At 59.7% G+C, this 57510-nt stretch carries 50 protein-coding genes, 3 tRNA genes and 1 pseudogene (1 of these 54 only partly in view); 20 read left to right on the forward strand and 34 right to left on the reverse strand.

The annotated features are described in order from the left end of the window. A partial coding sequence (locus MA884_RS24670; RefSeq protein ID WP_256232962.1) for a hypothetical protein occupies window positions 1-265 on the forward strand: 265 nt, incomplete at its 5' end. Here MA884_RS24670 and pbpG read toward each other — a convergent pair. Beyond that, window positions 202-1140, reverse strand: a complete 939-nt coding sequence (gene pbpG / locus MA884_RS24675) for a D-alanyl-D-alanine endopeptidase (protein WP_256232963.1) — start codon at window positions 1138-1140, stop codon at window positions 202-204. The two genes, MA884_RS24670 and pbpG, sit on opposite strands and share 64 nt — an antisense overlap. Window positions 1141-1407: 267 nt before the next feature. Then, a complete protein-coding gene (folD, locus tag MA884_RS24680; protein WP_256232964.1) occupies window positions 1408-2262 on the reverse strand; it encodes a bifunctional methylenetetrahydrofolate dehydrogenase/methenyltetrahydrofolate cyclohydrolase FolD in 855 nt (284 codons plus the stop codon). A 281-nt stretch (window positions 2263-2543) separates the two neighbouring features. Here folD and MA884_RS24685 point away from each other — a divergent pair. The 10 genes from MA884_RS24685 (at window position 2544) to MA884_RS24730 (ending at window position 12953) form a co-directional block, all read left to right on the forward strand. Then, window positions 2544-2620: transfer RNA gene (locus MA884_RS24685), tRNA-Arg, on the forward strand. Between the two features lie 41 nt (window positions 2621-2661). Continuing rightward, window positions 2662-2737, forward strand: a tRNA-His gene (locus MA884_RS24690). Window positions 2738-2795: 58 nt separating this feature from the next. Beyond that, a tRNA-Leu gene (locus tag MA884_RS24695) sits at window positions 2796-2880 on the forward strand. Window positions 2881-3303: 423 nt separating this feature from the next. Then, on the forward strand, window positions 3304-4614 hold the full coding sequence (gene tig / locus MA884_RS24700) for a trigger factor (protein ID WP_256232965.1): 1311 nt from the start codon (window positions 3304-3306) through the stop codon (window positions 4612-4614). Between the two features lie 93 nt (window positions 4615-4707). Next, window positions 4708-5349 (forward strand): ATP-dependent Clp endopeptidase proteolytic subunit ClpP, encoded by a 642-nt coding sequence (clpP, locus tag MA884_RS24705; RefSeq protein ID WP_256232966.1) that lies wholly within the window; start codon window positions 4708-4710, stop codon window positions 5347-5349. Between the two features lie 107 nt (window positions 5350-5456). After that, complete coding sequence (clpX, locus tag MA884_RS24710; protein WP_047228498.1) at window positions 5457-6740, forward strand: ATP-dependent Clp protease ATP-binding subunit ClpX; 1284 nt, start codon at window positions 5457-5459, stop codon at window positions 6738-6740. 161 nt (window positions 6741-6901) lie between these two features. Continuing rightward, window positions 6902-9298: an endopeptidase La gene (lon, locus tag MA884_RS24715; protein WP_256232967.1), complete on the forward strand. Its 2397-nt coding sequence runs from the start codon at window positions 6902-6904 to the stop codon at window positions 9296-9298. 149 nt (window positions 9299-9447) lie between these two features. Next, entirely contained in the window at window positions 9448-9723 is a 276-nt protein-coding gene (locus MA884_RS24720) for an HU family DNA-binding protein (protein WP_047228496.1), read from the forward strand. A gap of 225 nt (window positions 9724-9948) precedes the next feature. Then, a complete protein-coding gene (locus MA884_RS24725; protein WP_256232968.1) occupies window positions 9949-11820 on the forward strand; it encodes a SurA N-terminal domain-containing protein in 1872 nt (623 codons plus the stop codon). A gap of 221 nt (window positions 11821-12041) precedes the next feature. After that, the gene (locus MA884_RS24730; RefSeq protein WP_256232969.1) at window positions 12042-12953 is read left to right on the forward strand and encodes a DUF2242 domain-containing protein; all 912 of its coding nucleotides are present in this window, start codon (window positions 12042-12044) and stop codon (window positions 12951-12953) included. A gap of 269 nt (window positions 12954-13222) precedes the next feature. Here the strand turns inward: MA884_RS24730 and MA884_RS24735 are convergent. Both MA884_RS24735 and MA884_RS24740 read right to left on the reverse strand, forming a co-directional pair. Continuing rightward, window positions 13223-14257: pseudogene (locus MA884_RS24735) on the reverse strand (AraC family transcriptional regulator); the annotation flags it as partial. A 4-nt stretch (window positions 14258-14261) separates the two neighbouring features. Next, entirely contained in the window at window positions 14262-15392 is a 1131-nt protein-coding gene (locus MA884_RS24740; RefSeq protein ID WP_256232971.1) for a carbon-nitrogen hydrolase family protein, read from the reverse strand. Between the two features lie 208 nt (window positions 15393-15600). On the opposite strand from MA884_RS24740, the gene MA884_RS24745 reads away from it, so the two are divergent. Further along, on the forward strand, window positions 15601-17640 hold the full coding sequence (locus MA884_RS24745; protein ID WP_256232972.1) for an FAD-dependent oxidoreductase: 2040 nt from the start codon (window positions 15601-15603) through the stop codon (window positions 17638-17640). A gap of 200 nt (window positions 17641-17840) precedes the next feature. Next, window positions 17841-18749 carry a 1-aminocyclopropane-1-carboxylate deaminase/D-cysteine desulfhydrase gene (locus MA884_RS24750; protein ID WP_256232973.1) on the forward strand — a complete coding sequence of 303 codons (909 nt, stop codon included), beginning with the start codon at window positions 17841-17843 and terminating at the stop codon, window positions 18747-18749. 6 nt (window positions 18750-18755) lie between these two features. On the opposite strand, the gene MA884_RS24755 is transcribed toward MA884_RS24750, so the two are convergent. Together MA884_RS24755 and MA884_RS24760 are read right to left on the reverse strand one after the other, a co-directional pair. Then, on the reverse strand, window positions 18756-19304 hold the full coding sequence (locus tag MA884_RS24755; protein ID WP_256232974.1) for a cytochrome b: 549 nt from the start codon (window positions 19302-19304) through the stop codon (window positions 18756-18758). 175 nt (window positions 19305-19479) lie between these two features. Further along, the gene (locus tag MA884_RS24760; protein ID WP_256232975.1) at window positions 19480-20886 is read right to left on the reverse strand and encodes a type VI secretion system Vgr family protein; all 1407 of its coding nucleotides are present in this window, start codon (window positions 20884-20886) and stop codon (window positions 19480-19482) included. Window positions 20887-21105: 219 nt separating this feature from the next. On the opposite strand from MA884_RS24760, the gene MA884_RS24765 reads away from it, so the two are divergent. After that, the gene (locus tag MA884_RS24765; protein WP_092400591.1) at window positions 21106-21810 is read left to right on the forward strand and encodes a YebC/PmpR family DNA-binding transcriptional regulator; all 705 of its coding nucleotides are present in this window, start codon (window positions 21106-21108) and stop codon (window positions 21808-21810) included. A 93-nt stretch (window positions 21811-21903) separates the two neighbouring features. Here MA884_RS24765 and MA884_RS24770 read toward each other — a convergent pair whose 3' ends face one another. From MA884_RS24770 to MA884_RS24805, 8 genes are all read right to left on the reverse strand, one after another. Beyond that, window positions 21904-23223: a leucine-rich repeat-containing protein kinase family protein gene (locus tag MA884_RS24770; RefSeq protein WP_256232976.1), complete on the reverse strand. Its 1320-nt coding sequence runs from the start codon at window positions 23221-23223 to the stop codon at window positions 21904-21906. 136 nt (window positions 23224-23359) lie between these two features. Beyond that, on the reverse strand, window positions 23360-24421 hold the full coding sequence (locus MA884_RS24775; RefSeq protein ID WP_256232977.1) for an ABC transporter substrate-binding protein: 1062 nt from the start codon (window positions 24419-24421) through the stop codon (window positions 23360-23362). Window positions 24422-24439: 18 nt separating this feature from the next. After that, entirely contained in the window at window positions 24440-25555 is a 1116-nt protein-coding gene (locus MA884_RS24780) for an FAD-binding oxidoreductase (protein WP_256232978.1), read from the reverse strand. Then, window positions 25552-26907, reverse strand: coding sequence for an NAD(P)/FAD-dependent oxidoreductase (locus tag MA884_RS24785; protein ID WP_256232979.1), 1356 nt, complete (start codon window positions 26905-26907; stop codon window positions 25552-25554). Before MA884_RS24785 ends, MA884_RS24780 begins: the two co-directional genes overlap by 4 nt. A 166-nt stretch (window positions 26908-27073) precedes the next feature. Further along, entirely contained in the window at window positions 27074-27364 is a 291-nt protein-coding gene (locus MA884_RS24790; RefSeq protein WP_256232980.1) for a (2Fe-2S)-binding protein, read from the reverse strand. Window positions 27365-27371: 7 nt separating this feature from the next. Next, window positions 27372-28166: an ABC transporter permease gene (locus tag MA884_RS24795; protein ID WP_256232981.1), complete on the reverse strand. Its 795-nt coding sequence runs from the start codon at window positions 28164-28166 to the stop codon at window positions 27372-27374. Between the two features lie 6 nt (window positions 28167-28172). Further along, window positions 28173-29042 carry an ABC transporter permease gene (locus tag MA884_RS24800; protein WP_256232982.1) on the reverse strand — a complete coding sequence of 290 codons (870 nt, stop codon included), beginning with the start codon at window positions 29040-29042 and terminating at the stop codon, window positions 28173-28175. Beyond that, complete coding sequence (locus tag MA884_RS24805; protein WP_256232983.1) at window positions 29039-30064, reverse strand: ABC transporter ATP-binding protein; 1026 nt, start codon at window positions 30062-30064, stop codon at window positions 29039-29041. The genes MA884_RS24800 and MA884_RS24805 overlap by 4 nt, the downstream gene beginning before the upstream one ends. 246 nt (window positions 30065-30310) lie before the next feature. On the opposite strand from MA884_RS24805, the gene MA884_RS24810 reads away from it, so the two are divergent. After that, window positions 30311-31147, forward strand: coding sequence for an IclR family transcriptional regulator (locus tag MA884_RS24810; protein WP_256232984.1), 837 nt, complete (start codon window positions 30311-30313; stop codon window positions 31145-31147). Between the two features lie 41 nt (window positions 31148-31188). Here MA884_RS24810 and MA884_RS24815 read toward each other — a convergent pair whose 3' ends face one another. Both MA884_RS24815 and MA884_RS24820 read right to left on the reverse strand, forming a co-directional pair. After that, window positions 31189-31941 carry an anti-sigma factor gene (locus MA884_RS24815; protein WP_256232985.1) on the reverse strand — a complete coding sequence of 251 codons (753 nt, stop codon included), beginning with the start codon at window positions 31939-31941 and terminating at the stop codon, window positions 31189-31191. Further along, on the reverse strand, window positions 31938-32444 hold the full coding sequence (locus MA884_RS24820) for a sigma-70 family RNA polymerase sigma factor (RefSeq protein WP_256232986.1): 507 nt from the start codon (window positions 32442-32444) through the stop codon (window positions 31938-31940). The genes MA884_RS24815 and MA884_RS24820 overlap by 4 nt, the downstream gene beginning before the upstream one ends. Window positions 32445-32607: 163 nt before the next feature. On the opposite strand from MA884_RS24820, the gene MA884_RS24825 reads away from it, so the two are divergent. Both MA884_RS24825 and MA884_RS24830 read left to right on the forward strand, forming a co-directional pair. Next, complete coding sequence (locus tag MA884_RS24825) at window positions 32608-33690, forward strand: catalase family peroxidase (RefSeq protein ID WP_256232987.1); 1083 nt, start codon at window positions 32608-32610, stop codon at window positions 33688-33690. Further along, on the forward strand, window positions 33687-34223 hold the full coding sequence (locus MA884_RS24830) for a cytochrome b (RefSeq protein ID WP_256232988.1): 537 nt from the start codon (window positions 33687-33689) through the stop codon (window positions 34221-34223). The genes MA884_RS24825 and MA884_RS24830 overlap by 4 nt, the downstream gene beginning before the upstream one ends. An 81-nt stretch (window positions 34224-34304) precedes the next feature. On the opposite strand, the gene MA884_RS24835 is transcribed toward MA884_RS24830, so the two are convergent. Further along, window positions 34305-35456 carry a M14-type cytosolic carboxypeptidase gene (locus tag MA884_RS24835; RefSeq protein ID WP_256232989.1) on the reverse strand — a complete coding sequence of 384 codons (1152 nt, stop codon included), beginning with the start codon at window positions 35454-35456 and terminating at the stop codon, window positions 34305-34307. 492 nt (window positions 35457-35948) lie between these two features. Further along, window positions 35949-36290: a DUF6124 family protein gene (locus MA884_RS24840; protein WP_256232990.1), complete on the reverse strand. Its 342-nt coding sequence runs from the start codon at window positions 36288-36290 to the stop codon at window positions 35949-35951. A 130-nt stretch (window positions 36291-36420) separates the two neighbouring features. Between MA884_RS24840 and MA884_RS24845 the strand changes: the two genes are divergently transcribed. Further along, window positions 36421-37068, forward strand: coding sequence for a LexA family transcriptional regulator (locus MA884_RS24845; RefSeq protein WP_256232991.1), 648 nt, complete (start codon window positions 36421-36423; stop codon window positions 37066-37068). Window positions 37069-37098: 30 nt separating this feature from the next. On the opposite strand, the gene MA884_RS24850 is transcribed toward MA884_RS24845, so the two are convergent. From MA884_RS24850 to MA884_RS24865, 4 genes are all read right to left on the reverse strand, one after another. Further along, complete coding sequence (locus MA884_RS24850) at window positions 37099-39048, reverse strand: acetyl/propionyl/methylcrotonyl-CoA carboxylase subunit alpha (RefSeq protein ID WP_256232992.1); 1950 nt, start codon at window positions 39046-39048, stop codon at window positions 37099-37101. Then, window positions 39048-39863 carry a gamma-carboxygeranoyl-CoA hydratase gene (locus MA884_RS24855; protein WP_256232993.1) on the reverse strand — a complete coding sequence of 272 codons (816 nt, stop codon included), beginning with the start codon at window positions 39861-39863 and terminating at the stop codon, window positions 39048-39050. The genes MA884_RS24850 and MA884_RS24855 overlap by 1 nt, the downstream gene beginning before the upstream one ends. Before the next feature lie 13 nt (window positions 39864-39876). After that, window positions 39877-41481, reverse strand: coding sequence for a carboxyl transferase domain-containing protein (locus tag MA884_RS24860; protein ID WP_256232994.1), 1605 nt, complete (start codon window positions 41479-41481; stop codon window positions 39877-39879). Window positions 41482-41580: 99 nt separating this feature from the next. After that, window positions 41581-42744 (reverse strand): isovaleryl-CoA dehydrogenase, encoded by a 1164-nt coding sequence (locus MA884_RS24865; protein ID WP_256232995.1) that lies wholly within the window; start codon window positions 42742-42744, stop codon window positions 41581-41583. A gap of 189 nt (window positions 42745-42933) precedes the next feature. Here MA884_RS24865 and MA884_RS24870 point away from each other — a divergent pair, with 189 nt between their 5' ends. Further along, window positions 42934-44637, forward strand: coding sequence for an AMP-binding protein (locus tag MA884_RS24870; protein ID WP_256232996.1), 1704 nt, complete (start codon window positions 42934-42936; stop codon window positions 44635-44637). Window positions 44638-45290: 653 nt separating this feature from the next. Here the strand turns inward: MA884_RS24870 and MA884_RS24875 are convergent. From MA884_RS24875 to MA884_RS24885, 3 genes are all read right to left on the reverse strand, one after another. After that, a complete protein-coding gene (locus tag MA884_RS24875) occupies window positions 45291-46190 on the reverse strand; it encodes a hydroxymethylglutaryl-CoA lyase (protein WP_256232997.1) in 900 nt (299 codons plus the stop codon). 88 nt (window positions 46191-46278) lie between these two features. Continuing rightward, the gene (locus MA884_RS24880) at window positions 46279-46680 is read right to left on the reverse strand and encodes a MerR family DNA-binding transcriptional regulator (RefSeq protein WP_256232998.1); all 402 of its coding nucleotides are present in this window, start codon (window positions 46678-46680) and stop codon (window positions 46279-46281) included. 190 nt (window positions 46681-46870) lie between these two features. Further along, window positions 46871-47800, reverse strand: coding sequence for a LysR family transcriptional regulator (locus MA884_RS24885; protein WP_256232999.1), 930 nt, complete (start codon window positions 47798-47800; stop codon window positions 46871-46873). A 177-nt stretch (window positions 47801-47977) separates the two neighbouring features. Between MA884_RS24885 and MA884_RS24890 the strand changes: the two genes are divergently transcribed. Beyond that, on the forward strand, window positions 47978-49207 hold the full coding sequence (locus MA884_RS24890; protein WP_256233000.1) for an acyl-CoA dehydrogenase: 1230 nt from the start codon (window positions 47978-47980) through the stop codon (window positions 49205-49207). A 168-nt stretch (window positions 49208-49375) separates the two neighbouring features. On the opposite strand, the gene MA884_RS24895 is transcribed toward MA884_RS24890, so the two are convergent. The 9 genes from MA884_RS24895 to MA884_RS24935 form a co-directional block, all read right to left on the reverse strand. After that, complete coding sequence (locus MA884_RS24895; RefSeq protein ID WP_256233001.1) at window positions 49376-50245, reverse strand: oxaloacetate decarboxylase; 870 nt, start codon at window positions 50243-50245, stop codon at window positions 49376-49378. A gap of 183 nt (window positions 50246-50428) precedes the next feature. Beyond that, a complete protein-coding gene (locus tag MA884_RS24900) occupies window positions 50429-50611 on the reverse strand; it encodes a hypothetical protein (RefSeq protein WP_256233002.1) in 183 nt (60 codons plus the stop codon). A gap of 18 nt (window positions 50612-50629) precedes the next feature. Next, on the reverse strand, window positions 50630-51289 hold the full coding sequence (locus MA884_RS24905; RefSeq protein ID WP_256233003.1) for a transposase: 660 nt from the start codon (window positions 51287-51289) through the stop codon (window positions 50630-50632). Next, window positions 51286-52059, reverse strand: a complete 774-nt coding sequence (locus MA884_RS24910) for a hypothetical protein (RefSeq protein WP_256233004.1) — start codon at window positions 52057-52059, stop codon at window positions 51286-51288. The genes MA884_RS24905 and MA884_RS24910 overlap by 4 nt, the downstream gene beginning before the upstream one ends. 291 nt (window positions 52060-52350) lie before the next feature. After that, window positions 52351-53385, reverse strand: a complete 1035-nt coding sequence (gene astA / locus MA884_RS24915) for an arginine N-succinyltransferase (protein WP_256233005.1) — start codon at window positions 53383-53385, stop codon at window positions 52351-52353. A 61-nt stretch (window positions 53386-53446) separates the two neighbouring features. Beyond that, on the reverse strand, window positions 53447-54463 hold the full coding sequence (locus MA884_RS24920; protein WP_256233006.1) for an arginine N-succinyltransferase: 1017 nt from the start codon (window positions 54461-54463) through the stop codon (window positions 53447-53449). 111 nt (window positions 54464-54574) lie between these two features. Next, a complete protein-coding gene (locus MA884_RS24925) occupies window positions 54575-55924 on the reverse strand; it encodes an APC family permease (protein ID WP_256233007.1) in 1350 nt (449 codons plus the stop codon). 76 nt (window positions 55925-56000) lie between these two features. Next, window positions 56001-56753, reverse strand: a complete 753-nt coding sequence (locus MA884_RS24930; RefSeq protein WP_256233008.1) for an N-formylglutamate amidohydrolase — start codon at window positions 56751-56753, stop codon at window positions 56001-56003. Beyond that, a protein-coding gene (locus tag MA884_RS24935) for a glutamine synthetase family protein (protein WP_256233009.1) crosses the window boundary here: on the reverse strand, window positions 56737-57510 show its 3' portion. The gene runs 579 nt beyond the window's last position; 774 of the gene's 1353 nt are visible here — the last part of the coding sequence; its start codon lies off the right edge, out of view; it ends in the stop codon at window positions 56737-56739. The genes MA884_RS24930 and MA884_RS24935 overlap by 17 nt, the downstream gene beginning before the upstream one ends.

Here is a 57510-nt window from a genome sequence, read left to right on the forward strand (position 1 = left end):
TGGGCCGGCTTCCGGATTTTCAAAAGTGAGCCGCCGTCAGGGCGGAACCCTAAGCAGCCGCTACCGCAGCAACGGATATGCACACTCCCGCCTGGAAAAAGGCGAGCAGCAAAAAAAACGGCGCTTTTCATTTCTGAAACAAGCACCGTTTTTCCTAAGTGAACAGCATTACGCTGAAGCGGGGCTTTTTGTCAGGCTAATTTACTTGGACGCCTCGACTACACCGGTTTGGCGGCTCTTGAGGTTCTTGGCGGCCTTGTATTGAAGCGCAACGGCAGGAACGCTGGCGCTTTTGCCGGTTTCCACCCAGCTACGGATCCGGCTGGCGTCGGCGAAGTGGGTGTATTTACCGAACGCATCCAGCACCACCAGAGCCATCGGTCGATTGCCCATCTTCGTCACCAGCACCAGGCAGTGGCCGGCCTGATTGGTAAAGCCGGTCTTGGTCAGTTGGATGTCCCAGCCGGCCTTGTGGACCAGGTGGTCGGTGTTGCGAAAACCCAGGCTATAAGCCGGCTTGCGGAAGGTTACGGTCTTTTCCTTGGTGGTACTCAGTTCGCTCAGCAATGGATATTTGCGGGCCGCGATCAGCAGTTTGGTCAGGTCCCTGGCGGTGGAAACGTTATGAATCGACAGGCCTGTGGGCTCGACATAGTGCGTGCTGGTCATGCCCAGCGCCTTTGCCTTGGCGTTCATGGCGGCGATGAACGCGGCGTAACCGCCCGGGTAGTGATGGGCGAGGCTGGCGGCGGCGCGGTTTTCCGACGACATCAGGGCGATCAGCAGTGCGTCACGGCGTGACAGTTCGCTGTTGAGCTTGACCCGGGAAAATACGCCCTTCATCTCCGGTGTATTGGCGATGGTCATGGAGATGTATTCATTCAGATCCTGTCTGGCATCCAGCACGATCAGGCCGGTCATCAGTTTAGTCACCGAAGCAATGGGCACCACCACGTCAGGATTGCTGGCATAAACGACTTTATCCGTCTGCAAGTCCAAGAGTATCGCGCTGCCCGAGGCGACTTGCAGTTTTGAGGTGTCTCGTGGGGTGGCGATGGTTTCCTGCGCGTCGACATTTTGCGTGATAAAGGTACCTGTGAAAGCGATGAACAGGCTGAGGATCGAAAGACGGATTTTCACGCGAGTAGACTCGATAGAGTTGAAGGTGCCGTGCAGCAATGGCTTGTTAAAAAGCGCTGCATTTTATGAGTATGGGCGAGGACAACGCTATATGCCTGTACCGCCGGGGCTTGCGATTAAATAAAGTTTAATGAAGGGCCCAAAAACGCCTGTGGGAGCGAGGCCGCTTGCGATAGCGGTGTGTCAGTCAACATTGATGAGGGCTGATACAGCGCTATCGCGAACAGGCTCGCTCCCACTGGGTTTGGAGCTGGGCTGAAAGGCGTATCAGCTATGCAGCGTCTCCGCCGCATACAAGGTGTTTTCCAGGAGGCAGGCGCGGGTCATCGGGCCTACACCGCCAGGGACCGGGGTGATCCAGCCTGCGCGGGGCAGGGCGGTTTCGTAGATTACGTCGCCAACCAGCTTGCCATCGTCCTGGCGGTTGATACCCACATCGATGACGATGGCGCCCTCCTTGATCCACTCGCCCTTCACCAGGCCAGGCTTGCCGGCGGCAACCACCACCAGGTCGGCGCGACCGACGTGTCCAGCCAGGTCCTTGGTAAAGCGATGGGTCACGGTGACGGTGCAGCCGGCCAGCAGCAGTTCCATGGCCATCGGACGGCCAACGATGTTGGACGCGCCAACAACCACGGCATCGAGGCCGTAAAGGTCCACGCCGGTGCTTTCCAGCAACGTCATGATGCCTTTGGGAGTGCAGGGGCGCAGCAGCGGGATACGCTGGGCCAGGCGGCCGACATTATAAGGATGGAAGCCGTCGACATCTTTGTCCGGGCGGATGCGTTCCAGCAGTTTGGAGGCGTCGAGGTGTTCAGGCAGGGGCAGTTGGAGCAGAACGCCGTCGATGTTCGGGTCGTCGTTCAGGCGATCGATCAGATCGGCCAACGCTTGTTGAGTGGTTTCGGAAGGCAGGTCGTAGGCCTGGGAAAGGAAGCCGACCTCTTCACAGTCTTTACGCTTGTGCGAGACATAAACCTGAGAGGCAGGATCGCTGCCGACCAGGATCACCGCAAGGCCGGGCGTGCGCAGGCCTTGCTGGCGGCGCTCGTTGACTCGTTGGGCGATCTGCTGGCGCAGGCTGGCGGCGATCGATTTGCCGTCGATAAGTTGTGCAGTCATTGCGCGTGGTTAACCATCGAGAGGGGAAAAAAAGAGAACGCATTCTCGCATGCCGAGGCGTGAGGGCAAAGGCGCTTGGTCTGCAAATTCCCCTAACCCCTTTAATTAAATGAATTTTTTTTAAAAAAGAGTTGACGACCTATCAGGCCGTCTATAACATTCGTCGCACTTGTCGGGCACAGCCTAGCACTGGTTAAGAAGGTGGAGCGGAGTGAGTTGTTTTAACTCGGTAACACTGAAAGCACTTAGTTTGTAATCGTCCAAGAATACAGATTAAAAAGGCGCCCGTAGCTCAGCTGGATAGAGCATCCGCCTTCTAAGCGGATGGTCGCAGGTTCGAGTCCTGCCGGGTGCGCCAATTAGGCAGCTTTGGCACAAGTAAGGCAGCAAGGCAATATGGTGGGCGTAGCTCAGTTGGTAGAGCACGGGATTGTGACTCCCGTTGTCGTGGGTTCGATCCCCATCGTCCACCCCATATTCTAGAGAGGCGCCAGATTTAACAATCTGGCGCCTTTGCTTTAAAAGCTTGATACGCGGATGTGGTGGAATTGGTAGACACACTGGATTTAGGTTCCAGCGCCGCAAGGTGTGAGAGTTCGAGTCTCTCCGTCCGCACCATACAAGTCGCTATTTAAATAGCAGAGAACGGCGCAGTACCTGAAGAGGGCTGCGCCGTTTTTGTTTCTACGTTTTTTTTTGTTGTATCGCCAGCCCTGGTTCGGGGGGTGTGTGGGGCGCTTGGGTCATCGCGATTGTGTTTCGTGATGATACGCGGCATGCCCGTCGGTCTCCTCGCGAGACCGGATGCCGGGTGCGCGGGTTTGTCGCTTCTATATATAGAAGCGCTGGCCCAGAGCCTTGCAATGATCAGCTGTATTTGCAAACCGGGCGAGACATGACCGTATGTCCGCCCCTAAATCCGGCGCCAGTTTCCAGCCTTCTTTCAGTAGGGTGACTTCTTGAGTTTGACCTACTAGAATGCATGCCCTTGATTCTGGGGTCGGAAACGCCCGGCCAACGTCTGTGCAACGAGGAATATCCATGCAAGTTTCTGTTGAAAATACTTCTGCTCTTGAGCGCCGCATGAGCATCACCGTGCCGGCTGAGCGCATCGAGACTCAGGTCAACAAGCGTCTGCAGCAGACTGCCCAAAAGGCCAAAATCCCAGGTTTTCGCCCAGGCAAAGTGCCAATGAGCGTGATTCGCCAGCGTTACGAAGCTGATGCGCGTCAGGAAGCCGTGGGCGACGTGATCCAGTCTTCGTTCTACGAAGCGGTCGTCGAGCAGAAGCTGAACCCGGCCGGCGCTCCGTCCGTCGAGCCTAAAGTGCTGGAAAAGGGTAAGGACCTGGAATTCATCGCCACGTTCGAAGTGTTCCCTGAGTTCACGGTTGCCGGTTTCGAGTCCATCTCCGTCGAGCGTCTGAGCGCCGATGTTTCGGATGCCGACCTGGACAAGATGCTGGACATCCTGCGCAAGCAGAATACCCGTTTCGAAGTGGCCGATCGTGCCGCCCAGAACGAAGATCAGCTGAACATCGATTTCGTCGGCAAGGTCGACGGTGAAGTGTTCGCTGGTGGTTCTGCCAAGGCTACTCAGTTGGTGCTGGGCTCCGGCCGCATGATCCCTGGCTTTGAAGATGGCCTGGTTGGCGCCAAGGCCGGTGAAGAGCGCGTTCTGAACCTGACCTTCCCTGAGGATTATCAGAACCTGGACCTGGCTGGTAAAGCCGCCGAGTTCACTGTGACCGTCAACAGCGTTTCCGAGCCAAAACTGCCAGAGTTGAACGAAGAGTTCTTCACTCAGTTCGGCATCAAGGAAACCGGTCTGGAAGGTTTTCGCGCCGAAGTTCGCAAGAACATGGAGCGTGAACTGCGTCAGGCCATCAAGTCCAAGGTCAAGAACCAGGTCATGGACGGTCTGCTGGCCTCCAACCCGATCGAAGTGCCAAAGGCTTTGCTGGACAACGAAGTGAACCGTCTGCGTGTACAGGCTGTTCAACAGTTCGGCGGCAACATCAAGCCGGACCAGCTGCCGGCTGAGCTGTTCGAAGAACAAGCCAAGCGCCGCGTTGTGCTGGGCCTGATCGTTGCTGAAGTGGTCAAGCAGTTCGAACTCAAGCCTGACGAAGCCCGCGTTCGCGAGCTGATCCAGGAAATGGCTTCGGCCTACCAGGAGCCTGAGCAAGTCGTGTCCTGGTACTACAAGAACGACCAACAGCTGAACGAAGTCCGTTCGGTTGTGCTGGAAGAACAAGTTGTGGATACTGTTCTGCAGAAAGCTAGCGTGACCGATAAAGCGGTCTCTTACGAAGAAGCGGTCAAGCCGGTGGAAGCTCCACAAGCCGATTGATTGTTCTGCGGTAAGAAATACACACCCATAAGCCAGCCTTCGCGCTGGCTTATGCGTATTCAAGACATAACTATTTGGGAGTGACTGCGAGACATGTCCCGCAATTCTTTTTATCAGCAGAACTCTGACATCCAGGCCGCAGGCGGCCTGGTCCCGATGGTTATCGAGCAGTCTGCCCGTGGCGAGCGTGCCTATGACATCTATTCGCGTCTGCTCAAGGAACGCGTCATTTTCCTGATCGGTCCCGTTGAAGACTACATGGCCAACCTGGTTGCGGCGCAACTGCTGTTCCTTGAAGCGGAAAACCCGGACAAGGATATCCATCTGTACATCAATTCACCTGGCGGCTCGGTGACGGCAGGTATGTCGATCTACGACACCATGCAGTTCATCAAGCCCGACGTTTCCACCATCTGCATCGGCCAGGCCTGCAGCATGGGCGCATTCCTGCTCGCCGGTGGCGCGGCGGGGAAGCGTCACTGCCTGCCTAATTCGCGCATGATGATTCACCAGCCGTTGGGTGGTTTCCAGGGGCAGGCGTCGGACATCGACATCCATGCCAAGGAAATCCTGCACATTCGTTCGCGCCTGAACTCGTTGCTGGCCCATCACACCGGCCAAAGCCTCGAAACCATCGAGCGTGACACCGAGCGTGACAACTTCATGAGCGCTGAGCGTGCGGCCGAATATGGCCTGATCGACTCTGTGATCAACAAGCGTCAAATGCCTGCCTAAGCCGCTCAAAATGCAGGTGGTTGGGATGACCGGCCGCCTGCGGGCTTGAAAAAGCCCGCAATTGCCTTCATCTTGTGTTGCAAGCCTATCGGATTTGGATCGATCGAATGACTGACACCCGCAACGGCGAGGACAACGGCAAACTGCTTTATTGCTCCTTCTGTGGCAAAAGCCAGCATGAAGTACGCAAATTGATTGCCGGCCCCTCGGTCTTCATTTGCGACGAGTGCGTCGACCTGTGCAATGACATCATCCGCGAGGAGGTGCAGGAAGCCCAGGCCGAAAGCAGCGCGCATAAGTTGCCTTCGCCTAAAGAAATCAGCGGCATCCTTGATCAATATGTCATTGGTCAGGAACGCGCGAAAAAGGTATTGGCCGTAGCGGTGTACAACCACTACAAGCGCCTGAACCAACGTGACAAAAAGAATGACGAGGTCGAACTCGGCAAGAGCAACATCCTGCTGATCGGCCCGACAGGCTCGGGTAAAACCCTGCTTGCTGAAACGCTGGCCCGTTTGCTGAACGTTCCATTCACCATCGCCGACGCAACCACCCTCACTGAGGCGGGTTATGTGGGGGAGGATGTTGAGAACATTATTCAGAAACTGTTGCAGAAGTGTGATTACGATGTGGAAAAGGCCCAGATGGGTATTGTCTACATCGACGAAATCGACAAGATTTCCCGCAAGTCCGACAACCCTTCCATCACCCGGGATGTTTCAGGCGAGGGCGTGCAGCAGGCCTTGCTCAAGTTGATTGAAGGCACGGTCGCTTCCGTTCCGCCTCAGGGTGGTCGCAAGCATCCGCAGCAGGAGTTCCTGCAAGTCGACACGCGTAACATCCTGTTCATCTGCGGCGGCGCATTCTCCGGCCTGGAAAAGGTTATTCAGAACCGTTCCACCCGTGGCGGTATTGGTTTCAATGCCGAAGTGCGCAGCAAGGAAGAGGGTAAGAAGGTCGGTGAATCCCTGCGTGAAGTCGAACCTGATGATCTGGTCAAGTTCGGGCTGATCCCGGAATTCGTGGGTCGCTTGCCGGTCCTGGCTACACTGGACGAGTTGGATGAAGCTGCATTGATGCAGATTCTGACCGAGCCGAAGAATGCCCTGACCAAGCAATATGCCAAGCTGTTCGAGATGGAAGGTGTAGACCTGGAGTTCCGTTCCGACGCGCTGAAATCGGTCGCCAAACGAGCCCTGGAACGTAAAACCGGTGCCCGTGGGTTGCGCTCGATTCTGGAAGGCGTATTGCTCGACACGATGTATGAGATTCCCTCGCAGTCGGAGGTGAGTAAAGTCGTGATCGACGAGAGCGTTATAGAAGGTAAGTCCAAGCCTTTGTATATCTACGAAAACAAAGAGCCGGCTGCCAAGGCCGCGCCGGACGCTTAAGCGTCCCGGTGTCGGAATAAAGAAGGGGCCTTCGGGCCCCTTTGCTTTTTGCGCGTTTTAGACGTGTCTTTGCGCTTGTTTTTTTTCAAGGCTGCCCCCATCTTGGTTTCAAGCTTAATTCCATCTGTTTCCGGCCTTGTGGCCGCCGTAGAGGCGAAATCATGAAGACAACCATCGAATTGCCTCTCCTGCCATTGCGTGATGTCGTGGTGTATCCGCACATGGTTATCCCGCTGTTCGTGGGGCGCGAGAAGTCTATCGAAGCTCTCGAGGCTGCGATGACGGGTGACAAGCAGATTCTTCTGTTGGCGCAGAGAAATCCTGCTGACGATGATCCCGGCGAAGGCGCACTTTATCGCGTGGGCACAATTGCAACGGTTCTGCAGCTGCTCAAGCTGCCCGACGGCACCGTCAAGGTACTGGTCGAAGGCGAGCAGCGGGGCACGGTCGAGCGTTTCAGCGAAGTGGACGGCCATTGCCGGGCCGAAGTGTCGCTGATCGACGAAGTGGACGCGCCTGAGCGCGAGTCTGAAGTGTTTGTCCGCAGTCTTTTGTCGCAGTTCGAACAATACGTGCAGTTGGGCAAGAAGGTGCCTGCTGAGGTCCTGTCGTCGCTTAACAGCATCGACGAACCTGGGCGGCTGGTCGATACGATGGCGGCCCACATGGCCCTCAAGATCGAGCAGAAGCAGGAAATCCTCGAAATCATCGATCTGTCGGCCCGTGTCGAACACGTGCTGGCATTGCTTGATGGCGAAATTGATCTGCTCCAGGTCGAGAAGCGCATTCGTGGCCGCGTCAAGAAACAGATGGAGCGCAGCCAGCGCGAGTACTACCTGAATGAGCAGATGAAGGCCATTCAGAAGGAGCTTGGCGACGGTGACGAAGGGCACAATGAAATCGAAGACCTGAAAAAGCGCATCGATGCTGCCGGTCTGCCCAAGGATGCGCTTGCCAAGGCCCAGGCGGAGTTGAACAAGCTCAAGCAAATGTCGCCGATGTCTGCCGAAGCCACCGTGGTGCGTACCTATATCGACTGGCTGGTCCAGGTGCCTTGGAAAGCCCAGAGCAAGGTGCGTCTGGACCTGGCTCGTGCCGAAGACATTCTCGACGCCGACCATTACGGTCTGGAAGAGGTCAAGGAGCGCATTCTCGAATACCTCGCCGTGCAAAAGCGCGTGAAGAAAATCCGCGGCCCGGTTTTGTGCCTGGTAGGGCCTCCAGGGGTCGGTAAAACATCGCTGGCCGAGTCGATTGCCCACGCGACCAATCGGAAATTCGTGCGCATGGCCCTCGGTGGCGTGCGCGATGAAGCGGAAATTCGTGGTCATCGCCGCACTTACATCGGCTCGATGCCAGGAAGATTGATTCAAAAGATGACGAAGGTCGGCGTGCGCAATCCGCTGTTTCTTTTGGATGAAATCGACAAGATGGGCAGCGATATGCGCGGCGATCCCGCTTCTGCGCTGCTCGAAGTGCTCGATCCGGAGCAGAATCACAATTTCAACGATCACTATCTGGAGGTCGACTACGACCTGTCGGACGTGATGTTCCTCTGCACCTCCAACTCCATGAACATTCCGCCAGCACTGCTGGACCGGATGGAGGTGATCCGTCTGCCGGGTTACACCGAAGACGAGAAGATCAACATCGCCGTCAAATACCTTTCGCCCAAGCAGATCCAGGCCAACGGCCTGAAAAAAGGCGAGCTGGAATTTGACGAGGAAGCGATTCGCGACATTATCCGCTACTACACCCGCGAGGCCGGTGTGCGTGGTCTGGAGCGGCAAATTGCCAAGGTCTGCCGTAAGGCGGTCAAAGAGCATGCGCTGGAAAAACGCTTCGCGGTCAAGGTTACAGCAGACCTGCTGGAGCACTTCCTGGGTGTGCGCAAATTCCGCTACGGCCTCGCCGAGCAGCAGGATCAGATTGGCCAGGTGACCGGCCTTGCGTGGACTCAGGTCGGTGGTGAGTTGCTGACTATTGAAGCAGCCGTGGTGCCGGGCAAGGGTCAACTGATCAAGACCGGTTCGCTGGGCGATGTGATGGTCGAGTCGATCACCGCGGCGCTGACGGTAGTGCGCAGCCGCGCCAGGAGCCTGGGCATTCCCCTGGACTTCCATGAGAAGCGCGACACCCATATCCATATGCCAGAAGGGGCTACGCCCAAGGACGGCCCTAGCGCCGGCGTGGGCATGTGTACGGCCCTGGTCTCTGCGCTGACCGGCATTCCGGTGCGTGCCGATGTCGCCATGACCGGTGAAATCACTCTGCGTGGCCAGGTATTGGCCATTGGCGGCCTGAAGGAAAAACTGCTGGCGGCTCACCGTGGCGGGATCAAGACCGTGATCATTCCTGAAGAGAATGTCCGCGATCTGAAGGAGATTCCTGACAACATTAAGCAGGATCTTCAGATCAAACCGGTTAAATGGATTGACGAGGTCCTGCAAATTGCGCTGCAATACGCGCCGGAGCCCTTGCCGGATGTGGCTCCAGAGATAGTCGCGAAGGACGATAAGCGAGAGTCTGACTCTAAGGAAAGAATTAGCACGCATTAATACGTATTTGCTTGGGGGGCTTCCTTGACAGTTTTTTAGAGCCCTTGTTATAAAGCGGCTCTTAAGTGTCTGTAGGCCATTCAGCACTCGTTTTTGCTTTCACCAAAAAAACTTAGAATCATCTCAAAATAGATATAAGGGGACTTAGAGTGAACAAGTCGGAACTGATTGATGCTATCGCTGCATCCGCTGATATCCCGAAAGCTGCTGCTGGCCGTGCGCTGGACGCTGTGATCGAATCCGTCACTGGCGCTCTCAAGGCCGGCGACTCCGTTGTTCTGGTTGGTTTCGGCACCTTCTCCGTGACCGATCGCCCAGCACGCACAGGCCGCAACCCGCAGACCGGCCAGACGCTGGAAATCCCTGCTGCCAAGAAGCCTGGTTTCAAGGCTGGCAAGGCATTGAAAGAAGCTGTTAACGACTAAGGTTTTACCGAGTTTATCCGGGTCGGGGTCATGCCTGGCTTGGCAGCGGAGCGGTCATACAGCCGGTTTGTAGCCGGTGTGTCACGCCAGGACTCGCGGGTTTGAGTCCGGTCCGCTCCGCCAGTTACGAGAAGGCGCATCCTCGGATGCGCCTTTCTTCTATCCGGATTCTACCCACGCTCCACGGTTGCCTAAATTTGAAGTTCAACCGTTTCTGGGGGACGCATGCTGCAGAATATCAGGGACAATTCACAAGGCTGGATTGCCAAAACCATCATCGGGGTCATCGTCGTATTGATGGCGTTGACCGGTTTCGATGCCATTTTTCAAGCCACCACCAACAGCAATGACGCGGCCAAGGTCAACGGTGAAGAAATCAGCCAGAACGAGCTGAGCCAGGCGGTCGACATGCAACGCCGTCAGCTCATGCAGCAACTGGGTAAGGATTTCGATGCTTCGTTGCTGGACGAAAAGATGCTGCGCGACTCGGCGCTCAAGGGCCTGATCGATCGCAAGCTGTTGCTGCAAGGCGCACAGGATTCGAAATTTGCTTTCTCTGAAGCTGCGTTGGATCAGGTGATCCTGCAAACGCCTGAGTTTCAGGTCGATGGCAAATTCAGCGCCGAGCGTTTCGACCAGGTGATCCGCCAACTGGGTTACAGCCGCATGCAGTTTCGCCAGATGCTGGCTCAGGAAATGCTGATCGGTCAGTTGCGCGCAGGTCTGGCTGGCAGTGGATTCGTCACCGATACCCAGGTGTTGGCCTTTGCCCGTCTGGAAAAACAGACCCGTGATTTCGCCACCTTGAATATCAAGGCCGACCCGTCGGCGGTGAAGCTGACCGACGATGAGGTCAAGGCTTACTACGACAAACACGCCAAGGAGTTCATGACGCCCGATCAGGTGGTCATCGACTACCTTGAGCTGAAGAAGGCCTCCTTCTTCGATCAGGTCAGCGTCAAGGACGAAGATCTGCAAGCGGCCTATCAGAAAGAAATCGCCAACCTGTCCGAACAGCGTCGGGCTGCGCATATCCTGATTGAGGTGAACGACAAGGTCACCGAAGCCCAGGCCAAGGCGAAGATCGAAGAAATCCAGGCTCGCCTGGCCAAGGGCGAATCGTTTGAGGCTTTGGCCAAAGAGTTCTCCCAGGACCCGGGTTCCGCGAATAATGGCGGCGACCTCGGTTATGCCGGTCCGGGCGTCTACGATCCGGAGTTCGAGAAAGCGCTGTATGCCTTGAGCAAGGATCAGGTTTCGGCACCGGTGCGCACCGATTTCGGTTATCACCTGATCAAGCTGCTGGGTGTCGAAGCGCCTGAAGTGCCTACGTTTGCCAGCCTCAAGGACAAGCTTGTCCGCGAGCTGAAAACCCAGCAGGTTGAGCAGCGTTTCGTAGAGGCGACCAAGCAACTGGAGGATGCCTCCTTCGAAGCTTCCGACCTGGCGCAGCCAGCCCAGGACCTGAAATTGACCGTTCACACGTCGGCGCCGTTCGGCCGTGAGGGTGGGGAAGGGATCGCGGCCAACCGCGCGGTGATCACCGCCGCGTTCAGCCCGGAGGTACTGGATGAAGGGGCCAACAGCACCGCCATCGAGCTGGACCCGGAAACCGTCGTGGTGCTGCGTGCCAAAGAACACCGCAAGCCTGAGCAACTGCCGCTGGAAAGCGTGGATGGAGCCATTCGCACTCAACTGGCCAAGGAGCACGCCAGCGCCGCGGCCAAGACCCGGGCCGATGAGCTGATCGCCGGTCTGCGCGACGGTAAGACTGCCTTGGACACACCTGTCGAGGGTCAGAGCTGGAAAGTCATCGAAGCGGCGACCCGCAGCCAGGAAGGTATCGATCCGGCGGTATTGCAGGCGTTGTTCCGGATGCCCAAGCCCGAGTCGAAAGACAAGCCGACGTTCAGCAGTGTGACGTTGCCCGACGGCAGCTTGGTGGTCGTGCGTTTGAATGGTGTAAACGAAGCGGCGGCGCCGACTGACGAGGAGAAGGCTCAGTATCGACGCTATCTCGCCTCTCGTGTCGGCCAGCAGGACTTCGCTGCTTACCGCAAGCAATTGGAAAGTGAGGCGGACATCGAGCGCTTCTAAGTGTCCTGATGGCTTGCCCCAGAACGACCCGGCCGAAAGGCCGGGTTTTTTGTGTCTGTGTGTTGCATCGGGCGCTATCTTCGTCGGGCCATCGAGTTCGCGTCTTTTTCCGGCCTGTAACCCCCAGTAGACTTGTAACCCCTTTGTGACAAGATTAGCCACGCTGCCTCCCAGCGTTCTATTGCACAATACGGCCCGGATCGTTTTCCTCAGGATGTTCAATGTTCAGATCATTTCATATGCGCACCGTCGGGCTCGCACTGGTGCTGGCCGCAGCAGTCGGTTGCTCGTCGAAGAAAACCGCTATTTACGAGCATGAAAACTTCGATGATTCCGGTACGTTCTCGCGCTCCTATTCAGTGAATGATGCAGCGACCTGCGAAGCCGGACGCCGGGCGTTGCTCAGCCAGGGCTACATCATTACCAGCAGCGATCCGAAGCTGGTCAGCGGTCACAAGAGTTTTCAGCAGACCGGCGAAACCCATATGGAGATCAGTTTCAATCTGGTTTGTGCTGAAGACGGTGGTCCCGGGCACCGTGCGACCATGTTTGCCAATGCCTTGCAGGACCGTTATGCACTGAAGAAAACCAACAACTCCGCCAGTCTGGGCGTGGGGGTGCTTGGATCGGTTTCGATGCCGATCGGTTCGTCCGATGATTCGATGGTCAAGGTCGCCAGCGAAACCGTCGCGTCGGCCAAATTCTATGAACGCTTCTTTGCCCTCGTGGAGTTGTTTCTGCCTCCCGAGGCAAAGAAACCCGTGGAAGAAGCCGAAAAACCCCAAGCGGAGCTGGGCGTTCCGGAAACCCGGGTCGAGCCGGCGGCGTTGTCACCGGTTTCTACGCCAGAACCTGCCGCGATGCCCATACCACCTCCTGCTCCGGCTACAGGGCCGGAACCCGCACCCGAAGCTGCTCCAGCGCCTGTCGCGCCGGTAGAGGAGGTCACGCCCGCGCCAGTCGAGAGTTCTCCCGCCGTCTCGGAGCCGGTCGCGCCGCCAGCCGAGCCCGCGCCGATCGCACCCAGTGAGCCTGAATCATCCGAGCCAGCCTCGACGCAAACCATTACACCGCCACCCGCCAGCGCTTTGCCGGCCCCTTCCGAGCCAATCCAGCCGCTTCCCGCTTCCTGATGCTCAGTGGCAAGGGTGGAAATCCCTTGCCACACCTGCGCACAGTAATTTCCCAACGCTGTGCTACGTTTAATTCATGAAGCTTTTACTTCATGTTTTGTTCATAAAGCGGCTTTATGCTGATACCAGCGCCATCAGGCATCGGTTTCAACGTTATGGGAAGGATTCAAGATGGATGATTATCAGGAAGAGCTGCTGGAATATCAGGCGTACGAACTCGATCCCTTGGAACCCGCCGAGGATGCGACGGAGTTGTAGCTTGTAGCTTAAGTGCTTCTACGACTGCGCCGAAACTCTCCAGGGGTCTGGTTGTTCCAGCGCTTGAAGGCGCGTTGAAATGCCTCGGCTGAGGCGAACCCCAGCAAGTAAGCGATTTCGCCGAATGCCAGTTCAGTGTCGCGAATGTAGGTCATGGCCAGGTCGCGGCGGGTGTCGTTGAGGATTGCGCGAAATTGCGTGCCTTCTTCGGCCAGTTTGCGACGCAGTGTCCAGGTTGGCAGCTTCAGACGCGCCGCCACTTCTTCCAGGTCGGGTTCCCGGCCACCGTTGAGCAACGGCCCCAGCAGCTGGATGATGCGCTCGCGCAGGCTGCGGGTGCGGGTCAATTGCTCCAGTTCCCGTTCACACAGCTGAATCAGATGTCGCCAGGTGCCGGGGCAATGCTGGGGGTTGCGTTGGGCGAGACTGTCCAGCCCCAGGCGCAGCTGATTGTGTTCGGCTCCGAACTGGATCGGGCAGTCACCGACCGCGCGATAGGCTTCCAGGTATGCCGGTTCTTCGAACTCGATTTCTATTCGTTCAGCCCTCAACGCGACACCACTGACGCAGGACAACTGCGCAAGCCAGCCGGCGATGATCGAATCCACGACGAAGCGGTTGTAGGCGTTGTAGGGGCTGATGGAATAGAACCGCAGCCACGCGCCTCGGGCGTCCTCATGAAAACTCGACTGACCGCGATAGTTGGAGCCGTACAGCGGCTCAAAGCGGATCATGCACCGCGCGGCTTCGCGCACCGTCGGCGCTTGGGCTGCAGTCACGCCCGCCAGCCCGGCCTGGCTCAAGCGACTAAGTTGGCCCATGCGCAAACCCAAGGCAGGGTCCTGGGTCTGTTGGATGGCCGCGTGCCCCAGGCGCATGTAGCGCGGGATCGACAGACGGGCCCCGGGCTCGGCCAGGCGTGCGGCATCCAGACCGTATTGTTCGAGCAACGGCTGGGGATCTTGCCCATGGCTGGCCACCGCATCGGCCAGACTATGGACGAAGCTTACGGACAGGTCTCCCAGCCGCATCGGTTGCGGTTTCATGGTGTTACAGCCATAGATTCAGCAGGCGGGCGCCACGGGCTTCGCCGTCGGAGAAATGCTCACCGTTATGACTGATGAAGCTGCGCCCGGCGCTGCCGCTGTCCCAGAACTGACCTCGCAGGAACACACTGACGCCGCCCCTGGCCTGGCTGCTGGGCGGTTGACTGGTCAGTGTCAGGCGATGCCAGGCCTGGCCTTCACTCACTTCCCCAGGCTTGAGGCTGACTTCGCTCGGCGTGGGCAGCCCTTTATAGCCACTCCAGGGCTTGTCCCAAGCATCGCGACCGTTGACGAACGCAGGCACCGCGACCAGTTGCGCACCTTGTTCATTAAGCTGCCGATAGTGGAGCGGGTACCAACTGTCGCTGCCGATCAGCACGCCCAGGCGACCGGCAGGGGTGTCGACGACGCTGATGGTGTCCGGATGGTCTGGTCCAAGCACGCCCTGTTGCTCGAACACTGGATGCTGTTGGCGCTGTGGCTGGCCCAGCGGCCGACCGTCGCTGCCGAATACCAGGCTACTGTTGTACAGCGCGCCGCGGCCCGCCTTCAGTTCGCCATCGCTGACACTTGGCTCGGGCAGCACGATGGAGCCGGCCACCAGGGTCACGCCGAACTCCTTGGCGAGCCCGCCGAACAGTGCCTGGTAGTCACGGGCCATGGTGTCGGCTTTCATGCGCAGGTAAGCATCGTCCAGTCGGCTGTCACCTTGTGCGCTGAGCAGCGCACGGATGAACGCCAGCGGGTTGCTGACCGCCAGCCAATTCATGGCTTCCTTCAACGTGGCGGCCTGATACAACTCGTCTTTTTCACCGCTGACCATCAGCCAGGTGCCAATGTGCTCGGGCAACACCACGACGGTTTTATCATTGAGCAAACCCTGGTCACGAGCGGCCTGCAGGTAGGCCGCGAGTTTGCGATGCAGGCGTTCGGGGTTCTGGTAGTCGGTGGGGAACAGTTCAGGCTGGATGCCCAGCAAGTTGCCTCGATCGGCGGGGGTGCCCTGGTCAACCGCCAGATGGATGCGAAGGTCTGACAGGTAATGACCCGCCGGACGATCCACCGTCCACAATGCGTAGGTGATCAGGGCGGCAATCAAGGCCAGTGACAACAGTAGGTACAGAAGTTTGCGCATGGGGAACAGTCAGCGGCCGTGTGCGGATTCATTGACTAGGGTAGGGCCCGCGATGGGGTGTTGCCAAGGGGCGTTGCGCATTTGGATCATTAAGTTGTCAGTTACGGCCATTGAGCACGCACCTCTCGGCTCTTAGGCTGTTTGGCATGACTGATGGAAGCCGCAGAGCCTCCACATTTTTCCGTGATCGCCCGTTGTGGAGTTATCGATGACCGCCCCTCATTACCCGCACCTGCTGGCCCCGCTGGACCTGGGTTTTACCACGTTGCGCAACCGCACCCTGATGGGGTCGATGCACACAGGCCTTGAAGAAAAACCCGGTGGTTTCGAGCGCATGGCGGCGTATTTTGCCGAGCGTGCGCGTGGCGGCGTGGGGCTGATGGTCACCGGCGGAATCGGGCCGAACGACGAGGGCGGCGTGTACTCCGGCGCGGCCAAGCTGACTACCGAGGAAGAAGCCCTCAAACACCAGATTGTTACCCGTGCCGTACATGAGGCCGGCGGCAAGATCTGCATGCAGATTCTCCACGCCGGACGCTACGCCTACAGCCCCAAGCAGGTGGCGCCGAGCGCGATCCAGGCGCCGATCAACCCGTTCAAGCCCAAGGAGCTGGACGAGGAGGGTATCGAGAAACAGATCAGCGATTTTGTTACTTGCTCGGTCCTGGCGCAAAAAGCCGAGTACGACGGTGTCGAGATCATGGGCTCGGAAGGTTATTTCATTAACCAGTTCCTGGCGGCCCATACCAACCACCGCACCGATCGCTGGGGCGGCAGCTACGAGAATCGCATGCGCCTGCCGGTGGAAATCGTGCGTCGGGTGCGTGAGGCGGTCGGCCCCAACTTCATCATTATCTTTCGCCTGTCGATGCTCGACCTGGTGGAAGGCGGCAGCAGCTGGGACGAAATCGTTCAATTGGCCAAAGCCATCGAGCAGGCCGGGGCGACGATCATAAATACCGGTATCGGCTGGCACGAGGCGCGGATTCCTACCATCGCCACCAAGGTTCCGCGGGCGGCGTTCAGCAAGGTCACCGCCAAACTGCGCGGTTCGGTGAGTATTCCTCTGATCACCACCAACCGCATCAACACCCCGGAAGTGGCCGAGCAGATCCTGGCCGAAGGTGATGCCGACATGGTGTCCATGGCGCGGCCGTTCCTGGCCGATCCGGAGTTCGTCAACAAGGCCGCCGCCGGGCGCGCGGATGAAATCAACACCTGCATCGGCTGCAACCAGGCCTGCCTCGACCATACCTTCGGCGGCAAACTCACCAGTTGCCTGGTGAATCCACGGGCGTGCCATGAAACCGAACTCAATTACTTGCCGGTCACCCAGGTGAAAAAGATCGCTGTGGTCGGTGCCGGCCCGGCCGGATTGTCCGCAGCCAGCGTGGCGGCCGAACGGGGGCATCAGGTGACGCTGTTCGATTCGGCCGGCGAGATTGGCGGCCAGTTCAACATCGCCAAGCGGGTGCCAGGCAAGGAAGAATTCTTCGAAACCCTGCGCTATTTCAAGCGCAAACTGCAGACCAGCAACGTCGAGCTGTGCCTCAACACACGGGTGGATGTGGCGCAATTGGTGGCCGGTGGTTTCGACGAGATCATCCTGGCCACCGGTATTGCCCCGCGAGTGCCGGCGATCCCGGGTGTGGAGCATGCCAAGGTGCTGAGCTACCTGGACGTGATCCTGGAGCGCAAGCCGGTGGGCCGCAGTGTCGCGGTGATCGGCGCCGGTGGTATCGGCTTCGACGTGTCGGAGTTCCTGGTCCATCAGGGGGTTGCCACCAGCCAGGACCGTGAAGCGTTCTGGAAAGAATGGGGGATCGATACCCGGCTCCAGGCTCGCGGCGGGGTAGCCGGGATCAAGGCCGAGCCCCATGCCCCGGCGCGCCAGGTGTTCCTGCTGCAGCGCAAGAAGTCCAAGGTGGGCGACGGCCTGGGCAAGACCACCGGCTGGATTCACCGCACGGGACTGAAGAACAAGCAGGTGCAAATGCTCAACAGCGTCGAGTACCTGAAAATCGACGACGATGGCTTGCACATTCGTATCGGTGAGGCCGGCGAGCCGCAACTGCTGGCCGTGGACAACATTGTGATCTGCGCCGGCCAGGATCCGTTGCGCGAGTTGCAGCAAGGCCTGGAAGCGGCGGGGCAAACTGTCCACCTCATCGGCGGTGCCGACGTGGCGGCGGAGCTGGATGCCAAGCGGGCAATCAATCAGGGGTCGCGATTGGCGGCGCAGTTGTAAGAAACCGAATCTGCGCGCCTGGATCCACTGTGGAAGCGAGCCTGCTCGCGATAGCGATGAGTCAGTTGCATGAGTGTTTACTGACCCACCGCTATCGCGAGCAGGCTCGCTCCCACAAGGGGTTGCAATGAACACAGACACTGAGGTCATCCGCGACCGAGCTGTTAAGCTTGCGGCTCGTCTCGATTCGGCCTGCTGCAATGTTGCTTTCCTGCCTCGACTGGCACCCCCAGCCCCGCCTGGAACCCCTTCACCTGGACTGGCTCACCCGTGCCGGAGTTGAAGTGGCGGTGTTGCGTCTGGACCAGATTGACCCCCTGATCAGCGGCAACAAGTGGTTCAAGCTGGTTCACCATGTGCGCGCTGCTCATGAGGCCGGTGCCAAGGGGGTCATGAGCCTGGGCGGTGCCTACTCCAACCATCTGCATGCGCTGGCCGCTGCGGGCAAGCGCTTCGGGTTTCCAACGGTCGGGCTGCTGCGCGGCCATCCCCAGGAAACGCCGACGGTCCTCGACTTGAAAGCGTTCGACATGAATCTGCACTGGTTGGGTTATGGCGGATACCGAGGGCGGCACGCCGCGGATTTCTGGCTGCCCTGGCAGGCGCAATATCCGCATTTGCACCCGGTGCCCGAGGGCGGTTCAGGATTGCCCGGTGCCCAAGGCTGCATGGCTTGGGTGACCAGTGCCGGTGAGCAATTGGCGGCGTTGGGGTGGGCGGATTATCACGGTTGGTGGCTGGCCTGTGGTACCGGAACCTCACTGGCAGGCCTGGTGCTGGCCGAAGCGGGGCAGCGTGCGGTCTACGGTGTATTGGCCGTACCTCAGGACCACGGCGTGGCGCAGCAGGTCGAGAGCATTGTGGGGCAAGCCGGCCTTGGCAATGCGCGTTATGAGTTGTTCGACGGCAGCCGTGGCGGCTTCGCCCGGGTCGACGCGGAGCTCGTTGCCTTCATCCAGGCCACCGCCGCCATCGAACTGGAGCCGTTGTACACCGGCAAGGCGTTGATGTTGCTCAAGGCTCGGGTCGAAGCCGGACAGTTTGCCCGCGGCACCCGCTTGATTTTCGTGCACACCGGCGGCTTGCAAGGCCGCCGAGGATTTGAATAACCGGCGTCAGCCGCGTTTGGGCATCATCCGCAGCAGGGTGTTATCGCGCACGATGTAGTGGTGGTACAGCCCTGCCAGGGCATGCAGGCCAATCAGCCAGTAGCCGATAGTGCCCCCCAATTCATGCCAGCCCTTCAGTTGTTTGGCAAAGTCTTTGTCCTGATCGATCAGCAGTGGCAAGTCGAAACCATAGAACATCACCTGATGCCCTCCGGCACTGGTGGTCAGCCAACCCAGCACTGGCATGGCGATCATGAATAGGTACAACGCCCAGTGCATCAGGTGTGCAAGGAAGGTCTGCCAGGCAGGCGAGGCGGGAAAAATGGCCGGAGCCTTCCCCCTGCTGCGGGCGAACAGGCGTAGCCAGACCAGCACGAACACCGTCAGGCCGAGCATGAAGTGCGCTTCCTTGATCAGGGTTCGGCCGTCACTGTCCTTGGGGAATATCCCTCGCAGTTCGATGCAGGCATAAACCACGGCCAGCAGAATCAGCATCAGCCAGTGCAAGGCGACCGTGACGGTGCTATAGCGGTTTTCCGAGCTTTTCCAGGGCATGCAGGTATCTCCAGTCATCAGGTAAAGCACCGTCTTGAGCGGCGTTGTGCTTTTTACTGTAAGCCCCTTTCGCTGGGTTTGCTTGAGCCAGATCACATTTGCCAGCATGAAATCCCGGTCAAAGCATTCACATGACGGCGGCTGTTGCGCAGCCGTGCGGGACCAAGCAGAGATGTCAGGGCGTCAGGTCTGGCGGGTTCAGGAGCCAATCCAATAGAGGTCTCGCATCATTGTGGTCCTGCACCGGTTTCGGCGGCGTAGGAGATTGTCCTCCGCCGGTATCGACTCCCCCCAGGCACAGCACCGGCCGATCGGGGTCGCCGTCGAGAAAACTCACCAGCACTTCGCTGCCGGCCATCAAGGCTGGGCCGTCGTTCAGCGTCAGTCGCGACACCGGCAGCGTGATGCCTTCGTTATCCGGCGTCCACAGGCTGACGGTGACATGGCCGCGCTCATCGCGGCTGGCCGGCTGACCGGCTGGGCCGAGCACATGAGCCAGGTGGTAGCCGGGGATGCATGGCTTGGGGTGCTTGAGGGCCGGCCTGAAGACGGTGGACCATGGAATGGCCGAGAACCGGTTACGGTAGTCCCGAGTTGCCGGTGTGCGCGGCAGGTTCGTTTCAAGGATGGAAAACTGCCGCCCGCGGTGCTGGATTTCGGTGATCAGCCATTGGTCGTTGAAGTTGGAGACCGGATGTTCACAGATCTGCACGATATGGCCACTGCGCAGGACCGGGTGGGTGCTGTGGCCTTGGATTTCCCGCTGTCGACAGCGCAGCCGCTCAAGTTTCCGGCGGCCGGCCTGATAACGATGAGCCAGCGCCGGATTGCCCCGTATCGCCTCATGGTTTTCACCTTCGAAGGCGTGGTTCGCGGCGCTGTCACCGGCCTGGGTTATCTCGCGATCACTGCACCCGAGCGGCAGGCCGGGCGCCAGTGAGTGGTGACGCTGGAACAACTGCTTGATGGCCGGCTGCTGGCCGGCATCGGGGCGCAGGGGCAGTTCGACCGGACGCGCGCAGAAGCTTTTCGGGTCTTCGGCGAACACCAGGACATGATCATGAGGTGTGTGTTCGAAGTGGTAATGAATGCCTTCTTCTTCGCACAACCGGTGTAGCAACTCCAGGTCGCTCTCATCGTACTGGATACAGAACGGGCGGCTGGGGTACTGCCCATGGGGCAGATCGAAGCGGTAACTATGGGCAGGTAACGCGTGGTCTTCCAACAGGCGATGCAGTATCTGTACGACGCTGAGCCGATAGAAAACCCGCCGCCGCGGGCCCTGTTCCAGGCGCTGGAGGTAAGGAACCAGCGTCAAGCGATAGCCGATGCGATGCGATGCCTGAGAAGTCAGGCCGACGCTTTGCACAATGGCATGCACGCCGGATTCGCCATCCAGTCGCAGGAAGGCTGGCTGGCCCAACAGAGTGTCGGGATTGATCGGCGGCGCCAGGCCAATCAATTCAAGGTCGAAGCGATACGGCTGGTTAAGGGCTTCGCGACCGTTGAACCTCAGTACTTGCAGGCGCAAGTTGCTTTGCGTGAGTGTCAGGCTGAAGGGACTTTCCGTGTCGTTGCGCATCGCCGTTCTTACTTGCTGGGGGAGAAGGTCATGAGAGTACGGAACCACGGGATGAAAGGGGGCGGCGAATCGTTTTTTCAGAAACTCCCTACAACACGCTGGGGAAATGTTGATTCATCAGGGACGATTTTTTGGTCGATCAGCCGGTTTAGGCCGTATAAACTTGCGCCACAGCGCCGGCCAGCAGATGTCTCGGCGCGACAGACAAGAGAGTGAGTAATGGGCGCACAGTGGAAGGTTAAACACAAAGAAGCGGCTGCCAATGCCAAGGGCAAGATATTCGGCAAACTGGTAAAGGAAATCACCATTGCCGCGCGCAACGGCGCTGACACCGCCACCAATGCACACCTGCGGCTGGTGGTCGAACAGGCGAAGAAGGCCTCGATGCCCCGCGAAACCCTGGAGCGCGCAATCAAGAAAGGTTCCGGCCAACTCGGCGAAACCGTGCAATACCACCGTGTAACCTACGAAGGGTTCGCACCGCATCAGGTGCCGCTGATCGTCGAATGCGTGACCGATAACATCAACCGCACCGTTGCCGAGATTCGCGTCGCGTTCCGCAAGGGCCAGTTGGGCGCCTCGGGTTCGGTCGCGTGGGACTTCAACCATGTCGGCATGATCGAGGCCTCCCCGGACAGCCCGGACGCCGATCCGGAAATGGCCGCTATCGAGGCCGGTGCCCAGGATTTCGAGCCGGGCGAAGACGGCGCGACGCTGTTTCTCACAGATCCCTCCGACCTTGATGCGGTGCAGAAGGCGCTGCCGGAGCAAGGTTTCACCGTGCTGTCCGCCAAGCTCGGCTACCAGCCGAAAAACCCGGTCAGTGGCCTGACGGACGAGCAGATGGCCGAAGTCGAGGCGTTCCTTGAGGGCCTGGACAATCACGACGACGTGCAGGACATGTTTGTCGGGTTGGCCGGTTAAGCGAAGACCTGCAACCCCCTGTGGCGAGGGAGCTTGCTCCCTCGCGGCGGCGTAGGAGCTGTCGAGCGAAGCGAGGCTGCGATCTTTCCACGGTCAGTGTTTCAACTCGCCCAGCAAGGTTTCAATCTCCTCAAACCCCGGCCGCGCCAGCACTTCTGGCTGACAGCAGCGCGCCTGCAAATCCTGCAGCTGTGCCATATCCTCGGCATCGAGTTCCCGATCGATGCGCGCCAGCAGTTCCCCCAGCAGAATCCCGAACGCCCGTACTTCGATGCGTTGTAACGCACGGGTTTGCACGGTCTCGGTGGCGGCGTGGAAAGACGCTGCGCCAAAGTCGCCCAACAGGCAATCGCCTTGCTCATTGCACAGAATATTGTGCCCGTACAAATCACCGTGGGTGATGCCCTGGCGGTGCAGGTGTGCCGCCACCGAGGCGATGCCCTGGGCGATGCGCAAGGCAACGGGAGCGCTTAAACGCAGTGCATCGGCATACACGTCGCGGGTGCAGGACTCCAGGCTCGGCAGCCCCGCCAGGTTGCGGTAGCTGGGCGCGATCAACGCCATTACCAATCCGGCCTGTTGCTCGGGGTGCCCGGTGATCTGGCCCAGCACGTCAATCAGGTTCGGGTGCCGACCTGCGGTGATGCAGGCATGCATTTCATGCAACGGAGAGCCGTCGCTGGTCATCTGGCCTTTGTACAGCTTGAGCGCAACGTTTCGCGCGACCTGGCCCGGTGGTTGCCATCGCGCCTGATGAATCACCCCCGAAGCGCCTTCGCCTAACTGTTGGTGCACGTTCAGTTGCGACCAGTCGATGGACGTCGTCCCGGCCAGGACGTCGGCATTGGCCTGGGTTTCCAACGGATTGCCGGCATAGGCCAGCCAGCTCAGGCTTGGCAACTCCAGCAACCATTGCGGCAGCTCGGTCAGTTGGTTGGCGGCGATGCGCAGCAGTTCAAGACGATGGCACTGGCCCAGGCTCGTGGGTAACTGCTGCAATCGGTTGCCGGCCAGCATCAGTTTTTGCAAGTACGGGCGTTGGCCCAGCTCTTGTGGTAACTGACTGACGCAGTTGTCCGTCAGGATTAGCCAGCGCAGCAGCGGGGGCAGGGCAGCGCCCGTCACACGTTCGATGCGGTTGGCCTTGAAGCCGACCATGGTCAATGCCGCGCAACGGCCCAGGCATTCGGGCAATTCAATGAAGCGGTTGTCCGAGCAGAACAACACTCGCAGGTGGGTCAGCTGATGCAGATCATCGGGCAGCGCAGCCAACTGGTTGCCGCTGAGATTGAGGACTTCGAGCGAGTCGGCCAGGTCGAAAATCTCCCGGGGGAACTGCGTCAGGCCGCAGGACAGATCCAGCCGTTTGATGCCTGACAGATGGCCGGCGCGCAGTTGGGCGAGGGTGTGCATGAGAGGTTCGCTGCTGATCAAGGGGCGGGCATAAAGCCCGAAGCCCCACAGTTAACCAATAATCAGCCCAACACAAAACCCTGTGGCGAGGGATTTATCTGTGGGAGCAAGGCAAGCCTTGCTCCCACAAATGTGTCTAACGCTCGACGCTGCGGTTCCATCGCGCGTTCCAGGCCGGGCGTTGCTCGTTGACCTGGTCCCAATCCACCGCAATCGCCGTTTCCAGGTACTGCTTCATCGCCTCTACCTGGCCGCGGGTTTTGTCGGTGGTCGGTGTAGTGGGGTTGGACGGGATCTGGTCGCCTTCTTCAAGGGCGATGGCCTGGGCCTCGGGCGTCAGCAGGAAGGCGGCGAGCTTTTGCGCCAGTTCAGGCTGGGTGTTCTGGGCGATGGCGCATTCAGCGACGTTGAGCACCACCGCGCCTTCCTTGGGTTGCGCATACTCGACCGGCATGCCCTTGAGTTTGAGCGCGGTCACTTGGGTAGGCGTCAACGGGAACAGCGCGGCTTCGTCGGTCTGCAGCATTTCGGAGATCTTTGCCGAGCTGGGGATATATTCCAGCACGTTGCGTCCGACGGTGTTTGGCCAGGCCTTGAAACCCGGTTCGACGTCGGCTTCGCTGCCGCCCTGGATCCGGTTGAACATCAAAAAGCCGTGCAGGCCGAAGGTCGAGGAGGCCAGCGACTGGAACACCAGTTTGTCCTTGAAGCGCGGATCGGCCATGTCCATCCAGGAGGTGGGCGCGCTCCAGCCATTGTCCTTGAACAACCGTGTGTTGTAGGCAAGTCCCGTGACACCGAGGCTGACGGCCACGGCTTGATCCTTGATGCGGCCCTTGACCGGAATCTGGGCCAGGGGCGGACTGTCCTCAAGCTTGTCGCACAGCCCCATGGCAATGGCGCGGTACATGATGCCGTCATCGAGGAACATCACGTGCATTTGCGGGTTGCCTTTACTGGCCTGGACTTTCGCCAGTATGTCGGCGGAGGTGCCGGGCACGATCACCACTTTGACGTTGTTGGCTTTTTCGAAGGCCGGCAAGACCTTGTCGGCGTAAAGCCGCTCCATGGTCCCGCCGTTCATCCCCAGGTAAAGCGTCGGCTCGGCCAGCGCCTGGGTGACCGGGAGCAGGGCGCCCAGGCAGGAGAAGCCCAACGAGCAGAAACCGAACAGTGCAGTGCGTTTGACGTTATTCATTGGCGCGACCTTCCTCTATCAAGCAACGGAGATGGAGTGAAACCGGGTGATTGAAAACGCATCCAGCGACGTTTTTGACGCGCCGCAGCAGATGATCTCGGTGAGCGCCTGGCCCACCGCGGGACCGATCTGAAAACCCGCGCCGGCAAAGCCGAACGCATGCAACAGGCCGGGTTGGGTGCTGCTGTGCCCGATCACCGGTTGGCGATCGGGCAGGTAACCTTCGGTGCCGCTCCAGGTGCGAATCGCCTGGGCACCCTCCAAAAAAGGGTAGAGCTCCACGGCTTGGCGCAGGATTTCGATCACTGCGTTCTGGCCGGGTCGGGCGCGGGCATCGTCCAGGGCAAAACCTTGGCCGCCCCCCAGCACGCAGTTGCCGCGGGCGACCTGGCGCGCATAGATACCGCCACCTTCCACGCCGGTGCTGGCATCCATCACCAAAGGTAACGGCTCGGTGACCAGCATCGCCGGATGCCCGGCATGCATCGGCACCGCTTCGCCAAATTGCGCGGCAAAATGGCTCGCCCAGGCACCCGCGCAGTTCAGCAGCCAGGAAGCCTGAAGCACCAGGCCCGTTTCGGTACGCACACCAAAGCGCTGGCCGTCATGTTCCACATGGCTGACTGCGCATTGTTCGTGGATCTGTGCGCCATGCCTGCGGGCTGCATGGGCGAATGCCGGGGACACCAGTCGCGGATTGGCGTGGCCGTCGTCCGGGCAGAGGGATGCGCCGACCGCGACTGCGCCGACCCATGGGAAACGGGCGCGCAACTGATCTCGATCCAGCAGTTGCAGATCAAGGCCGAACCCCTGGCTGCTGGCGGCGTAGTCGTGCAGGGCCCGCAGGTCGTCGGGGCTGCGGGCCAGTTTCAGGTGACCACTGCGCTGGTACTCCCCATCGATGCCGATCAACTGCGGCAACTGGCTCCAGATTTCATGGGCCCGTTGCGACAGCGGCAGTTGTGACAACGGTCGACCCTGGCGCCGCACGCCGCCGTAGTTGACACCGCTGGAGTGCGAACCGCAGAAGTCTCGCTCCAGCAATGCCACCCGGCGTCCGGCTTTGCTCAGGAACAGCGCGGCCGAGGCGCCGACGATACCGCCGCCAATGATCACGACATCCACTTCGATCATGGCTCGACCTCCAGGCCAAACGGTACGGGTTTGACCGGGGCCTGTGCCCGCATCCGACCGATTTCGCCAACGGGGCGCCCGCTCTCGCGGGCAATGATTTCCGCCGCTGCGGCGCCACACATCCTCCCTTGGCAACGCCCCATGCCGACCCGGCAATGGGCCTTGACCCGGTTGATTTCCCAATGACCTTCATCCACTACCCGGCGGATCTCGCCTGCGCTGACTTCTTCGCAGCGGCAGATCATCAGATCGTCAGTGGCGTGGACGGCCCAGTCCGTAGGAAAGACAAAGGCGCGCTCCAGACCCTGTCGAAAACGGTCGATGCGTTCCAGGGATTGTTCCAGCTGGGTGCAACGCTGCGGGTCGATCAGATAGCCGCGGTCTTCGAGCAGGGCCAGGGCCGCACGTTCGCCGGCTATTTCTGCGGCGTCGGCGCCCATAATTCCAGCACCGTCGCCCGCCAGGTAGATCCCCGGTACGCTGCTGCGACCGGCATGGTCGCGCTGTGGCAGCCAGGCGCGGTTAAGAGGGTTCCAGGAAAATTCGCAGCCCAGCAGGTCAGCCAGTTGGGTTTCGCTGCGCAAGCCGTGAGCGAAGGCCACCGCGTCGCAATCGAGCGACTGCAAGCCTTTGCTGTTGCGCCATTTCAGTGACTGGACGCGCCGTTCTCCGTCGATACGCGTCAGGCTTGCCCCTTGGTGCACGGCGATGCCGTGGGTGGTCAGCCAGGCGCGATAGTAGAGCCCCTTGGCCAGTGTGGCCGGTTGTGCCAGCAGACCGGGCAGGGCGCGAGCCTGGGCGCTCAAGGGCGAGCTGTCGAGTACCGCGACCACGTTGGCGCCTGCCCTGGCGTATTGATAAGCCACCAGATAAAGCAACGGGCCGCTGCCGGCAAACACGACCCGTTCACCGATGGCGCAACCCTGAAACTTCAGGGCAATCTGCGCGGCGCCCAGGCTGTACACACCCGGCAGTGTCCATCCAGGCACTGGCAGGATTCGGTCGGTGGCGCCCGTTGCGACGATCACGCTGGCGTACTCCAGACGCGCGGCGCGGCCCTCATGCAAGGTATCCAGCAGACCGGCCTCGGCGTTCCACACCAGCGTGTCTGGCCGGTAATCGAGCTGTTCGCGCAACTCGTCGAAGGTTTGGTGCAGGGCACTGGCTTTGTGCGCCTCAAAGCCATACAACTTGGCCGGCGAGCGCTTGAAATTGAGCGGTTGTTGCCGATAGATCTGTCCGCCACCGCGTGCGGCTTCGTCCAGCAGGATGGGGTATACGCCGTGGGCGACCAGAGTCTGGGCGGCGCGGATACCCGCCGGGCCGGCACCGATGATGGTGACCGGCTTCATAGCCACCCCGTTGGCGATGCTGTGGGATTTATGCTGCTATCGCCGCAGCCATCGCGAGCAGGCTCGCTCCCACAGGAGACTTGCGGTGCTCTCAGAATCAAGCACCACCGCCGCCCCCATGTGGGAGCGAGCCTGCTCGCGATGGGGTCATCCCAGACGGCATTGTTCATGGCTGGCGCCCCGGTTCGCGGGTGATTTGCTGGCCGGCTTCAAGCTGGGTCGAGCAGGCGCGCACACGGCGGCCGTCGCCCAGGCGGACCCAGCAATCCTGGCAGGCGCCCATCAGGCAAAAACCGGCCCGGGGCTCGGCGCTGAAGTCGCTGCCGCGCAGATGGTCGCTGCAGGTCAGCACCGCGGTGAGCACGGTATCGCCCAGCAGACCGATGGCCGGTTCGCCGTCGAGGGTAAAGTCCAGGGCCGGGCGGTCGCCTTCGGCCAGTCGTTTCAGCAGAGCCATGGCGCCCTCATTGTTTGCCCACCAGGACCCGATCCAGGCCATAGACCCGGTCGAGCACAATCATGGTCAGCGCCGTGAGCGCGATGACCAGCGCCGACACCGCCGCCATCATCGGATCGATGGATTCGGTGGCGTAGACATACATGCGCACCGGCAGGGTTTGCGTGGCCGGTGAAGTGACGAAGATCGACAAGGTGACCTCATCGAAGCTGTTGATGAACGCCAGCAACCAGCCTCCGGCCACCCCGGGCAGAATCATCGGCAAGGTGATTTGCCGAAACAGCGTGAAGCGCCCGGCCCCGAGCGATTGCGCGGCCTGCTCGGCGCTGCGGTCCAGACCGATGGCCGAGGCCAACACCAGACGCAGCACATACGGTGTAATCACCAGCACATGGGCGAAGATCAGCCAGGTGAAGCTGCCGTTCACACCCATCAGCGCAAACAGCCGCAACAGCGCCACACCCAGTACCAGGTGCGGAATGATGATCGGCGACAGGAACAGACCATTGAAAAAATCCCGGCCAGGGAATTGGAGCCGAGTGATCGCCAGGGCTGCCGGCACCGCGATCAATGTCGCCAGCGACGCTGCGCTGAACGCCAGGATCAGGCTGTTGTAGAACGCATCGATAAAATCGGCGCGCTCGAACACCGCACGGAACCAGCGCAGGGAAAACTCCGTGGTCGGCAGGCTCAGGGTGTTTTCCGGGGTGAAGGCAACAAGACAGACCACCAGCAGCGGCGCCATCATGAACACCACCACCAGGGCATGAAACAACAGGGCGAAAGGACCGTTCCTGGACATGACGAGTTACCCCAATGACTTCTTGTAGCGGCCCTCGATCATGCGGTTCCACGACAGCATGATCAGCAGGTTGAGCAGCAGCAGTGCGACGGCAATGGCCGCGCCCATTGGCCAGTTCAGCTCTGACAGGTACTGGTCGTAGATCAGCGTGGCGACCATTTTCAGGCGGCGTCCGCCGAGCAGACCGGGAATGGCGAAGGAACTGGCGGCGAGGCCGAATACGATGAGGGTGCCGGACAATACGCCGGGCATGATCTGCGGCAGCACGACCTTGCGCATTACCGTGAACTGGCTCGCGCCCAAGGACAGCGCGGCCTGTTCGGCGGCCGGATCGAGCTTTTGCAGCGAGGTCCAGACCGGGATGATCATGAATGGCAGCATCACATGCACCAGGGCGATGACCACGGCAAACGGCGTATAGAGCAGCTTCATCGGTGAGCCGCCGAAGGCTTGCAAAGTCTGGTTGACCAACCCGTCGGCACCCAGCAACAGACTCCAGCCGAAGGCCCGCACCACCACCGAAATCAGCAGCGGCGTGAGAATCAGAATGAGGAAAATCGAGCGCCACGGCGCGCCCATGCGGCTGAGGATATAAGCCTCGGGCACGCCGATCAGTACGCACAAAATTGTGGTGAGTGCGCTGATCCAGAGTGTGCGCAAAAAGATCTCGTAATAGTACGGGTCGCTCAGCAGGCTGACGTAGTGGTCGAGGGTGTAGGCGTTTTCGTCGATGCCCGTGCCGTAGTCGAAGACGTTGAACGACAGCACCAGCGTCAGCCCCAAGGGAATGACCAGCAGGCCCAGGTACCAGGCCAGGGCTGGGGCGGACATCAGATAGCCTTGTTTTCCCCGGCCCATTGCATCGATCAGCTTCATGCCGGCACCTCGTCCACGCTCAGCAAGCGCAGCAGCGCCGGATCCCAGTCAAGACCCACCGCCGTGCCTTCGGTCATCGGCGCGCAGCCGTCGTTGCGGCGCACCACGCAGAGCTCGCCCAGGTTGGTCGAGACGCCGTACAGCCATTGGCTGCCGAGAAAGAAGCGGCTGACGATGACGCCTTGCAACCGACCTGAGCCGGCTTGGCACAGATCGATTTTCTCTGGACGCAGGCTGAGCACCAGTTGGCCGCGGTCCTGGCTGCAAGCTTGAACGTTGCCCTGGCTGTCGCGCTCGCCGGGCAGCAGGTTGGCTTTGCCGACGAAGCCGGAAATGAATTCGGTGCGCGGGTGTTCGTAAAGGGTGTACGGTGCGTCGATCTGAGTGATGCGCCCGGCCTGCATCACCACGACCCGGTCACTGATGGACAGCGCTTCGGACTGGTCGTGGGTCACCATCAAGGTGGTGATCCCGACTTCTCGCTGAATGCGGCGGATTTCGTACTGCATCTCCTCGCGCAGGTTGGCGTCGAGGTTGGACAGCGGTTCGTCAAGCAGCAGCACTGGCGGTTCGATCACCAGCGCTCGGGCCAGTGCCACGCGCTGGCGCTGGCCGCCGGAGAGTTCCCGCGGGTAGCGCTCGGCATGCAGGTCCAGACGCACCAGCTTCAGGACCCGATCCACCCGTTGTTGCAGCTCGGCGCCGGGCACTTTGCGCATACGCAGGCCGAAGGCGACGTTGTCCCTGACGGTCATGTGGGGGAACAGCGCGTAGCTTTGGAACACGACGCCCAGCCCCCGGCTGGCGGGCTTGGCATGGGTGATATCGCGGCCGTCCAGCAGGATGCGTCCACTGCTGACTTCGACGAAGCCGGCGATCATTTGCAAGGTGGTGGTTTTGCCGCAGCCGGAGGGGCCCAGCAGCGAGACGAATTCGCCTTTTTCCACCGAGAGATGGGTGTCCACCACGGCATCGATGTCCCCGTAACGTTTGCCAAGTCCTTCAAGTTGCACAAAAGCCATGATTGCGCTCCACCTGAGATTGTTATGCGTCGCCACAAGGCGCGCTTTTTTGTATGGGCAGATACGAAAGGATGCTGCGGGGTGCGTTGGCGCTCGACGTTAAGTCGGCTGCCGCTGTTGTTCGAATCGCCCCTGTATGGACGCAGAGTAGGACGAAGAATAGGATGGGCTCAATGGACTATTTCACTGAGAGGACGACTATTTTCAGTTTACTTCGGTGAATAAATTTAACTAACGAGAAACTCCATGCCGGATTCCACTGATCGGAATAACGAAAAAAACGAAGTCGGGGTTGGCGCAGTCTCCCGACTGTTTGCCGTGTTGCGCAGCCTGGGTGACACCGTCGAGGGCGGGGAGCGGGTCACGCAGCTGGCTCAGCGCATCGGTCTGTCTCAACCCACCACACATCGCATGCTGCGCAGCCTGATGGACGAGGGCATGGTCGAGCAGGACGCGCGCAGCAAACGCTATCGCCTGAGCCTGGACTTCTTTGCCTTGGCCGCGCGCGCCGGGAACACCGGCAACCTGCGTGAGCTGACGCGGCCGGCCATGTTGCGACTGTCGGCGTCCCTGGGGGACTCGTTATTTCTGCTGGCGCGCAGCGGTTTCGATGCGATCTGTCTGGACCGCAGTGAAGGTCCGTTTCCGATCCGCACGTTCACCGGCGACATTGGCGGTCGCGTGGCGTTGGGTGTAGGACAGGGCAGCCTGGCGATCCTGGCGTTCCTGCCGGAAGAGGAGCGCGACACGGTGATTCATTACAACCTGCCACGGCTCAAGGATTTTCATTTGTACGATGAAGTCTTCCTGCGCACGGAAGTGGAGAACGTGCGCGCATTGGGCTACGCCGGACGCAACACCGGCGTGTTGCAAGGCATGGCCGGGGTGGCCGTGCCGATCCTGGATCGGGAAGGCCGCGCCGTGGCGGCGTTGAGTGTGGCGACCGTGAGTGATCGACTGGGGCCGGACCGCCTGCCGACGGTAGTTGAGATGCTCAAGCGCGAGGCGGCCCTGATCGGGCCGCGGATCAATCCGTTCGACCCGCTGTTGCGCAGGCCCTCGCAGGTGTTTGGGCAGGGTTGAATTTCACGGACATCCCCGCTCCCACAGGGGATCTGCGGTGATCAGAAGTTCTGTGTCTGCTTGAGCATCTGCGCCGCTGGCATATCGCTGGGCACCACCATCGCATAGTTGTACCCGGCCCCCGACCAATACTCGGCTTGCAGCTCGCCGTCGCGACGGCTGCCACGGGGCAGCAGGAAATTTTTCGGGCCTGGTGGGCGCACGTAGAAGCTGATCTTCTGGCCGCTCGGGTCCTGATAAACCACCATCGCCGCCGCCCCTTGCTCAGTGCTCAGCAACCGCCCGCTGACCGGCTTGAAACCTGCCCCCGACAGGTCTGGCAGGCGGTTGGCCTGGGTGAAGTAACGGTCGAGCCAACCTTGCATATTGCTCTCGTCGCCGCTTTGGTAATCGGCCGGCAGGATGCCTTGCTGGGCAAATAGTCGATACGCCTGCAAGGCGTCGGTCATGGGCAACATAGCGCTGATGAGCGTCATCTCCCGGGCCTTCCAGCCGCTCAAACCACCCACGCTGACGGCCAGCAGCAGCACTGCTGCGCTGGCCAGGTGGCGATGGGATCGATGTTTCAAGCGTTGGCGGATCACGGTCGGATCGAGGTCCGGGTTAGAGGGGTGTTGCAGGCCTGCGCTCAGGGCCGCGCGCAGGTGTTGCGCATCCTGTTGCCAGGCCCGGACCCGGGCGGCGACTTCCGGGTGATTAGCCAGGTAGTTTTCCATCAGACGCTGGTCGGCTTCGCTCAGTTGACGATCGACGTAGGCGTGCAGGTCGTTGTCGCTGGGGGGCATGCTGATCATTTGAGTATCCGCAGGGCAGGGCGGGTGATTTCGCCGTCGCTGAGTTGGCGCAGGGCTTGGCGGGCGCGGGATATGCGTGACATCACGGTGCCGGTCGGCACGCCGAGAATGTCGGCCACTTGCTGGTAACTCAAGCCTTCCACCGAGACCCACAGCAGCAGCGCGCGCTGTTCGGTCGTCAGTTGATCGAAAGCCTCAAGGGACGATTGGGCGATCACGCTGCGCTCGGCCGAAGGGTGGGCATCGTCGCGACCGGTGAAAAATTCCAGCATGCGTGCATAGCGTCGGGAACGACGATGGCTATCGAGAAACTGGCGATAAAGAATCGAAAACAGCCAGGCCCGAAGGTCACCGTCGGCACGTTTGTCGTTCCATTTTGACAATGCCCGCTCCAGGCACGCTTGCACCAGGTCATCAGCGTTGCTGGGGTTGCGCGTCAACGACACGGCAAAACGCCGTAGTCGGGGGATGAGCATGCGCAACTGTTCGTCGAGTTCGTTCATGGCTGTGCTTCTTTGGCAGTCACTGCGCCGGGAGTGGAAAGACGACTCGCGAACGAGATTATTCCAGCCTGGAAAAAATAAATACGAGGCGTGGGAATAAAACCCTCAGGCTTTCGTCTGACGGGTCCTTTGTACAAATGGCCTTGGGCCTTGGAGCTTCGTCATGGTTGACCCTTCCTCTGAACCGAGCCGGCCGCCGTTGGGTGCCGCCAGCCTGGCGCTGCGCTTGACGGGCATCGCTGTGATTGTCGCCGCGTTGGCCGGGACATTTGCCTACGTCAATGGAACCCTCGACCCACAACGCCTGACGCCGAATGCGCTGGTCAACGTGCTGGAAAAGAACAACGGAGTGCACCCGGGCTTTCGTCGCAATCACTCCAAAGGGGTTTGCGTTGCGGGCTATTTCCAAAGCAGCGGTGAAGCTCGCCCCTATTCCAGTGCGCAGGTCTTCATGGAGGCGCGCACGCCGGTCGTCGGGCGGTTTGCCTTGCCCAGCGGTAACCCCTACGCGCCGGACAACAGCGTGCCGATCCGCAGTCTGGCACTGCGCTTCACCCAGGCCAACGGCCAGCAGTGGCGTACCGGGATGAACAGTATGCCGGTGTTTCCGGTGGGCACGCCCGAAGCGTTCTATCAGTTGCAACAGGCCCAATCGCCGGATCCCGCCACAGGTAAACCCAATCCTGCGGCCGTCCCCGCCTTCTTTGCCGCGCACCCGGAAGCCAAACCGTTCCTGCAATGGATCAAGACTGCCAAGCCATCGGCCAGCTATGCCACCGAAACCTACAACGGCATCAATGCGTTTTACCTGGTCAATCCTGCGGGACAACGCCAGGCGGTCCGCTGGGGTGTGGTACCGATGACTTCGGATGCTTCGGATGTGGCGCCACCCCAAGGCGCGGATTTTCTGGAACAGGATCTGGTGAAACGCCTGGCCGCTGGGCCATTGCGCTGGCAGTTGAATATCATTTTGGCCAATCCGGGCGATCCGGTGAACGACGCCAGCAAGGTCTGGCCTGAAGATCGAAAGGTGCTCAACGCCGGTACGCTGGTGCTGGAGCGCGCCCAGGCGCAGGACGACGGCGAATGCCGCGATATCAACTATGACCCGCTGATTCTGCCCAACGGCATCGAAGGTTCAGAAGACCCGCTTTTGGCGGCGCGCTCTGCCGCGTATGCCAGTTCGTACTTGCGGCGCACCAGCGAAGTCAGTCAATTGCCCGCCAACCAGGAGTCCCGCCCATGAGCGCCCCTCGACACTTCGCACCGCTGGCTCGACTGCTGCACTGGTTGATGGCATTGATGGTCATTGCCATGCTCTTTATCGGCGCGGGCATGGTGGCCTCGGTGTCCGAGCGCCATGAATGGCTGCTTCAATTGCACAAACCCTTGGGCATCGCGATTCTGCTGCTGGTGATCGTGCGCCTGCTGGTGCGCTTTACGACACGCCAGCCGCCGTTGCCTGCCGATCTACCAGGCTGGCAGGCGTTGGCAGCCAAGGCGTCCCATGCTCTGTTGTATGCCTTGATGTTGATCCTGCCGTTGTTGGGTTGGGGCATGATTTCAGCGGCGGGGGACCCGGTGATGCTCAGCAGCTCCCTGCAATTGCCTTCCATCGTACCGGCGGATGCCCAGACCTTCGCACTGTTGCGTAAGGCCCATGGCTACCTGGCTTATCTATTGTTCCTGACCGTGCTGGTGCATCTGGCGGCGGCGCTGTTTCATGGTTGGGTGCGTCGGGATGAGGTGTTGGACAGTATGCTGCGCGGCAAAGGCTGATGATTGTGGGAGCAAGCTTTGCTCCCACATTGCTGCCACCCAGGGTGTCCACCGTGGACAGGGGTTGATCAGGTCGTTGGGTTAACGCAATTCGTCAACCATGGTCTCAATGGTGCTCAACACATCCTTGCCCAGTTGCATCGAACGCTTGCCGGACCAGCCGGTGCGAGGGTCCGGGTGGTCGTCGTGGTCCTTGAACGGCATCTCCAGGGTCAGGGACAGGCAGTCGTATTTCTGGCCGACCGCGTTACAGGCCAGGGTCATGTTGGCCTGGCCCGGTTCGTCGCGGGTGTAGCCGTAAGTGGTCTGAAAGTCTTTGGTCTGGTGCTTGAGATCGCTGCGAAAGCGCTCTTCGAGTTCGGCAATGCGTGGCGTGTAGCCTGGGTTGCCTTCGCAACCGGCGGTGAATACGTGAGGGATTTCCTCGTCACCATGAACGTCCAGGAAAAAGTCTACGCCGTACTTTTCCATTTGCTGCTGCACGAAAAATACCTCAGGACTGATCTCCGGACTGGCGTTCTGCCACGCGCGGTTGAGATCCTGACCCATGGCGTTGGTACGCAGATGGCCGTGGAAAGCACCGTCCGGGTTCATGTTAGGCACCAGATACAGATCGGCCTTGGCAAGCAGTCGGTTCAGTGGCGTGTCGTCCAGTTGCTGCAGGCGTTCGATCACGCCTTCCATGAACCACTCGGCCATGTGCTCGCCGGGATGTTGCTGGGCGATGATCCAGACCTTGCGTCGACCTTCGGCACCGCTGCCCTTGCGCAGTAGTTGAATGTCGCGGCCTTCCACGCTTTTGCCGACGGCCAGCAGTTCGGTTCCGGCCTTGTGCAGCGCCTGCTCGATCAACCAGTCGTGGCGACCACGGCTGTAGGGTTCGAAATAGGCAAACCAGGCGTGGGGCTGTTCGGCTTCCAGGTGAAAGCGCAGGGCGTCGCCTTCGAATTGTGTGGGAATACGGAACCAGTTGACGTGATCATAAGAGGCGACGGTCTGGTAACCCGTCCATGCCCTGTTATAGGACGATTGACTGACATTGAGCAGGCGAAAAGAATATTCCTGGCCGACGTGCAAGCCGCTGGCCTTGAAGTGAAACCACTGGAAGTGGGCGCTACGGGTGTCAGGTCTGATCTTCAGCAGTGATTGCAAAGGGTTGCTGATGTCGACGATCTCGATGTTGCCGCTGTCGAAATTGGCGCTGATATCAAAGGAAGATTTAGCCACGGTCACGATTCCTGTGATGGATTTTATGACCGTTACTTTACACGCAAGGAGGAGGGTGTCGGGACGATTTGCGTGACAGAAAAGAGGGGGCGTCCTCCCTGGACGCTAGGGGAGCTTAGTGAGTCCGCGATTGATTCTCAAGTGCTACCTGTCGATAGTTTTCGTTGGTATGGCCTGGAGCGCTTGTAAAGGGATATTCATTTGCTATCATCGCCGCCATCGAATGAGCGACACGCAAAAGACTTCATTAGCCTGAAGCCATAAGCCGAAAAATCGGCAAAAAAAAGACCCGGCAAAAAGCCGGGTCAAAAACCGTGATTAGCCTGATGAGGAGATATTCCAGAAGTCCGACCTAAGGTCTTCTGGCCTATCGACTGATCTCGCGACCAGCTGATGCAATAATAATCATTATCATTTGCAAGTCAAATGTTTTTATCTCGTCTATTGGAAAATATTTTCCCGGTCCCGCATTCGCGGCGCCTTTCCCAAGTGTTACGCCTAGCGAGTAGGGTAGCCGTCCAGTGACCGGTCAAGCATGACTTTGACCAGATCAATCATATGCACCACTGAAAAAGCCAGGTCGCGGCTTGACCCTTGTAATCGGTTGGCGGATTCCTGGGCGGTGGCTGCTGCACAGCGCAGCAGGTCGCAAGCATGAACCAACGCTTCTTCCCCGCTGATGTTACGGTTTACGTCGAAGAAACGGTGGTCTGAAGGCGCATCTGAAACACCCGGTTTCAAGTAATAGTCCAGAGCGCGTTGGGCTGCCGGGCAGTCCTGCAGCGAGGTGAACGTACTGTCGAAAGGGTGGGTGGTCTCATCGGTGTTGAGTTTGTCCATGGGGGTCTAGATTCTCCGTGTGTGGGCTGAAATCCTGAATCCAGAATAGTACCTATCGTAATTGTGACGATAATTTAAATACTACATTTTGTGTTTTGATGGTCGGAGCCAGCCAAGTATCGTGCCGCACATGGATAAATGGATAGAGTTGGTCAAGGCCAAGATGAAGGAGCTGCGCATCACGCAAGTGGTGCTCGCAGAACGTTTGGGAATGTCCCAGGGCGGCGTCGGCCATTGGCTGACCAAGCGCCGGCAACCCAGTGTCGACGACATGAACCGGGTCCTGCGGGAGCTGGGGCTGGAGTTTCTTGAGGTGGCGATGGTAATCCGCGAGCCGGACACCTCCACCGAGGAAGGCATGGCCCTGGCGCAGAAGTACAATCCGTACTTCCGCTACCCGGTAAGTGATTGGAGCGAGGTAGGCGAGATCCGCGAAGGCGATCTGGCGACCTACAGCCAGGCGCGCTATGAGCTGACGGACTATCACGCTCAGGGGGACGCATTCTGGCTGGTGGTGATGGGGGATGCGATGACGTCACCCAGCGGGTTGAGCATTCCCGAGGGAATGTCGATCCTGGTCGACCCGGCCATTGAAGCGGTGCCTGGCAAACTGGTGGTTGCCCAACTGCCTGACAGCAGTGACGCCACCTTTCGCAAGTTGATTGAAGAGAGCGGGCAGCGTTACCTGGTCCCGCTCAATCCCACGTACCCGAAAACCCTGTACACCGCGCAATGCCGCATCATCGGTGTGGTCGTGCAGGCCACCATCAGGTTCTGACTGGATCGGCCCGGGGGAGCGGGCCGATACCTATTCTTCGAACTCCACCAACGCGCAGCCCTCGCTGACCATTTCGCCTTCCTGGCAATACAGAGCCTTGATCACGCCGGCCTGAGGTGCACGAATGCTGTGCTCCATTTTCATCGCCTCCAGTACCACCAGTTGTGCTCCGGCTTCCACCGTCTGGCCGATACTCACCAGTACCCGAACGATACTGCCGTTCATGGGGGCAGTCAGGCCGCCTTGATGGCTGTGGCTGGCTTCGGCGGCCGCCAGCGGGTCATATATGTCGACTCGGTGCAGGTCACCTTCCCATTGCAGATAAAGGCTGTCGCCCTGGCGAATGGCGCGATGCCTGCGCCGCAGGCCGTTGCGCTCGATCACCAGTTGCTCATCCTTGAGCTCCGTAGGACCGGCCGTGACCTCCAGGGTCAACGCTCGATCCTGGCCCTCACAGCTAAGGTGCACAGTAGTCTGTCTTGGCAGCCCCAGACGCAGACCGGCGGTGTGGGCCCAGGGTGAGTTGGCATCGTCGGGTCGTACATGCGGCGTCAGACTCAAAGCGAAGCCATGCGCCGCCGCGAGCCAGAAGTCGTCATCCAATTCGCCAGTCACTGGCAATAGTTGCGCCTGGTAACGTGGGATAAATCCGGTATCCAGCTCCGCCGCCGCGAAGGCGGGGTGGGCCACGATACGTCGTAGAAAGCTGATGTTGGTTTTCAGTCCGCCGATGGCAAACTCGTCGAGCATGCTCAAAAGTCGCAACCGCGCTTGTTCACGATCCTCGCCCCAGGCAATCAGCTTGCCGAGCATCGGGTCGTAGAACGGTGAAATTTCGTCGCCTTCGTGCACGCCGCTGTCGACCCGACGACCCGGTGCCGCACTCGACTCGCGATACAACGCCAGGCGCCCGGTAGCCGGCAGGAAGTCGTTGGCCGGGTCTTCGGCATACAGGCGCACTTCGATAGCGTGGCCGAGCAGTGGCACTTGCTCCTGCGTCATGGGCAGCCGCTCGCCACGTGCCACGCGAATCTGCCATGCCACCAGATCGAGACCGGTAATGGCTTCAGTGACCGGGTGTTCGACTTGCAGGCGCGTGTTCATCTCCATGAAGAAGAACTCCCCGCGTGCATCCAGCAAAAACTCCACGGTACCGGCACCGACATAACCGATGGCTTGAGCCGAGCGCACGGCGGCTTCGCCCATGGCACGACGCAGTTGCGGGGTCAGGCCGGGGGCGGGGGCTTCTTCCACCACCTTCTGATGCCGACGCTGGATCGAGCAATCACGCTCATTGAGGTACAGGCAGTTGCCGTGTTGATCGGCAAAAATCTGGATTTCCACGTGCCGTGGCTTGAGCAGGTACTTTTCCACCAGCATCCGCGAGTCGCCGAACGACGATTGCGCTTCACGTTGCGCCGAAGCCAGTGCTTCGGCCAGTTGGCTGACGGCCTCGACCACTTTCATGCCTTTGCCGCCGCCACCGGCAGTGGCCTTGAGCAGTACCGGATAGCCGATGCGTTCGCAGGCGTCGCGGAAGGTGTCCAGGTCCTGGGCTTCGCCGTGATAACCGGGCACCAGTGGCACGCCAGCGGTTTCCATCAGGGCTTTGGCGGCGGACTTGCTGCCCATGGCATCGATGGCCGAGGCGGGCGGGCCGAGGAAGATCAAACCGGCGTTTTCAATGGCCCGGGCGAACCCGGCATTCTCTGAAAGAAAACCATAACCGGGATGGATAGCCTGGGCGCCGCTGGCTTGGGCGGCGGCGATCAGTTTGTCGATTTGCAAATAGCTGTCAGCGGCCTTGCTACCGCCCAGGTCAACGCGGATGTCGGCTTCACGGCTGTGGCGGGCATTGCGGTCGGTGGCGCTGTGCACGGCAACCGTGGTCAGGCCCATGGCCTTGGCGGTGCGCATCACGCGGCAAGCGATTTCACCACGGTTGGCCACCAGCAACGTGGTGAGGATGGGGGCGCTCATCAACGCGGCTCCTTGTTGTTCGACTCGGCTTGCCAGTTGGGCGAGCGCTTTTGCAGGAATGCTCGTAAGCCTTCCTGGCCTTGCGGACTGACGCGGATGCGGGCGATGGCGTTTTCGGTGTAGCGCCGCAATGCCGGTGTGAGGGCGCCGTTGCCGACTTCGCGCAACAGTTCCTTGCTGGCACGCATGGCCGCCGGACTGTTGAGCAGCAGGTTGTCGACCCATTGTTCGACCTGCTGGTCCAGTGTTTCGGCTGGGTAACTTTCCGACAGCAAACCGATTTCCTTCGCCCGCTGCCCGCCGAAGCGCTCAGCGGTCAGGGCATAACGCCTGGCCGCTCGTTCGCCGATGGCTTGCACCACGAACGGGCTGATCACTGCTGGCGCCAGGCCAATGCGCACTTCCGACAGACAGAACTGCGCCTGATCGGCGCCAATGGCCATGTCGCAGGCGCTGATCAACCCCAGCGCGCCGCCAAACGCCGCGCCCTGGACCACCGCCACAGTAGGAATTTTCAACTTGGCGAGGTTGTACATCAGCTCTGCCAGTTCCCGGGCGTCGTCGAGGTTGGTGTGGTAATCGAGTTCGGCCGACTGCTGCATCCAGGACAGGTCGGCGCCAGCGCTGAAGTGTTTGCCGCGACCGCGGATCAGCAAAAAACGCAGGTTCGGATCACTGCTGATGTGGTCCAGGGCAAGGATCAGCTCGCGGATCATTTCGGCGTTGAACGCGTTGTTTTTCTGCTCTCGGCTGAGCCACAAGGTCGCAAAGCCGCGGGGGTCGCCGAGCAGTTCGAGGGTATTGAAGTTATCCATGTGCATTCCCCGTTTACATCCGGAACACGCCGAAGCGGCTCGGTTCGATGGGCGCGTTCAACGACGCGGACAAGGCCAGGCCCAGTACATCGCGGGTCTGGGCCGGGTCGATGACCCCGTCGTCCCACAGCCTCGCGCTGGAATAGTAGGGGTGACCCTGCTCTTCGTACTGATCGAGAATCGGTTGTTTGATTTCAGCTTCCTGGGCGGCGCTGAACGAATGGCCGCTGCGTTCGGCCTGTTCGCGCTTGACCTGCACCAGTACGCCGGCGGCCTGTTCGGCACCCATCACGCCAATCCGCGCATTCGGCCACATCCACAGGAACCGTGGGTCGTAGGCACGACCGCACATGCCATAGTTACCCGCGCCGAAACTGCCGCCGATGATCACGGTGAACTTCGGCACCTTGGCGCAGGCCACCGCCGTCACCAGCTTCGCGCCGTGCTTGGCGATGCCGCCGGCTTCGTATTTCTGCCCGACCATGAAACCCGTAATGTTCTGCAGGAACAGCAGTGGGATGCCGCGTTGACAGGCCAGCTCGATAAAGTGCGCGCCTTTCTGCGCGGCTTCGGCGAAGAGGATGCCGTTGTTGGCAAGAATGGCAATCGGGTAGCCGTGCAAGTGAGCAAAACCGCATACCAGCGTCGTTCCGAACAGTGCCTTGAACTCGTCGAACACCGAACCGTCCACCAGCCGCACAATCACTTCTCGCACGTCAAACGGTTGCTTGGCGTCGGCCGAAACTACGCCGTACAGTTCGTCGCTCGAATACAGCGGGGCAATGGGGGCTCGTTGCTGCACTTCGCCGAGCTTGCGCCAGTTGAGGTTGGCAATGCTGCGGCGGGCAATGGCCAGGGCGTGTTCATCGTTGTCGGCGTAGTGGTCGGCGACACCAGAAATCTTGCAATGCACATCGGCACCGCCCAGATCTTCGGCACTCACCACTTCACCGGTGGCGGCTTTCACCAGCGGTGGTCCGGCGAGGAAGATCGTCGCCTGCTGGCGAACCATGATCGCTTCGTCGGCCATCGCTGGCACGTAGGCGCCACCGGCGGTGCAGGAACCCATGACCACGGCAATCTGTGGAATGCCCATGGCGCTCATGTTCGCCTGATTGAAGAAAATCCGCCCGAAGTGCTCACGGTCCGGGAACACTTCGTCCTGGCGCGGCAGGTTGGCACCGCCTGAGTCCACCAGGTAAATACACGGCAAGCGATTCTGCTGGGCGATGGTCTGGGCCCGCAGATGTTTTTTCACCGTCAGCGGATAGTAGGAACCGCCTTTGACCGTCGCGTCATTGGCGACAATCATGCACTCGACGCCTTCCACGCGGCCGATCCCGGCGATCACGCCAGCGGCCGGCACGTCTTCGCCATACACCTCATAAGCCGCCAGTTGGCTGATCTCGAGAAACGGCGAACCTGGATCGAGCAAGCGATTGATGCGCTCACGGGGCAGCAGTTTGCCCCGCGAGGTGTGGCGCTCCTGCGCCTTGGGGCCGCCACCTTGTTGAACCTGAGCGAGCAGGGTGTGCAAAGCGTCGACCTGTTTGAGCATCGCCTCGCGGTTGGCGATAAACTCCGCTGAGCGCGGATTGAGCTGGGTATGCAGAATCATAGGGCTACTCCGTAGCAGCTATAAGCTACAAGCCACAAGCTGCAAGCAAGAGCGCGGTTCTCTTGCTGCTTTAAGCTTGTCGCTTGTAGCTGACGAAATTCATTTCGTTTCGTTGAACAGTTCACGACCGATCAACATCCGACGAATCTCACTGGTACCAGCACCGATTTCGTACAGCTTGGCGTCACGCAGCAGGCGGCCGGCGGGGAATTCATTGATGTAGCCGTTACCACCCAGAATCTGGATCGCGTCGAGGGCCATCTGCGTGGCGCGTTCAGCGCTGTAGAGGATCACCCCGGCGGCGTCCTTGCGAGTGGTTTCGCCGCGCTCGCAGGCTTGGGCCACGGCGTACAGGTAGGCGCGGCTGGCGTTGAGTTGGGTGTACATGTCCGCGACTTTGCCCTGGATCAGCTGGAATTCGCCGATGCTTTGGCCGAATTGCTTGCGGTCGTGGATGTACGGCACGATCAGGTCCATGCAGGCCTGCATGATCCCGGTGGGTCCGCCCGAAAGCACGACGCGCTCGTAATCGAGGCCGCTCATCAACACTTTCACACCGCCGTTGAGCACGCCGAGGATGTTTTCTTCCGGGACTTCGACGTCATCGAAAAACAACTCGCAGGTGTTGGAGCCGCGCATGCCGAGCTTGTCGAATTTGTTGCTGCGACTGAAGCCTTTCCAGTCGCGCTCGACGATGAAGGCGGTGATGCCGTGGGGGCCTTTCTCCAGATCGGTCTTGGCATAGATCACGTAAGTGTTGGCGTCGGGGCCATTGGTGATCCAGGTCTTGCTGCCATTGAGCACGTAGTGGTCGCCGCGCTTATCGGCCCGCAGCTTCATCGACACTACGTCGGAGCCGGCGTTGGGTTCGCTCATGGCCAGGGCGCCGATGTGCTCGCCGCTGATCAGCTTGGGCAGGTACTTGGTTTTCTGTTCGTGATTGCCGTTGCGGTTGATCTGGTTGACGCAGAGGTTGGAATGGGCGCCGTAGGAGAGGGCGACCGAGGCCGAGCCGCGGCTGATTTCTTCCATTGTCACCACGTGGGCCAGGTAGCCAAGACCGGCACCGCCATATTCTTCCGGTACGGTAATGCCCAGCAGGCCCATGTCGCCGAATTTGCGCCACATGTCGGCGGGGAACAGGTTGTCGATGTCTATCTGTGCCGCCCGTGGCGCCAGCTCAGCTTTGACGAAGGCCTGCACCTGATCACGGAGCATGTCGATGGTTTCGCCGAGGGCAAAGTTCAGGGATGGGTAGCTCATGGGGCACCTTTTGGCTTTTTTGTCGGGTGTGGAGAGGGGCAGTATTGACTCTCACCTTTACGTTAACGTAAGCCTGCGGCGAATGCCTGTCAATCGCCCTTTACGTTAACGTCAACTTGAGCCAAAGTAAGTGCGCTCGCGTCAACAGGTTCACCGATACACCCACTAATAAAGACAAGAGGGGTCATCATGGATCAACCCGGTTCGCAATTGCAGCTCAGCTACACCCGCGGCTCCCAGGACAAGCCTCTACTGGCGCACACCATCGGCGAAGCCTTCGATCAGACTGTGGCCCGGTATCCCGATGGCGAGGCGCTGGTGGTTCGCCACCAATCGCTGCGTTATACCTGGCGGCAACTGGCCGAAGCCGTCGACTTGCATGCCCGAGCCCTGTTGGCGCTGGGCTTGAAAGCCGGCGACCGTCTTGGCGTGTGGGCCCCCAACTGTGCTCAGTGGTGCATCAGCCAGGTCGCCAGTGCGAAGATCGGTGTCATTCTGGTCAACATCAACCCGGCGTATCGCAGTTCCGAGCTTGAATACGTACTCAAGCAGTCAGGTTGCCAATGGCTGGTCTGCGCCGCAGCGTTCAAAACCTCGGATTATCACGCTATGTTGCAAGCGCTCGCGCCGGAGTTGGCGGAGCAATCGATCGGTCAGTTGCACAGTGAGCGTTTGCCGGATCTACGAGGCGTGATCAGTCTGGATGCTCAACCACCGTCAGGCTTTTTGCCCTGGTCGCAACTGGCAGCCCTTGGCGCTGCGGTTTTGCCTGCGCAACTGGTCGAGCGCCAGACCAGCCTGCACCATGATCAACCCGTGAATATCCAGTACACCTCCGGCACCACCGGGTTCCCCAAGGGCGCGACCCTCAGTCATCACAACATCCTCAACAACGGTTACATGGTCGGCGAAAGCCTGGGTCTGACGGCCAGCGACCGGCTGGTGATTCCGGTCCCGCTCTACCATTGTTTCGGCATGGTCATGGGCAACCTGGGCTGTATGACCCATGGCAGCACCATGATCTACCCCAACGACGCCTTTGATCCGTTGCAGACCCTGCGGACCGTGGCCGAAGAAAAAGCCACGGCGCTGTATGGCGTGCCCACCATGTTCATCGCCATGCTCGACCAGCCACAACGAGGCGATTTTGATTTGTCCAGCTTGCGCACCGGGATCATGGCCGGGGCCACTTGCCCCATTGAGGTGATGCGCCGAGTCATCAGCGAGATGCACATGGCCGAAGTGCAGATTGCCTACGGTATGACGGAAACCAGCCCGGTGTCATTGCAGACCGGTCCTTCAGACGAACTGGAGTTGCGCGTCACCACCGTCGGTCGCACCCAGCCGCAGTTGGAAAGCAAGATCGTCGACGAGGCCGGCAATATCGTTCCCCGTGGCACCATCGGCGAGTTGTGTACCCGTGGCTACAGCGTGATGCTCGGTTACTGGGACAACCCTAAGGGCACCGCCGACGCCATCGATCGGGACGGCTGGATGCACACCGGTGACCTGGCGACCATGGACGAACAGGGTTACGTCTGCATCGTGGGGCGCAACAAGGACATGATCATTCGTGGCGGTGAGAACATTTACCCGCGAGAGCTGGAAGAGTTTTTCTTCACTCACCCCGCAGTCGCTGACGTGCAAGTGATCGGCATCCCGTGCTCGCGCTACGGGGAAGAAATCGTTGCCTGGATCAAGTTCCATCCCGGCCACAACGCCACCGAGCAAGCGTTGCAAGCCTGGTGCAAGGAGCGCATTGCCCACTTCAAGACGCCGCGTCATTTCAAATTCGTCGAACAGTTCCCGATGACCGTGACCGGCAAGATCCAGAAGTTCCGCATGCGCGAAATCAGCATCGAAGAACTGCGTGATCGCGATAAAGAAGGCTGAACAAGATCCCTGTGGGAGCGGGCTTGCTCGCGAAAGCGCTGTGCCGAGCGACATAAATGTTGACGATGCCGCCGTCTTCGTGAGCAAGCCCGCTTCCACAAGAAAAACCCAAATGCCAGACAGCACAAAGGGGAGCCGAAGCTCCCCTTTAATTTTGTCGTTACGTGCTCTTTTTTTATTATTGAGGGGCGGCCTATTGTTGTTTTTAGTAGCCGTGACCCTTTACCGCTGTTTTGGTGATCCCCATCCGGGATCAAGAGCAAACGTATTTTTTTGAGCGCTGATCTGCTTTTTCGCTTCGCGATCCAACCGATTCGGGGGCTACCTGAAGGTAGTTTTATTGTTCTCTGCCCGGTTGCGGGTTGCTCCTGAAAGCACCCTGAAAAGCCCATCTTCTCCAAAAAAATCTGTTAGCTGCGCCTCTGCCGTGTTGTTTTTGTTATGTCAGAGTCGTTTCGTCTTGTTTTTATTGGGTGTGTCGCATTTTTTATTTTTGTTATGCCAATGATATAGCAGGGGTCGTGCCAACTTTTAAAAAGTACTTATAAATCAGCTAGTTATCTTTTTTGTATGAAATAACCGACAGTCCAAACCCGACAAATTGTTTCCGTGTTACTCGTTTCGTAGCTGTTACACCCTGGAGCGGTAACACCTCAATGTGCGGCGCGCGCCTTGGCTACCCGCGAACCGGTAGGGCGACCCAGCACGTCACAGATCTGCCGGCCAGCACCCATCAGTGCGTCCAGGTCGACGCCGGTTTCAATGCCCAGGCCATTGAGCAGGTACACCACGTCTTCGGTGGCAACGTTACCGCTGGCGCCCTTGGCATACGGGCAACCGCCCAGGCCTGCGATAGAGCTGTCGAACACGGCGATGCCTTCCAGCAGACTGGCGTAGACGTTGGCCATGGCTTGGCCATAGGTATCGTGGAAGTGCCCGGCGAGCTTGTCCCTGGGCACTTCAGCCGAAACCACTTCGAACATTTTGCGTGTGGCGCCAGCGGTGCCGGTGCCAATAGTGTCCCCCAAGGACACCTCGTAGCAGCCCATTGCGTACAGTTCGCGGGCAACCCACGCCACTTGTTCGGGCTTGACCGCACCTTCGTACGGACAGCCCAGCACGCAGGAGACGTAACCGCGCACGCTGATACCGTTCTGCCGGGCGGCCTCCATGATCGGCACGAAGCGCTCAAGGCTTTCCTTGATGGAGCAGTTGATGTTGCGCTGGGAGAATGCTTCGGACGCGGCGGCAAACACGGCAACCTCTTTAACGCCGGCCGCCAGCGCGTCTTCAAAACCCCGCAGGTTCGGCGCCAGGGCGGCATAGGTGACGCCGGGCTTGCGCTGGATCTGCGCGAACACCTCGGCGGAGCCGGCCATTTGCGGCACCCACTTGGGCGAGACAAAACTGCCGACTTCGATATAACCCAGGCCGGCGGCGCTCAGGGCATCCACCAGGCGCACCTTGTCGGCGACACTGATGGGTTGTGCTTCATTCTGCAGGCCGTCGCGAGGGCCGACTTCAATCAGGCGTACAAAGGAGGGAAGGGACATGGGATTGACCTGTAGTGGGCTGCCAGTATCAAGAGGATGACGATGATTTCCTGTGGGAGCGAGCAGGCTCGCTCCCACAGGGAGAGTATTACTGCAAGGTTTCCTGGCCTTTGATCGTCTGCTCCAGGGCCTGGATGCAACGTTCTTCGGCGGTGTCGAGTTCCAGCTTCATCTGTTCGATGTCCAGCAGTTGCTGTTCAAGTTGCTCCCGACGCTCGGTGATTTTCGCCAGCATGCTGTGCAGCTGTTTCTGATTGCCGCTGGTGGGGTCGTAGAGTTCGATCAGTTCACGGCACTCGGCCAGGGAAAAGCCGATGCGCTTGCCCCGCAGGATCAGCTTCAGGCTGACTTTATCCCGAGGCGAATAAATGCGTTCCTGGCCACGTCGCTCCGGACTCAGCAGGCCTTGCTCTTCATAGAAACGGATGGCCCGGGTCGTGATATCCAGCTCGCGGGCGAGGTCGGAGATGCTGTAGGTCTGGCTGCTCATGGAAGCGCTCGAAACGAAAGGGGCTGGCGCTAAGCTAATGGCAGGTTGACGTTCGCGTCAAGCAATGAGGTCTCAATGCAGACACACCACCTGTGGGAGCGAGCCTGCTCGCGATAGCGATATACCTGTCAGCATCTATGCTGACTGACCCAGCGCTATCGCGAGCAGGCTCGCTCCCACATGGGATTTCCTAAGCCTTGTCGAGCTTCTTCTCATGAGCCGTCACCTGCTGGCACAGCTCGATCATCTGTTCGCGCATCCAGCGGTTGGCTGGGTCCTGGTCGGTGCTTTCATGCCAGTAGAGATGGGTTTCCACGGGGGGCACATCGTTGACCGGCAATACGAAGGCATGCAAATCGTGACGACGGGCAAAGCGCTCGGGCACGGTCATGACCATGTCGGTCTGCTGCAACACCTGGGACGCCATCAAGTAATGCTGGGAGCGTAGGGCGATCTTGCGCTGGATGCCCATCTTGCCCAGGGCCAGGTCGACATAACCCAGGCCGTTGCGGCGGCTGGAAATATGCACATGAGTCTGGGCGAGGTAATCATCGAGGCTGATTTTTTCCTTGCCCGCCAGTGGGTGCCCCTTGCGCATGGCGCATACATAACGGTCTTCCATCAGCTTGACGTGGCGCACTTGCGGGTCGGTATTGAGTGGCGCGTCGACGGCGAAGTCGAGGCGCCCGGCGGCCAGTTCCTTGGTGGTTTCGCGGCGTTTGGACAGGAAACTTTCGATGGCCACGGTCGGCGCCAGGCGTCGCAGGCGTTGGAACAGCGGCGGCAAAATCACGCCTTCGGTGAGGTCGGTCATGCTGATGCGGTAGGTCTTGACCGCTTGCAGCGGGTTGAAAATCCGGCTTTCCTGCACCGACACCCGCAGCAACGATAACGCATTGCGCACCGGGCCAATGATGTTCTGGGCCATGGGCGTGGGCACCATGCCCTGGGCCGTGCGCACGAACAGCGGGTCATTGAAGGTCTCGCGCAAACGCGCCAGGGCATTGGACACCGCCGGCTGAGTGATGCCGACAATCTGCCCGGCGCGGGTCAGGTTGGCTTCGGTGTAGATCGCGTCAAAAACGATAAAAAGGTTGAGGTCGACCTTGCTCAGATTCATGGCGCTGCACTCTTGTTCTTGGGCTTGTTGTGAGGTGCCGGGTGGCGATGCAAATCAGTGAACCATATATCGGTGATGAATGTTAATACACGCCGAGAATAGGTTAGGTAAATTTTCGTAGCTGAACTAGCATCGATTTCATGACCTAAAACAACCTCTGCCAAGAAGGTGCTTCTCATGGATTTTGCGTATTCCCCGAAGGTTCAGGAATTGCGTGAACGTGTCACCGCGTTCATGGACGCCTACGTATACCCGGCCGAAGCCGTGTTCGAACGGCAAGTGGCCGAAGGCGATCGCTGGCAGCCCACCGCCATCATGGAAGAGCTCAAGACCAAGGCCAAAGCCGAGGGGTTGTGGAATCTGTTCCTGCCCGAGTCTGAGTTGGGCGCTGGCCTGACCAACCTCGAATACGCGCCGTTGGCAGAGATCATGGGCCGTTCTTTGCTGGGGCCGGAGCCGTTCAACTGCTCGGCGCCGGACACCGGCAACATGGAAGTGCTGGTGCGTTACGCCAATGAAGAACAAAAACAACGCTGGCTGGAACCGCTGCTGCGCGGCGAGATCCGCTCGGCCTTCGCCATGACCGAGCCGGACGTTGCTTCTTCTGACGCCACCAACATGGCCGCCCGCGCCGAGCGCGATGGCGACGAGTGGGTGATCAACGGCAAGAAGTGGTGGACCTCAGGGGCCTGTGATCCGCGCTGCAAGATTCTGATCTTCATGGGCCTGAGCAACCCCGATGCGCCGCGCCATGCTCAGCACTCGATGATTTTGGTGCCGGTGGACACGCCAGGGGTAAAAATCGTACGTCCGCTGCCGGTGTTCGGCTACGACGACGCGCCCCACGGCCACGCCGAAGTGCTGTTCGATAATGTGCGGGTGCCATACGAAAACGTCTTGCTGGGCGAAGGGCGCGGCTTTGAAATTGCCCAGGGTCGCCTCGGCCCGGGCCGGATCCACCATTGCATGCGTTCCATCGGCATGGCCGAGCGTGCATTGGAGTTGATGTGCAAGCGTGCCGTCAGCCGCACCGCCTTCGGCCAGCCGTTGGCGCGCCTGGGCGGTAACGTCGACAAGATCGCCGACTCACGGATGGAAATCGACATGGCGCGCCTGCTGACCTTGAAAGCGGCGTACATGATGGACACCGTCGGTAATAAGGTCGCCAAGAGTGAGATTGCCCAGATCAAGGTCGTTGCGCCGAACGTGGCCCTGAAGGTCATCGACCGGGCAATCCAGATTCATGGCGGCGCGGGGGTTTCCAACGATTTCCCGCTGGCCTACATGTACGCCATGCAACGCACCCTGCGCCTGGCCGACGGCCCGGATGAAGTGCACCGCGCCGCCATCGGCAAGTTCGAAATCGGCAAGTACGTACCCAAGGAAATGTTGCGTAGCGGGCGCTGAGAGGTCATCCACCACGAGCCTTTGTAGGAGCAAAGCCCGCCACGAGCCTCTGTGGGAGCAAAGCTTGCTCGCGATAGCGGTGTGTCAGCTTGCATCAATGTAGAAGGCGCCGCCGTCATCGCGAGCAAGCTTTGCTCCCACAGGTTCATCCTGTGGGAGCGAGTTCCCTTACTCCTTGACGCTCATGTACTCCTCGGCCCAACGGATGTAATCCTCGGGCTGGGTGTAAGTGTGGGTCAGCTCGGTGGCGCTCAGATCCGACGCTTGGGTGAAGATCTGCCGCTGCTCGCGAAGGCTGTCATAGGTGGCCTTGATCGCGGCGAAGTAGGCACCGTGACCATCAATGGTGACGCGCACGCCGAGCTCTGCCAGGCGTTTGTCGTCACGCAGCAACGGATTGCCATAGGTGACGAGCATCAACGGCACGCTCAGGTTTTCGCTGATCTGCGCCAGGTGGTCGAAGTCCTGTACACCCACCATGCAAATCCCGTCGGCGCCGGCACGTTCATACTGCTGGGTGCGACTGATGATTTCCTGGACCGGCAAGATCCCGGCGTTGGTGCGGGCAATGATCGCCATTTCCGGGTCGACCCGGGCTTCCAGCGCTGCGCGAATCTTGCCGACGCCTTCGGCTACGCCGATCAGGTCGGTGGATTTACGGCCAAACTGGGCCGGCAGCAGCGTGTCTTCGATGGTCAGAGCCGCCACGCCGGCGCGTTCGAGTTCGATGATGGTACGCATCACGTTCAGGGCGTTGCCATAGCCGTGATCGGCGTCGGCAATCACCGGCAGTTGGGCTACGCGGCCAATGCGGGTGGCCTGCTCGGCGAATTCGCTGAGTGTAATGAGGGCAAAGTCCGGCGCCCCCAGCACTTGCAGCGACGCGACCGAACCTCCCAGTATCCCTACTTCAAAACCCAGGTCGGCGGCGATGCGCGCTGACATCGGGTCAAACACCGAGGCGGTGTGGTAGCAGGTATCGCTAGCCAGCAGTTGGCGAAAGTTGCGACGCAAGTCTTGATGGGAAAGCCTGGGCATATGAGTTCCACCATTGGAATGGAAAGGCTTGAGCAAAAGTGTCAACGCCGAAAGATCCAAAGGCTATCACGCGCAAGGCTCAAAGATGATGACGAATGTGCATGGGCGATGCTTGCGTCGAATACAGGGGCTGCAGACCTGAAGGTTTGCAGCCTGGCAAAAATGCCATCATCCGGTGGGCGGTCAGTCCTTGATCGGTACGCTCCAGATCTGCTTGATTTCATGGATGTTGCCGACGTTGTAACGAGTCGGGAGGCCAGGAATCGTGCAGTAGATTTCGTTCTCCAGCTGCGTTGAGGTATCGATCACATGGCTACCTGCCCGCAGTAAGGGTACTTCAGTCCAGTTTTTCATCAGGTTATTCATGGTTTTCTCCTTCTTTTGTTACCGGGCAGAGAAAGACTGCTCGGGGTTTAGCAATGACAGTGTGTCGTTAAACAGCGCTACCTCCTGTGTAGCGATGCCGGGGTAAAGGGGTGTGTAATTATTATCGAAGCACCAGGCCTCGTCGGTTTTGGTCGGTTGTTCGGGGTGAATAAGCAAACTCAGCGATGCGGACATGGTGTGCGGTGCGATTTGTTTATGGACTTCCCGAAGTGCAGGCATGTGCAGAACTTCACCAGGCGCAAGTTTAAGTATTCGTTCTTTGCCCAGTCGGGGTGTTTTGCCCGCTTGCAGTGGCAAGTCATCGAGTATTTCACGTATGATCGTGGTGTAGCCCTCGCCGCTATAACCGACTGCATACATTTCAAAGTCATGGTTGTGATTCAGGTTGTAGATGAAAGTTTCGCTCTCATCCTGGGTTTGCACTGGCGACCAGAATCCCAGTCGAAGGGTAAATAGATTATTGCTGTGCAGTACAAATGCATAGGCATGGTAGAGACTGTTGCGTGGAACAAAACCGTGCTGCTGGATCGTCGCATACAGATGGTTGCTCAATAAAGAACGGTTGGTCGCCAGTTGACGCAAGTCCGCAATGATTTTGCGTTTGTCTCGTTGCATGTCATAAGTTTCCAGGCGCTCGACAAAGGTGTCCAGATTCATGCCGCCTTCTCCAGCGGAGAAAGTAAATTGTCCAGTCGCGTGTCCTGGCGTTTTTTCAGGAGCGGGACGTAGCTCAATGCGATCTGTGGGTCGGCCTGATAAAGTACCTGAAAGGCTTTCCACACCACGGCGGGGTGGTAGTGATAGACCAGCTCCTCCGCAACCCTGGTCCTCTCGGGGTCCTGAATCGTTTCGAGTAACTCAAGACTCACCAGATACCGGGCAGCACTTTCGTCGTGAGGCAGCCAGGCAACTTTGCGCAATGAGACACGATGAAACACGCTGATGTCTGTACCTCTGTCTGGCCAGTTGATCCTGCCCATCAAACCACCGGACTCCGGGCCCAACGGCAAGTAGTCAAATACGGTTCGGCTGCCATCAATGATCAGCGGGTTTTTTTTGTCGATGATCACCACATCGCTTTTTTCGAGTTGATGCGTACTCAGGGTATAACGCTGAACTTTGAAAGGGCGGTCGACAGCGAATACGATGCTTTGCCCGGGCACCGAGTACAGAGGCGATGAGTCTGTTTCGGTTGTAAGTGCTTTGATGCTTATATTGCCAATGCTGGTGCGGTGTAATGTAATGGTGCCTGTGTGCAGGTTGGTGATGTTCATGATGGCCGCTCGTCGGGATTGCGCTGTGGCAAATGTTGATTGAATACCCAGGTGAGTGGTCAGTTGATTGATTTCTGTTGTCATGTCTAATGTTTTTATTTTCTCCGCTATGTATTCCGGCGGTAGTTTTGTGGCAATTAGATTATTGAGCATGAACGTAGTCGTGGCAGTGGGTCGGTGTTTGAAAGTATGGGTTTTGTGTGGGGGAGAGGCAATTATGGAATTGTCGGCAAGTATTACTATCCAGCGCGCCTCTATAATCGTCTCAGCAGCGTAGGGCGTTAGTGTGGATAGATCACAGCATGGCTCTCACGTTACGCGAGGGATTGAGGAGGAACTCGACAAGTTGTAAGCAATGATTGAGGTGACCAAGGTGCAGGCAAATGGTCGGAGGTTAACGCGTGCCAGTGGACGCGGTATTTGTGCTCGAACCTCGAACGAGGTCTACGCCGCCACCGCCTGCCGCCCCTGTTTAAGCAACGCCACGGCGCGCACCGTGTCACCCGGTTGCACCTGCAGGCGTTTGGCGGTGAGACGGTCCACCAGTAGGCTGTGGCCGTGCTGGTGTGCCCGGGCACTGGTGACGCGGCAGCTTTCCAGCCGTCGGTTATGGATCAGCCAGACCTGTGCCTGGTCGTCCGGGTTGCCAATTTCCAGAGTCAGCGACTGGCTGTCGCGCACGGTCCGGATATCCGCTACCGGCGCCTCGATCACCGGGCCGCCATCGAAGATGTCAATGTAGCCTTTATGGGCAAACCCTTCGGCGCCAAGGATCTTCATGGCCGGCTCAGTGTTCGGGTGGGCCCTGCCGATCACGGCCTGGGCCTGCTCGGTGAGCAGGCAGGTGTACAGGGGTTGGCGCGGCATCAGCTCGGCGATGAACGATTTGTTGCCCATGCCGGACAGCTGGTCGGCGTAGCTGAAGTCTTTCTTGAAGAAGTGCCGGCCCAGGCTGTCCCAGAACGGTGAGCAGCCGTGCTCGTCGGCGTGCCCTCGTAATTCGGCGATCAGTTTTTCACCGAACAGCTGGGAAAACTCGGCCACGAACAGCAAGCGCGCCAGGGACAGCAGGCGCCCGTTATGGCCGCGGCGTTGTTCGGGGTGCAGGAACAACGAGCAGATCTCCGATTGCCCGGTCATCTCATTGTTGAGAAACAGCGTTGGTATCTGCCGCTGGATGCCCAGTTCAGGCGCCGAGCTGACGGTGACCCCGACCCGATAGTTGTACCAAGGCTCACGCAGCCCGACCGCCCCGGTCAGGGCGCTGATACCGACCACTTGTCGATCATCGTCCTCAAGCACGAACAGGTAATCGGCATCAGCGCGCTCGACTTGCCCGGCGAAGGTGCGCTGGGCCCAGCGCACACGGTGGGCCAGGCGTTCTTCGTTGGCCGGCAGGCTGGTGAATCCAGGACCCGCGCAATGGGCCAGGTCCAGCAACGCAGGCAGGTCCGTCAGAGCGACCGGGCGGACAATCATGATGCAGCTCCTTCATCGTGCCAGTCGGGGCGCGGATGCCAGACAAGGGGGCGAGTGAGGTTCATAACGCGACCACCCGGATCTGTTCGCCGTCCGTGATGTCCAGCGCGGCCAGCATCTGCGAGGTCAGGGGCACGGTGTCTTCGGCAATGAAGTCAAGCTCGGCCACGATGGCCCGGTAATTCCCAAGGCCATCGTTGCTCAGCAGAAAACGGCCGCCGACCTCACTGTATGGGCAGTGCCGGGCCTTGGCTATGCGGCTTTCGGCGATGGAGCGGATGTTCGGCAGACGAGCATGCAGTGTCGGCCCGCCGTCGAAAATATCCACGTAGCTGTTGGTTTCGAAACCCTCGCGCTCCAGGATGTCGAAGGCCTCCTGGCCATCGGGGTGCACCCGGCCGATACAGGCTTGGGCCGCCTGGGACAGCATGGGCACATAGATGGGGTATTGCGGCATCAGTTCGGCGAGAAAGGTGCGGCTCTGCAGGCCGCACAAGCGTTCGGCTTCGGCGTAGGGCAGGTCGAAAAAATGCTGGCCGACGGCATCCCAGAACGGCGACTGACCGTCATCGCTGCTGAAGCCAACGATTTCAGTGATCACTGATTCGGCAAAACGGTGCGGATGAGCGGCGATGAACATCAGTCGGGCCCGGGACAGCAGCTCCGACTCCGGCGTGCACACACGTTCGGCGTCGATGTGAAAACCGCGTAGCAGCGTCTGGCCGTTGAGGTCCTGGCACAGCGACAGCGCGGGTACGCCGTGCTGGATGTTCAGTTCCCGGGACTCGCTGGTAAACGGTCGGTGGCGCAGGCTGTAGAACGGCTCGTTGCAGCCGGTGCTGGCGAGAATCTCGGAACAGCCGGTCAATCGCCCGGATGCCAGGTCCTCCAGGACGAAGAAGTAATTCTCTGCACCCGGACTTTGCACATCGGTCTCGAATGAGGCACACGAATCGAGGATTTTCTCCCTCAGGCGCCCGGTGTCGTCGGGAAGCGATGTGACGCCCACCAGGCTGTCACGGGCCAGTTGCTGCAATTGCGGCAGATCGCTTAATTGAACTGGACGTAAAGCCAGCATGGAATGCACTCCTTCTCCAAAGAGCCCGGTGACTTGCACCGGGCTTGACGATCACTGTCGATGTCCACGCATTGTGACGACGGCTGGTCGAACCCCTTCGACCGCCGATCCTCACTGTCCCGCAGGGTCAGGCAGGGCGGTAGCGGTGCCGAACTTATTGAGCACGGCCAGATAGACCAGGCCCGCGGCAATCCATATCAGACCGAGCTTCTGCGCCTCCACGCCCATGTTGTACATGATGGCCGCGACGATGCCGAAACCGACCAATGGGCAGATCAGGTGGCGAATCACCTGGCCGGACCGTTGGCGGCGCCAATGATGGTTGATCACGGTGATATGCAACAACATGAAGCCGCTCAAGGCGCCGAAATTGACCAGGGAAGTCAAGGTGTCCACGGCATTGATGAACAGGTAGCAGATCATCATCGACAGCACCGCTACCAGATAGATACTCAGGTACGGGGTGTTGTGTTTCGGATGGACCTTGGCCAGTACTTTGGGCAACTTGCCGTCCCGGGCCATGCCGAACAACAGGCGCGACACCGCTGCTTGCGAGGTGATTGCCACGGCCACGCCCCAGGCCAGCGCCGTGGCAACAGCGGTCAAAGTGGCCAGCCAACTGCCGGCAGCCAATTCGGCAATTTCATAAAACGCGGTATCGGCGGATTTGAAGCCCATGCCGGCCGCCAGGTCGGTGGCAATCCAGGTCTGCACGACGAAAATCACCCCCATCACCAGCAGCGTGATCAACGCCGCCTTGCCCACGCTGCGCCCCGGATCGTTCTTGATCTCTTCGGCCAGGGTGGAAATGGCATCGAAGCCCAGGAACGACAATACAGCGATGGACACGGCCTGCATCAACAGCGCGAAATCAAAACGCTCCGGGCTGTACAGCGGCGCCAGGGTCAGTTGGCCGTTACCGGCGCCACCCTGCAAGGCATTCCAGGCGTAGAACAGGAAAATGGCCAGCACCATCAGTTGCGCCAGCAGGAAGATGATGTTCATCCGTGCGGTGAAGGTGATGCCCCGCAGGTTGACGAAGGTCGCGCTCACCAGGAATGCGAGAATGAAACCGACCTTGGGAATGTCCGGGTACAAATGATTCAATGCCATGGCGGCGTAGACATAGAGCAGGGGCGGGATCAGCAGATAGTCCAGCAGCATCAGCCAACCGGCGATGAAGCCCACGTGGGGGTTAAGACCCCGTTGCGCGTAGGAATAGACGGAGCCGGCCACCGGAAAAGCCCTGGCCATGCTGCCGTAGCTCAGGGCCGTGAACAGCATCGCCACCATGCCGATGATGTACGCCAACGGCACCATCCCCGGCGCCTCGGCGTTTACGTAGCCATACACACCGAACGGTGCAATGGGGATCATGAAAATCATCCCGTACACCACCAGGTCCGTCAGCGACAGGCTGCGCTTCAACTCCTGCTTGTAGCCAAATTCCTCGATACTCATGAGCCGTTCTCCTTCTCAGCTGTGTGTGGGTGTGCTCTTGCTTGTCGCTTGCCGCTCAAACCTTGCCGCTGCTTTCCTACAACAACGGCGCCAGGTAAGCACTCCAGGTCTGCACCGCTGTCGGGCTGCGTAGCAGGTCGTTGCGCACTTCGATCAACACCGAATCCAGGCCGCGTGCATCGCCATGGACCGGAACCGTCATATCGGTCGAAGGGTTGATTTTGTACGGCTGGTTGCCGGCTACCCGCAGCGAGTGCCGGCTCAGGCCGTCGACGATGCGCTGGGCATAGTCCTTGGCTTCGCCGAACAGCACGCCCGCTTCCAGGGCGCGCGGCTGGCCATAGAAAACCGACGTAAAACTGTGGATGCCCACCACCCGCACCGGCCGGTTATCAGCCAGGCGCTGGTCGATCAACGCTCGCAGTCGATCATGGAAAGGATGGAACAGGCACTGCTGGCGATATTCACGCGTGGCTTCATCGAGGGACTGGTTGCCTGGGATCTGGTAGATCTCGCTCTGGGGCGGGATGCTGTCGGGTACGTGAAGCGGACGGTTCAGGTCGATCAGCAGCCGTGAATAGTTCGCCGCCAACAAGGTCGCTCCAAGGGTTTCGGACAGTTGTTCGGCCAGCGCCAGAGCGCCTATATCCCAGGCAATGTGCTCCTGGACCGCCGTCTCATCCAGGCCCAGATCCTTCAACGCTGGGGGGATGAAGCGGTCGGCGTGTTCGCACACCAGGATCAACGGGTGTTCGGAGTCTTCCCGGATCAAGCGATAGGCCGGCCCGGTGTAAAGGCCCGATTCAGCACATTCAATAGATTCGCGCATAGTGCTCACACAGCTCGGCAGGTGACAGCGCCTGGGTCAAGGCCAGCTCCTGGGCCTTCAAGGCTAAATAGGTTTCGACCAGAGGGCCGGGCAGGGCTTCGAACAGCGCCCCGCTGTGGCGCAGGCAGTCCAGCGCCTGGGCCAGGGTCGTCGGCAGGGCGATAATGCCACGGGCACGACGTTGTTCTTCGTTCAATTCATCGGGTATTTCATCGGTGACCGCCGTGAGCGCCAGTCGTTGCTCGATGCCCAGTCGCCCGGCGATCAACAGTGCCGCCATCGCCAGGTGCGGCGAAGCGGTGGCATCCATGGCGCGAAATTCCAGGTTGTACTGGGTCGCCACCGGTTTGCCGCTTACGCTCACCGTCGGGCAGATGCGCAGCGCCGCTTCGCGGTTACGTTGCCCCAGGCAGGCGTAGGACGCGCTCCAGTGATGGGGTTGCAGGCGTTCGTAGGACACTGGCGTCGGCGCGGTGATCGCGCACAGGGCTGGCAGATAGTGCAACACCCCGGCGGCCCAGTACTGGCCCAGGCCCGACAGGCCGTTGGCGCCGCCAGCATCATGCAGCACGGGGGCGCCGTCCAGGTCCTGCAGACTCATGTGCAAATGCACGCCGTTGCACACGGCATGTTCCGACGTCTTGGGGGCGAAACTCACATCCAGGCCCATTTGCCGGGCGATCTCCCGGGTGATTTCCCGCACGTTCACCGCACGATCGGCGGCGGCCACGCCCAGGGTCGGGCGGCAGGTGATTTC

It is taken from the genome of Pseudomonas sp. Q11 (assembly GCF_024494355.1).
GTDB lineage: Bacteria > Pseudomonadota > Gammaproteobacteria > Pseudomonadales > Pseudomonadaceae > Aquipseudomonas > Aquipseudomonas hefeiensis.

Coding starts and splice junctions, on each gene's coding strand:
- folD (WP_256232964.1), bottom strand. CDS start 2,262: ATGACTGCACAACTTATCGACGGCAAATCGATCGCCGCCAGCCTGCGC.
- tig (WP_256232965.1), top strand. CDS start 3,304: ATGCAAGTTTCTGTTGAAAATACTTCTGCTCTTGAGCGCCGCATGAGC.
- clpP (WP_256232966.1), top strand. CDS start 4,708: ATGTCCCGCAATTCTTTTTATCAGCAGAACTCTGACATCCAGGCCGCA.
- clpX (WP_047228498.1), top strand. CDS start 5,457: ATGACTGACACCCGCAACGGCGAGGACAACGGCAAACTGCTTTATTGC.
- lon (WP_256232967.1), top strand. CDS start 6,902: ATGAAGACAACCATCGAATTGCCTCTCCTGCCATTGCGTGATGTCGTG.
- MA884_RS24725 (WP_256232968.1), top strand. CDS start 9,949: ATGCTGCAGAATATCAGGGACAATTCACAAGGCTGGATTGCCAAAACC.
- MA884_RS24730 (WP_256232969.1), top strand. CDS start 12,042: ATGTTCAGATCATTTCATATGCGCACCGTCGGGCTCGCACTGGTGCTG.
- MA884_RS24740 (WP_256232971.1), bottom strand. CDS start 15,392: ATGCGCAAACTTCTGTACCTACTGTTGTCACTGGCCTTGATTGCCGCC.
- MA884_RS24745 (WP_256232972.1), top strand. CDS start 15,601: ATGACCGCCCCTCATTACCCGCACCTGCTGGCCCCGCTGGACCTGGGT.
- MA884_RS24750 (WP_256232973.1), top strand. CDS start 17,841: ATGTTGCTTTCCTGCCTCGACTGGCACCCCCAGCCCCGCCTGGAACCC.
- MA884_RS24755 (WP_256232974.1), bottom strand. CDS start 19,304: ATGCCCTGGAAAAGCTCGGAAAACCGCTATAGCACCGTCACGGTCGCC.
- MA884_RS24760 (WP_256232975.1), bottom strand. CDS start 20,886: ATGCGCAACGACACGGAAAGTCCCTTCAGCCTGACACTCACGCAAAGC.
- MA884_RS24765 (WP_092400591.1), top strand. CDS start 21,106: ATGGGCGCACAGTGGAAGGTTAAACACAAAGAAGCGGCTGCCAATGCC.
- MA884_RS24770 (WP_256232976.1), bottom strand. CDS start 23,223: ATGCACACCCTCGCCCAACTGCGCGCCGGCCATCTGTCAGGCATCAAA.
- MA884_RS24775 (WP_256232977.1), bottom strand. CDS start 24,421: ATGAATAACGTCAAACGCACTGCACTGTTCGGTTTCTGCTCGTTGGGC.
- MA884_RS24780 (WP_256232978.1), bottom strand. CDS start 25,555: ATGATCGAAGTGGATGTCGTGATCATTGGCGGCGGTATCGTCGGCGCC.
- MA884_RS24785 (WP_256232979.1), bottom strand. CDS start 26,907: ATGAAGCCGGTCACCATCATCGGTGCCGGCCCGGCGGGTATCCGCGCC.
- MA884_RS24790 (WP_256232980.1), bottom strand. CDS start 27,364: ATGGCTCTGCTGAAACGACTGGCCGAAGGCGACCGCCCGGCCCTGGAC.
- MA884_RS24795 (WP_256232981.1), bottom strand. CDS start 28,166: ATGTCCAGGAACGGTCCTTTCGCCCTGTTGTTTCATGCCCTGGTGGTG.
- MA884_RS24800 (WP_256232982.1), bottom strand. CDS start 29,042: ATGAAGCTGATCGATGCAATGGGCCGGGGAAAACAAGGCTATCTGATG.
- MA884_RS24805 (WP_256232983.1), bottom strand. CDS start 30,064: ATGGCTTTTGTGCAACTTGAAGGACTTGGCAAACGTTACGGGGACATC.
- MA884_RS24810 (WP_256232984.1), top strand. CDS start 30,311: ATGCCGGATTCCACTGATCGGAATAACGAAAAAAACGAAGTCGGGGTT.
- MA884_RS24815 (WP_256232985.1), bottom strand. CDS start 31,941: ATGATCAGCATGCCCCCCAGCGACAACGACCTGCACGCCTACGTCGAT.
- MA884_RS24820 (WP_256232986.1), bottom strand. CDS start 32,444: ATGAACGAACTCGACGAACAGTTGCGCATGCTCATCCCCCGACTACGG.
- MA884_RS24825 (WP_256232987.1), top strand. CDS start 32,608: ATGGTTGACCCTTCCTCTGAACCGAGCCGGCCGCCGTTGGGTGCCGCC.
- MA884_RS24830 (WP_256232988.1), top strand. CDS start 33,687: ATGAGCGCCCCTCGACACTTCGCACCGCTGGCTCGACTGCTGCACTGG.
- MA884_RS24840 (WP_256232990.1), bottom strand. CDS start 36,290: ATGGACAAACTCAACACCGATGAGACCACCCACCCTTTCGACAGTACG.
- MA884_RS24845 (WP_256232991.1), top strand. CDS start 36,421: ATGGATAAATGGATAGAGTTGGTCAAGGCCAAGATGAAGGAGCTGCGC.
- MA884_RS24850 (WP_256232992.1), bottom strand. CDS start 39,048: ATGAGCGCCCCCATCCTCACCACGTTGCTGGTGGCCAACCGTGGTGAA.
- MA884_RS24855 (WP_256232993.1), bottom strand. CDS start 39,863: ATGGATAACTTCAATACCCTCGAACTGCTCGGCGACCCCCGCGGCTTT.
- MA884_RS24860 (WP_256232994.1), bottom strand. CDS start 41,481: ATGATTCTGCATACCCAGCTCAATCCGCGCTCAGCGGAGTTTATCGCC.
- MA884_RS24865 (WP_256232995.1), bottom strand. CDS start 42,744: ATGAGCTACCCATCCCTGAACTTTGCCCTCGGCGAAACCATCGACATG.
- MA884_RS24870 (WP_256232996.1), top strand. CDS start 42,934: ATGGATCAACCCGGTTCGCAATTGCAGCTCAGCTACACCCGCGGCTCC.
- MA884_RS24875 (WP_256232997.1), bottom strand. CDS start 46,190: ATGTCCCTTCCCTCCTTTGTACGCCTGATTGAAGTCGGCCCTCGCGAC.
- MA884_RS24880 (WP_256232998.1), bottom strand. CDS start 46,680: ATGAGCAGCCAGACCTACAGCATCTCCGACCTCGCCCGCGAGCTGGAT.
- MA884_RS24885 (WP_256232999.1), bottom strand. CDS start 47,800: ATGAATCTGAGCAAGGTCGACCTCAACCTTTTTATCGTTTTTGACGCG.
- MA884_RS24890 (WP_256233000.1), top strand. CDS start 47,978: ATGGATTTTGCGTATTCCCCGAAGGTTCAGGAATTGCGTGAACGTGTC.
- MA884_RS24895 (WP_256233001.1), bottom strand. CDS start 50,245: ATGCCCAGGCTTTCCCATCAAGACTTGCGTCGCAACTTTCGCCAACTG.
- MA884_RS24900 (WP_256233002.1), bottom strand. CDS start 50,611: ATGAATAACCTGATGAAAAACTGGACTGAAGTACCCTTACTGCGGGCA.
- MA884_RS24905 (WP_256233003.1), bottom strand. CDS start 51,289: ATGAATCTGGACACCTTTGTCGAGCGCCTGGAAACTTATGACATGCAA.
- MA884_RS24910 (WP_256233004.1), bottom strand. CDS start 52,059: ATGCTCAATAATCTAATTGCCACAAAACTACCGCCGGAATACATAGCG.
- astA (WP_256233005.1), bottom strand. CDS start 53,385: ATGATTGTCCGCCCGGTCGCTCTGACGGACCTGCCTGCGTTGCTGGAC.
- MA884_RS24920 (WP_256233006.1), bottom strand. CDS start 54,463: ATGCTGGCTTTACGTCCAGTTCAATTAAGCGATCTGCCGCAATTGCAG.
- MA884_RS24925 (WP_256233007.1), bottom strand. CDS start 55,924: ATGAGTATCGAGGAATTTGGCTACAAGCAGGAGTTGAAGCGCAGCCTG.
- MA884_RS24930 (WP_256233008.1), bottom strand. CDS start 56,753: ATGCGCGAATCTATTGAATGTGCTGAATCGGGCCTTTACACCGGGCCG.